The 51820-nt window shown below is 59.9% G+C and carries 38 protein-coding genes and 10 pseudogenes; 13 read left to right on the top strand and 35 right to left on the bottom strand.

Going from position 1 to position 51820, the window contains the following annotated elements:
• Positions 1-10: 10 nt before the first annotated feature.
• Positions 11-2279 (bottom strand): annotated as a pseudogene (locus JFT80_RS02580) (heavy metal translocating P-type ATPase).
• Between the two features lie 84 nt (positions 2280-2363).
• On the opposite strand from JFT80_RS02580, the gene cadR reads away from it, so the two are divergent.
• Positions 2364-2813: a Cd(II)/Pb(II)-responsive transcriptional regulator gene (cadR, locus tag JFT80_RS02575; protein WP_007964189.1), complete on the top strand. Its 450-nt coding sequence runs from the start codon at positions 2364-2366 to the stop codon at positions 2811-2813.
• Between the two features lie 37 nt (positions 2814-2850).
• Here cadR and JFT80_RS02570 read toward each other — a convergent pair whose 3' ends face one another.
• The 3 genes from JFT80_RS02570 to JFT80_RS02560 all read right to left on the bottom strand — a co-directional run bounded on the left by JFT80_RS02570 (position 2851) and on the right by JFT80_RS02560 (position 5550).
• Positions 2851-3822 carry a thymidylate synthase gene (locus JFT80_RS02570; protein ID WP_201146824.1) on the bottom strand — a complete coding sequence of 324 codons (972 nt, stop codon included), beginning with the start codon at positions 3820-3822 and terminating at the stop codon, positions 2851-2853.
• 50 nt (positions 3823-3872) lie between these two features.
• The gene (gene lgt, locus JFT80_RS02565; RefSeq protein WP_201146823.1) at positions 3873-4688 is read right to left on the bottom strand and encodes a prolipoprotein diacylglyceryl transferase; all 816 of its coding nucleotides are present in this window, start codon (positions 4686-4688) and stop codon (positions 3873-3875) included.
• 79 nt (positions 4689-4767) lie between these two features.
• Positions 4768-5550: a sulfite exporter TauE/SafE family protein gene (locus JFT80_RS02560; RefSeq protein WP_201146822.1), complete on the bottom strand. Its 783-nt coding sequence runs from the start codon at positions 5548-5550 to the stop codon at positions 4768-4770.
• Positions 5551-5682: 132 nt separating this feature from the next.
• Here JFT80_RS02560 and JFT80_RS02555 point away from each other — a divergent pair, with 132 nt between their 5' ends.
• Positions 5683-6429 (top strand): NRDE family protein, encoded by a 747-nt coding sequence (locus tag JFT80_RS02555; protein WP_201146821.1) that lies wholly within the window; start codon positions 5683-5685, stop codon positions 6427-6429.
• A 130-nt stretch (positions 6430-6559) separates the two neighbouring features.
• Here JFT80_RS02555 and ptsP read toward each other — a convergent pair whose 3' ends face one another.
• Together ptsP and JFT80_RS02545 are read right to left on the bottom strand one after the other, a co-directional pair.
• Positions 6560-8839: a phosphoenolpyruvate--protein phosphotransferase gene (gene ptsP / locus JFT80_RS02550; RefSeq protein WP_201146820.1), complete on the bottom strand. Its 2280-nt coding sequence runs from the start codon at positions 8837-8839 to the stop codon at positions 6560-6562.
• 22 nt (positions 8840-8861) lie between these two features.
• Positions 8862-9341 (bottom strand): RNA pyrophosphohydrolase, encoded by a 480-nt coding sequence (locus JFT80_RS02545; RefSeq protein ID WP_003229203.1) that lies wholly within the window; start codon positions 9339-9341, stop codon positions 8862-8864.
• A gap of 143 nt (positions 9342-9484) precedes the next feature.
• On the opposite strand from JFT80_RS02545, the gene JFT80_RS02540 reads away from it, so the two are divergent.
• The gene (locus JFT80_RS02540; protein ID WP_201146819.1) at positions 9485-10141 is read left to right on the top strand and encodes an HAD family phosphatase; all 657 of its coding nucleotides are present in this window, start codon (positions 9485-9487) and stop codon (positions 10139-10141) included.
• 51 nt (positions 10142-10192) lie between these two features.
• Here the strand turns inward: JFT80_RS02540 and JFT80_RS02535 are convergent.
• Together JFT80_RS02535 and ilvA are read right to left on the bottom strand one after the other, a co-directional pair.
• Positions 10193-10617 (bottom strand): annotated as a pseudogene (locus JFT80_RS02535) (DUF2269 domain-containing protein).
• Between the two features lie 39 nt (positions 10618-10656).
• Positions 10657-12171 carry a threonine ammonia-lyase, biosynthetic gene (gene ilvA / locus JFT80_RS02530; RefSeq protein WP_041072159.1) on the bottom strand — a complete coding sequence of 505 codons (1515 nt, stop codon included), beginning with the start codon at positions 12169-12171 and terminating at the stop codon, positions 10657-10659.
• 198 nt (positions 12172-12369) lie between these two features.
• On the opposite strand from ilvA, the gene rpiA reads away from it, so the two are divergent.
• Positions 12370-13044, top strand: coding sequence for a ribose-5-phosphate isomerase RpiA (gene rpiA, locus JFT80_RS02525; protein WP_201146818.1), 675 nt, complete (start codon positions 12370-12372; stop codon positions 13042-13044).
• A 125-nt stretch (positions 13045-13169) separates the two neighbouring features.
• Here the strand turns inward: rpiA and JFT80_RS02520 are convergent, their stop codons facing one another.
• The 4 genes and pseudogenes from JFT80_RS02520 to JFT80_RS02505 all read right to left on the bottom strand — a co-directional run bounded on the left by JFT80_RS02520 (position 13170) and on the right by JFT80_RS02505 (position 17442).
• The gene (locus JFT80_RS02520; protein WP_201146817.1) at positions 13170-14087 is read right to left on the bottom strand and encodes an SdiA-regulated domain-containing protein; all 918 of its coding nucleotides are present in this window, start codon (positions 14085-14087) and stop codon (positions 13170-13172) included.
• Positions 14088-14205: 118 nt separating this feature from the next.
• Positions 14206-15134 (bottom strand): annotated as a pseudogene (locus JFT80_RS02515) (SdiA-regulated domain-containing protein).
• A gap of 206 nt (positions 15135-15340) precedes the next feature.
• The gene (locus tag JFT80_RS02510; protein ID WP_201146815.1) at positions 15341-16006 is read right to left on the bottom strand and encodes a fumarylacetoacetate hydrolase family protein; all 666 of its coding nucleotides are present in this window, start codon (positions 16004-16006) and stop codon (positions 15341-15343) included.
• A 41-nt stretch (positions 16007-16047) separates the two neighbouring features.
• Complete coding sequence (locus JFT80_RS02505; RefSeq protein ID WP_201146814.1) at positions 16048-17442, bottom strand: FAD-binding oxidoreductase; 1395 nt, start codon at positions 17440-17442, stop codon at positions 16048-16050.
• Between the two features lie 206 nt (positions 17443-17648).
• Here JFT80_RS02505 and serA point away from each other — a divergent pair, with 206 nt between their 5' ends.
• The gene (serA, locus tag JFT80_RS02500) at positions 17649-18878 is read left to right on the top strand and encodes a phosphoglycerate dehydrogenase (RefSeq protein WP_201146813.1); all 1230 of its coding nucleotides are present in this window, start codon (positions 17649-17651) and stop codon (positions 18876-18878) included.
• A gap of 61 nt (positions 18879-18939) precedes the next feature.
• On the opposite strand, the gene JFT80_RS02495 is transcribed toward serA, so the two are convergent.
• A complete protein-coding gene (locus JFT80_RS02495) occupies positions 18940-19365 on the bottom strand; it encodes a DUF4399 domain-containing protein (protein ID WP_201146812.1) in 426 nt (141 codons plus the stop codon).
• 135 nt (positions 19366-19500) lie between these two features.
• Between JFT80_RS02495 and JFT80_RS02490 the strand changes: the two genes are divergently transcribed.
• Positions 19501-20091, top strand: a complete 591-nt coding sequence (locus JFT80_RS02490) for a transporter substrate-binding domain-containing protein (protein WP_201146811.1) — start codon at positions 19501-19503, stop codon at positions 20089-20091.
• 128 nt (positions 20092-20219) lie between these two features.
• On the opposite strand, the pseudogene JFT80_RS02485 reads toward JFT80_RS02490, so the two are convergent.
• Together JFT80_RS02485 and JFT80_RS02480 are read right to left on the bottom strand one after the other, a co-directional pair.
• A pseudogene (locus tag JFT80_RS02485) lies at positions 20220-20704 on the bottom strand (DUF523 domain-containing protein).
• 2 nt (positions 20705-20706) lie between these two features.
• Positions 20707-21341: pseudogene (locus tag JFT80_RS02480) on the bottom strand (2OG-Fe(II) oxygenase).
• A gap of 108 nt (positions 21342-21449) precedes the next feature.
• Between JFT80_RS02480 and JFT80_RS02475 the strand changes: the two are divergent.
• Complete coding sequence (locus tag JFT80_RS02475) at positions 21450-22196, top strand: DUF2059 domain-containing protein (protein WP_201146810.1); 747 nt, start codon at positions 21450-21452, stop codon at positions 22194-22196.
• A gap of 43 nt (positions 22197-22239) precedes the next feature.
• Here JFT80_RS02475 and JFT80_RS02470 read toward each other — a convergent pair whose 3' ends face one another.
• On the bottom strand, positions 22240-23187 hold the full coding sequence (locus tag JFT80_RS02470; RefSeq protein WP_201146809.1) for an alpha/beta hydrolase: 948 nt from the start codon (positions 23185-23187) through the stop codon (positions 22240-22242).
• 99 nt (positions 23188-23286) lie between these two features.
• Here JFT80_RS02470 and JFT80_RS02465 point away from each other — a divergent pair.
• Both JFT80_RS02465 and JFT80_RS02460 read left to right on the top strand, forming a co-directional pair.
• Positions 23287-23869: pseudogene (locus JFT80_RS02465) on the top strand (DUF6436 domain-containing protein).
• A gap of 113 nt (positions 23870-23982) precedes the next feature.
• Positions 23983-26393: pseudogene (locus JFT80_RS02460) on the top strand (penicillin acylase family protein).
• A 144-nt stretch (positions 26394-26537) separates the two neighbouring features.
• Here the strand turns inward: JFT80_RS02460 and JFT80_RS02455 are convergent.
• Positions 26538-27503, bottom strand: coding sequence for a GlxA family transcriptional regulator (locus tag JFT80_RS02455; protein WP_201146808.1), 966 nt, complete (start codon positions 27501-27503; stop codon positions 26538-26540).
• A gap of 282 nt (positions 27504-27785) precedes the next feature.
• Here JFT80_RS02455 and JFT80_RS02450 point away from each other — a divergent pair, with 282 nt between their 5' ends.
• Positions 27786-28427 carry an HD domain-containing protein gene (locus JFT80_RS02450; RefSeq protein ID WP_201146826.1) on the top strand — a complete coding sequence of 214 codons (642 nt, stop codon included), beginning with the start codon at positions 27786-27788 and terminating at the stop codon, positions 28425-28427.
• Positions 28428-28610: 183 nt separating this feature from the next.
• On the opposite strand, the pseudogene JFT80_RS02445 reads toward JFT80_RS02450, so the two are convergent.
• The 8 genes and pseudogenes from JFT80_RS02445 to JFT80_RS23725 all read right to left on the bottom strand — a co-directional run bounded on the left by JFT80_RS02445 (position 28611) and on the right by JFT80_RS23725 (position 37342).
• Positions 28611-29500: pseudogene (locus JFT80_RS02445) on the bottom strand (ABC transporter permease subunit).
• Positions 29497-30378: an ABC transporter permease subunit gene (locus JFT80_RS02440; protein ID WP_201146825.1), complete on the bottom strand. Its 882-nt coding sequence runs from the start codon at positions 30376-30378 to the stop codon at positions 29497-29499. The pseudogene JFT80_RS02445 and the gene JFT80_RS02440 overlap by 4 nt, the downstream one beginning before the upstream one ends.
• A gap of 35 nt (positions 30379-30413) precedes the next feature.
• The gene (locus JFT80_RS02435) at positions 30414-31556 is read right to left on the bottom strand and encodes an ABC transporter ATP-binding protein (RefSeq protein WP_007913856.1); all 1143 of its coding nucleotides are present in this window, start codon (positions 31554-31556) and stop codon (positions 30414-30416) included.
• Positions 31557-31623: 67 nt separating this feature from the next.
• Positions 31624-32721 carry a polyamine ABC transporter substrate-binding protein gene (locus JFT80_RS02430; RefSeq protein WP_201146807.1) on the bottom strand — a complete coding sequence of 366 codons (1098 nt, stop codon included), beginning with the start codon at positions 32719-32721 and terminating at the stop codon, positions 31624-31626.
• Positions 32722-32956: 235 nt separating this feature from the next.
• Positions 32957-34066, bottom strand: a complete 1110-nt coding sequence (locus tag JFT80_RS02425; protein WP_201146806.1) for a polyamine ABC transporter substrate-binding protein — start codon at positions 34064-34066, stop codon at positions 32957-32959.
• 171 nt (positions 34067-34237) lie between these two features.
• Positions 34238-35601, bottom strand: a pseudogene (locus JFT80_RS02420) (aspartate aminotransferase family protein).
• 55 nt (positions 35602-35656) lie between these two features.
• Positions 35657-37015, bottom strand: a complete 1359-nt coding sequence (locus JFT80_RS02415) for a glutamine synthetase family protein (RefSeq protein WP_008085328.1) — start codon at positions 37013-37015, stop codon at positions 35657-35659.
• A 36-nt stretch (positions 37016-37051) separates the two neighbouring features.
• Positions 37052-37342: a glutamine amidotransferase gene (locus JFT80_RS23725; protein ID WP_242482753.1), complete on the bottom strand. Its 291-nt coding sequence runs from the start codon at positions 37340-37342 to the stop codon at positions 37052-37054.
• A gap of 278 nt (positions 37343-37620) precedes the next feature.
• Between JFT80_RS23725 and JFT80_RS02405 the strand changes: the two genes are divergently transcribed.
• Both JFT80_RS02405 and JFT80_RS02400 read left to right on the top strand, forming a co-directional pair.
• Positions 37621-38997 carry a glutamine synthetase family protein gene (locus JFT80_RS02405; protein WP_007913842.1) on the top strand — a complete coding sequence of 459 codons (1377 nt, stop codon included), beginning with the start codon at positions 37621-37623 and terminating at the stop codon, positions 38995-38997.
• Between the two features lie 297 nt (positions 38998-39294).
• Entirely contained in the window at positions 39295-39933 is a 639-nt protein-coding gene (locus JFT80_RS02400) for a TetR/AcrR family transcriptional regulator (protein WP_122841081.1), read from the top strand.
• Positions 39934-40133: 200 nt separating this feature from the next.
• Here JFT80_RS02400 and JFT80_RS02395 read toward each other — a convergent pair whose 3' ends face one another.
• The 9 genes and pseudogenes from JFT80_RS02395 to JFT80_RS02355 form a co-directional block, all read right to left on the bottom strand.
• Entirely contained in the window at positions 40134-40349 is a 216-nt protein-coding gene (locus JFT80_RS02395; RefSeq protein WP_003229256.1) for a molybdopterin-binding protein, read from the bottom strand.
• 30 nt (positions 40350-40379) lie between these two features.
• Positions 40380-41185, bottom strand: a pseudogene (gene ssuB / locus JFT80_RS02390) (aliphatic sulfonates ABC transporter ATP-binding protein).
• Entirely contained in the window at positions 41182-41964 is a 783-nt protein-coding gene (gene ssuC, locus JFT80_RS02385; RefSeq protein ID WP_201146805.1) for an aliphatic sulfonate ABC transporter permease SsuC, read from the bottom strand. Before ssuC ends, ssuB begins: the two are co-directional and overlap by 4 nt.
• A gap of 8 nt (positions 41965-41972) precedes the next feature.
• On the bottom strand, positions 41973-43121 hold the full coding sequence (gene ssuD / locus JFT80_RS02380; protein WP_141125856.1) for an FMNH2-dependent alkanesulfonate monooxygenase: 1149 nt from the start codon (positions 43119-43121) through the stop codon (positions 41973-41975).
• Positions 43122-43146: 25 nt separating this feature from the next.
• Positions 43147-44127 (bottom strand): sulfonate ABC transporter substrate-binding protein, encoded by a 981-nt coding sequence (locus JFT80_RS02375; RefSeq protein WP_201146804.1) that lies wholly within the window; start codon positions 44125-44127, stop codon positions 43147-43149.
• Positions 44128-44228: 101 nt separating this feature from the next.
• Complete coding sequence (ssuE, locus tag JFT80_RS02370; protein WP_201146803.1) at positions 44229-44822, bottom strand: NADPH-dependent FMN reductase; 594 nt, start codon at positions 44820-44822, stop codon at positions 44229-44231.
• Between the two features lie 279 nt (positions 44823-45101).
• A complete protein-coding gene (locus JFT80_RS02365) occupies positions 45102-45740 on the bottom strand; it encodes a peroxiredoxin (protein WP_201146802.1) in 639 nt (212 codons plus the stop codon).
• Positions 45741-45923: 183 nt separating this feature from the next.
• Entirely contained in the window at positions 45924-47258 is a 1335-nt protein-coding gene (locus JFT80_RS02360; protein WP_201146801.1) for an OprD family porin, read from the bottom strand.
• Positions 47259-47624: 366 nt separating this feature from the next.
• Positions 47625-48953, bottom strand: coding sequence for an OprD family porin (locus JFT80_RS02355; RefSeq protein WP_122841072.1), 1329 nt, complete (start codon positions 48951-48953; stop codon positions 47625-47627).
• Between the two features lie 350 nt (positions 48954-49303).
• Between JFT80_RS02355 and tauA the strand changes: the two genes are divergently transcribed.
• A complete protein-coding gene (gene tauA, locus JFT80_RS02350; RefSeq protein ID WP_201146800.1) occupies positions 49304-50290 on the top strand; it encodes a taurine ABC transporter substrate-binding protein in 987 nt (328 codons plus the stop codon).
• Positions 50291-50337: 47 nt separating this feature from the next.
• Here the strand turns inward: tauA and argA are convergent, their stop codons facing one another.
• Complete coding sequence (argA, locus tag JFT80_RS02345) at positions 50338-51636, bottom strand: amino-acid N-acetyltransferase (protein ID WP_201146799.1); 1299 nt, start codon at positions 51634-51636, stop codon at positions 50338-50340.
• Positions 51637-51820: the final 184 nt, after the last annotated feature.

Here is a 51820-nt window from a genome sequence, read left to right as displayed (position 1 = left end):
TCCTCATCGCTTACTTGCGCAACAAACGCAAACCATTGAACACCACCAACAGGCCTCACGCCCATGTCGGCGAACACCGCCATCCACATGGTCGCGCGCCCGGCGAAGGTTACCGCAAGAAAGATAGCCTTGATCACCAGCGCCAACGCAATGTTCTGTTTCAGGATACTGGCGGTGTTGCGCGACAGGCTGATGAAAGCCGGGATCTTGCGCAGATCATCGTCCATCAGGGCGACATCGGCGGTTTCGATCGCCGTGTCGGTGCCCGCAGCGGCCATGGCAAAACCGATCTCGGCGCGGGCCAGCGCCGGCGCATCGTTGATGCCGTCGCCGACCATTCCGACCCGATGGCCCTGTGCATAAAGTGCTTCGATGGCTTGCAGCTTGTCGGTTGGCAGCAAGTCGCCCTTGGCCTCGTCGATACCCACTTGCGCGGCAATCGCCTGAGCGGTGTGGACGTTGTCGCCGGTAAGCATCAGGGTTTTGATGCCCAGTTCGTGCAGTTGCCGGATCGCCTCGCGGCTGGACTCCTTGACCGTATCAGCCACGGCGAATAGCGCCAGCGGGCCGGACTTGTCGAGCAACAACACTACCGATTTACCCTGTTTTTCCAGTGCAAACAGCTTCTCTTCCAGTTCCGGCGAGCAAAGGTTCAGCTCTTCCACCAGCCGATGGTTGCCCAAATGGTAGACCTGACCGTTGATTTCACCGCGCACACCGCGACCAGCCAGCGCTTCAAAGTTATCCACAACCAGCGGCGCGGATTGTTTATCCACAGCCGCATTGGCGATGGCCAAAGACACCGGGTGATCCGAGCGACCGGCCAGCGCCGCCGCAATCGCCGGGGCGGTGGCGTCAGCGGTTGGGTCAAGTGACAAATAATCGGTCTGCACCGGTTTGCCATGGGTAATCGTCCCGGTTTTATCCAGCGCCAGATAATCGAGCTTGAAACCGCCCTCCAGGTACACGCCGCCCTTGACCAGAATGCCTTTGCGCGCCGCTGCGGCGAGGCCGCTGACGATGGTCACCGGAGTCGAAATCACCAGCGCACATGGGCACGCAACCACCAGCAACACCAGCGCGCGGTAGATCCAGTCGAACCACACGGCGCCCATGAACAGCGGCGGGATGATCGCCACGGCCAAGGCAAACACAAACACCACGGGCGTGTAGATTTTCGAGAACTGATCGACGAAGCGCTGGGTCGGTGCCCGCGCACCTTGAGCCTGCTCGACGGCGTGAATGATGCGCGCCAGGGTCGAGTTGTTCGCCGCAGCGGTGACCGCGTATTCCAGCGAACCGGCCTGGTTGATGGTGCCCGCGAAGACTTTATCCCCGACGGTTTTTTCTACCGGCAGACTCTCGCCAGTGATCGGCGCCTGATCGATGGTCGAACTGCCGCTGACCACTTCGCCGTCGAGCGCAATACGTTCGCCGGGTTTGACCCGAACGCGCGCGCCCAACTGGACGATTTTCACGTCCTGTTCGAGCCAACTTCCATCAGCCTGCTGTACGGTGGCCTGCTCGGGCGTCATCTGCATCAGGCCGCCGATGGCGTTACGCGCACGGTCCAGCGAGCGCGCTTCGATCAACTCGGCGATGGTGAACAGGAACATCACCATCGCCGCTTCTGGCCACTGACCGATGAGGATTGCACCGGTCACGGCAATACTCATCAGCGCGTTGATGTTGAGGTTGCGGTTCTTCAGGGCAATCCAGCCCTTTTTATAAGTGGTCAGGCCACCGCTGAGGATCGACACCAGCGCGATGATTGCCACCACCCAGGTTGGCGCGGCGTTGGTGAAGTGGATGACTTCGGCAGCAAGCGCACCGATGCCGGACAGTGCCAGCGGCCACCAGTGTTTTTTCACAGGCGCAGGTGCTGGCGCGTCGACGCCCGCCTCCAGCGGCTCGGCGTGCATGCCCAAGGATTTGATCGCCTCGATGATGGGCTCCGTGCCCGGCAGCGTGTGGGTTACGCCGAGGACGCGATTGATCAGGTTGAATTCCAGTTGTTCAACGCCGGCGAGTTTGCCGAGTTTGTTCTGGATCAGCGTCTGCTCGGTCGGGCAGTCCATCGCCTCGATGCGGAAACTGCTCAACCGCGCACCGTCGGTCGGCGTTTCGCTCAGCTTTATCAGCGACGGCGCAGCGGCTTTGGAAGAACAGCACGAGTCGCCAGGGCTGCCATGGTCGTGCTTTTGTACAGGCTGAAGCCTGGGGCCGTGATCATGATCGTGCCCGTCGCCGGGCTTGTGGGTGTGCTGGGAATCGCTCATTGGTCGCGTCCATGAAGGTGCCTGTTGCCAAGTAAAGACCCTGTAGCCACTATAGGGTCAAGCACCCTTTTGGAGATTGCCGTCATGAAGATCGGAGAACTGGCCAAACTGACCGATTGCGCCGTGGAAACCATCCGCTACTACGAGCGCGAAAACCTGCTGCCGGAGCCAGCCCGCAGCGACGGCAACTACCGCGTCTACACCCAGGCCCATGCCGAGCGCCTGACCTTCATCCGCAACTGCCGCACCCTCGACATGACCCTCGAAGAAATTCGCAGCCTGCTGGCCATGCGTGACAGCCCACAGGATCAGTGTGCAAGCGTGAACACGCTGATCGACGAGCACATCCAGCACGTGAAGGCGCGGATTGACGGGTTACTGGCGTTGCAGACACAGTTGCTCGACCTGCGCCAACGCTGTGGCGAAGGGCCCGGGGCCGATCAATGCGGGATTTTGCAGCGGCTGGAAGTGAGTGGCGGAGTCGTCGCAACCGAAGTCGAACACTCCCACGTAGGCCGCAGCCACGGCCACTAAAAGCACCACCCATCCCCTGTAGGAGCTGCCGGAGGCGTTAGACTGCCATCGGCGCGGTCATTGGCGCATGGTGCTCGTAGCCTTCCAGCGAGAAGTCGCCAGGTTCGATCAGTTCCAGCCATTCCGGCTGGTACACGCCGGTCTTGGCAAATTCCGGTACGCGGTCGGAGATTTTCAGTTTCGGCATGGCGAACGGCTCGCGCTTGAGCTGTTCGTTGAGCATGTCCAAATGGTTCTCGTAGACGTGTGCATCACCGATGAAATAGGTGAACCAGCGCGGCGTGTAACCGGTCAGGCGACCGATCAGGCTCAGCAGCGCGGCGCCTTCGGTGAGGTTGAACGGTGTGCCCAGACCCAGGTCGTTGGAGCGGATGTAGAGGGTCAGAGAAATCTCTTTGGTCTCGACATTCGGGTGGAATTGATACAGCAGATGGCACGGCGGCAGGGCCATTTCGTCCAGCTGTGCGACGTTCCAGCCGTGGAACAGAATGCGGCGGCTACCCGGATCGTTGATGATCGTGTCAACGCACTGACGCACCTGATCGATGGCTTTGTACAGCACCACGTAAGCCTGGCCGTCTTCTTCGCCTTGAGCGATCTGCTTGTAGCCATTGCTCAAGGTTTGCTCGATGGCTGCCGTGTTGCTCAGCGGGATCTGCTTGTACGCCGGCCATTTGCGCCATTGCACACCGTAGATTTCGCCGAGGTCGTCGTCACCCTGGCGGAACGGGTTGGCCAGCCACTGCGCGTTTTCGTTGGCGTTCTGGTCCCAGACCTTGCAGCCCAGCGCGCGGAATTCAGCGGCGTTGTTGACGCCACGGAGAAAGCCGCACATCTCGCCGATGGCCGATTTGAAGGCCATTTTGCGCGTGGTGATCGCCGGAAAACCTTCCTGCAGATCGAAACGCAGCATCGCGCCCGGAAAGCTGATGGTGTTGATGCCGGTGCGGTTGGCCTGTTTGCTGCCGTTCTGAATGACGTGCGAGACCAGTTCGAGATATTGCTTCATGAGTTACCTGTGTCCTTTGAGCCCCGCCGTCGCGCGGCGGGGTTCGTAGTTTAAGCCGTCGGAGCGAGCGGTGCTGCCGGCGCGCGACGATAGGCCAGCCAGATCAGGAACAGCCCGCCGATGATCATCGGCACACAGAGCACCTGGCCCATGGTCAGCCAGTTCCACGCCAAGTAGCCGAGTTGCGCATCCGGCACGCGGACGAACTCGACGATGAAACGGAAGATGCCGTAGAACAGCGCGAACATGCCGGAAACGGCCATGGTCGGACGCGGCTTGCGCGAGAAAATCCACAGGATCAGGAACAGCGCCACGCCTTCAAGCGCGAACTGATACAGCTGCGACGGGTGACGCGGCAGTTGCGCCGGATCGCTGAATGGCGGGAAGACCATGGCCCATGGCACGTCGGTCGCCTTGCCCCACAATTCGGCATTGATGAAGTTACCGATGCGCCCGGCTCCCAGGCCGATCGGCACCATCGGTGCGACGAAGTCCATCAACTGGAAGAACGACTTGCCGTTGCGCTTGCCGAACCACAATGCAGCCAGCATCACGCCGATAAAGCCGCCGTGGAACGACATGCCGCCCTTCCACACTTCGAAAATCAGCGTCGGGTTGGCAAGGTAGGCGCTCAGATCGTAGAACAGCACATAGCCCAGGCGGCCGCCGACGATCACGCCCATCGACATCCAGAACACCATGTCGGAGAGCTTCTCCTTGCTCCAGGTCGGGTCGAAGCGGTTGAGCCGGCGCGACGCCAGCAGCCACGCACCGCCGATGCCGATCAGGTACATCAGGCCGTACCAATGGATTTTCAGCGGACCGATGGACAAGGCCACCGGGTCGATCTGCGGGTAAGGCAGCATTGCGACTCCTCGTTAGAGTTGAAACCAAAATTCCCGGGCGACGCTGCCACCTCAGGATTAAGCCAGGATTGCGGCGCGGCTAAAGCAGAAAGCTCACACCCACGCAGAACAGCAAAGCGGCGAACAGCCTTTTCAGCAAGCGCGGCGACAACTTGTGCGCCAGGCGCGCGCCGAGACGGGCGAACACCATGCTGGTCAGGGCGATGCCCAACAACGCCGGCAAATAGACAAAACCGAGACTATGCGGCGGCAACAATGGATCGTGCCAGCCCAGAATCATGAAACTTGATGCACTGGCCAAAGCGATCGGCAGGCCACAGGCCGACGACGTCGCCACGGCTTGCTGCATCGGCACGCTGCGCCAGGTCAGAAACGGCACGGTCAACGAGCCGCCACCAATGCCGAAAATCGCCGAGGCCCAGCCAATCACACTGCCGGCCACGGTCAGACCGAGTTTACCCGGCACCGTTCGGCTGGCCTTGGGTTTTACCTCCAGCGCCAGTTGCACAGCGATCACCAGGGCGAACACACCGATGACTTTTTGCAGATTGGGCCCGGAAATCGCTTCAGCGGTCAGCGCACCAAAACCGGCACCGAGCAGGATACCCACGGTCATCCACGCGAAGATCGGCCAACGCACGGCCCCGCGGCGATGATGCTCGCGAACCGCATTGACCGAGGTGAAAATGATCGTCGCCAGGGATGTACCCACCGCCAGGTGAGTCAGGATCGACGCATCGAAACCCTGCAAAGTGAAACTGAACACCAGTACCGGGACGATAATGATGCCGCCCCCCACCCCGAACAGCCCGGCCAGTACGCCCGCACAGGCGCCCAGCGCCAGATAGAGCAGAATTTCCATGGCCATATCCCTAGCATCGTGAAATCAGGAGCGGCATGGTAACGGATGCGGGGGCCAAGGCTCCACTGTGCAAGGCGATGGATCGACGGACGATGACTGCGTACAGTGGGAAAAAACGCATGGGACCCTCTTATGTGCCTGATTGTTTTTGCCTGGCGACCCGGGCATGCCCAGCCGCTGATCGTGGCAGCCAACCGCGACGAGTTCTACGCCCGTCCCAGCCTGCCCCTTGCGCAGTGGTCGCAAGCGCCGCAGGTATATGCCGGTCGCGACCTGGAAGCCGGCGGCACCTGGCTCGGTATCAGCGCCAATGGCCGCTTCGCCGCGCTGACCAATATTCGCGACCCCCATCAGCCACCAGCGCGCAAATCCCGGGGCGAGCTGGTAGCGCGGTTCCTCTGTGGAGACATGCCAATTGATGATTATTTAACCGACGTTGTCGGACGTTCGGTTGAATATGCCGGGTTTAACCTGTTGGTGGGCAACAATCATGAGATGTGGCACTTCAACGCCCGGGAGTCGGAGGCGGTGATGCTGCAGCCGGGTGTCTATGGTTTATCCAATGCCGGTCTCGACACGCCCTGGCCCAAGTTGCTCAAGGCCCGCTCGGCACTGGAAAGAGCGCTGGACGATCCACAGCCTGATGTTCTGCTCGCGCTCCTCAACGACCCGCAGACAGCCGACTTTGCCGAGCTGCCGGATACCGGCGTGGGGCTGGCAACCGAGGCGTTGCTGTCGAGTGTGTTCATTGCCAGCCCGACTTACGGAACGCGGGCGAGTACGGCGCTGATTGTGCAGGCGGATGGCACGCGGTATATGGTCGAACGGAGCTTCGGGCCGTATGGCGGGCATCTGGGGGAAGTGGAAATCAGGGTTTGATTTTGTCTTGCCTGTACCGGCCTCATCGCGCGCAAACCCGCTCCCACAGGGTTGCGCGGTGTGACACAGATTGCGGTCACACCAGAGACTCTGCGGGAGCGAGCCTGCTCGCGATCAGGCCATCAGCTATTTAGAGAACCTTGGCAGTCGCCGGATTATTGATCCGGGCCAACCCGAGGTTCTTCAGCGCCAATTGCAGCGAGCTGTGGATAACTTGCGGGTTATCGATGGTCATCAACTCCGCCAGCAACTCCTTGGCCTTGCTCAGATTGACCTGCCGCAACATCCACTTCACCTTGGGCAGGTTGGTGGCGTTCATCGACAGGCTATCGAAACCCATCGCCATCAACAACACCGCCGCCGCAGGATCACCGGCCATCTCGCCGCAGATACTCACCGGCTTACCCTCGGCATGGGCATCACGCACTACGTTCTGCAGCGCCTGAAGCACTGCCGGGTGCAGGTAATCGTAGAGATCGGCCACCCGCGGGTTGTTGCGATCCACCGCCAGCAGGTACTGGGTCAAGTCATTCGAACCGACCGACAGGAAATCGACTTGCCGCGCCAGCTCCTTGGTCTGGTACACCGCCGCCGGAATCTCGATCATCACGCCAATCGGGGGCATCGGTACGTCCGTGCCCTCGTCGCGCACTTCACCCCAGGCCCGGTGGATCAGGTGCAGGGCTTCTTCGAGCTCGTGGGTGCCGGAGATCATCGGCAACAGGATTCGCAGGTTGTTCAGGCCCTCACTGGCCTTGAGCATGGCCCGGGTCTGCACCAGAAAGATTTCCGGGTGGTCGAGGGTGACGCGAATGCCGCGCCATCCCAGGAACGGGTTGTCTTCCTTGATGGGGAAATACGACAGCGACTTGTCACCGCCGATATCCAGACTGCGCATGGTGACCGGCTGCGGGTGGAACGCGGCGAGCTGCTCGCGATAGATCGCCAGTTGCTCCTTTTCGCTCGGGAAGCGCTGGTTGATCATGAACGGCACTTCGGTTCGGTACAAGCCAACGCCCTCGGCGCCACGCTTCTGCGCCCGCGCCACATCCGCCAGCAGGCCGGTGTTGACCCACAGCGGCATGCGGTGGCCATCAAGGGTCACGCACGGCAGGTCGCGCAGGGTGTCAAGGCCCAGCGCCAGTTGTTTCTCTTCTTCGACGACTTCGGCGAACTGCTTGCGCAGCACGTCACTCGGGTTGGTATAGACCTCGCCGCGTGTGCCGTCGACGATCATTTCGATGCCGTCGACCTTGGCGTACGGCAGGTCGACCAGACCCATCACCGTCGGAATGCCCATGGCCCGCGCCAGGATCGCCACGTGCGAGTTACCCGAACCGAGTACCGAGACCAGACCGACCAGCGTGCCTTCCGGCACCTCGCCGAGCATGGCCGGCGTCAGTTCTTCGCTGACCAGAATGGTTTTTTCCGGGTAGACCAGGTTCTGCTGGCGCTCTTCCTGCAAGTAGGCGAGCAGACGGCGACCAAGGTCTTTGACGTCCGAGGCGCGCTCACGCAGGTAGGCGTCGTCCATCAGTTCGAAACGGTTGACGTGTTCGGTGACCACCTGACGCAGGGCGCCCTGAGCCCACTGGCCGGTCTTGATCACCGTGGTGATTTCGCTGCCCAGCGAGGCATCGTCGAGCATCATCAGGTACACGTCGAACAACGCGCGCTCTTCCGGGCGCAGTTGGGTCGCAAGCTTGGCCGACAAGGCACGCATGTCGGCACGCACACCTTCGATGGCAGTCTTGAACAGCCCAAGTTCGGCATCGATGTCGGTAATGGTCTTGTCCGGCACCACATCCAGATCCGCCGGCGGCAGCATGACCACCGCCGTACCGACCGCCGCGCCCGGCGAACCGGGAACGCCGACGAACTTCGCCTCCTGGATGCCCTTGCCCTGGCGCCCCAGCCCGCGGATCGAGCCGGTGGCCTCGGCGTGGGCAATAACGCCAGCGAGCTGCGCGCTCATGGTCACGAGGAAGGCTTCTTCACCTTCATCGAACTGGCGGCGTTCTTTCTGTTGAATGACCAGCACGCCGACGACGCGGCGGTGGTGAATGATCGGTGCACCGAGGAACGAGGCGTAACGCTCTTCACCAGTCTCGGCGAAGTAGCGATAGCGCGGGTGATCCGCGGCGTTTTCGAGGTTCAGGGGTTCTTCACGCGTGCCGACCAGACCCACCAGACCTTCGTTGGGTGCCATGCTGACCTTGCCGATCGAGCGCTTGTTCAAGCCCTCGGTGGCCATCAGGACAAAGCGGTTGGTCTCGGGATCAAGCAGGTAGACCGAGCAGACCTGGCTGCCCATGGCCTCTTTGACGCGCAACACAATAATCCCCAACGCCGCCTTGAGATCCTTGGCGGAGTTAACTTCCTGGACGATCTTGCGCAGCGTATTGAGCATGGCTCGGGGTCGAACTCCGTCGTCAGTCGCGCGCTAAAAGGCGCGGGGCAAGCTCTTTGAGGGCGCGGCGATACACCTCGCGCTTGAATGTCACCACCTGGCCCAACGGATACCAATAGCTGACCCAGCGCCAGCCATCGAACTCCGGTTTACCGGTCAAATCCATCCGCACCCGCTGCTCGTTGGAGATCAGGCGCAGGAGAAACCATTTCTGTTTCTGGCCGATGCACAGCGGTTGGCTGTGGGTACGCACCAGACGTTGCGGCAAACGATAGCGCAACCAGCCCCGAGTACAGGCCAGTATTTCAACATCTTCACGTTCCAGGCCAACTTCTTCGTTCAGCTCGCGGTACAAGGCGTCTTCCGGCGTCTCCTCAGGGTTGATTCCCCCTTGCGGAAACTGCCAGGCATCTTGATTGATACGGCGAGCCCATAGCACCTGGCCGGCGTCATTCGTCAGAATGATCCCGACATTGGGGCGGAAACCATCGGGGTCGATCACGGCAACAACCTCGCAAACGCATGTCGCCGCATTGTTCCACAAAGGTTGATAAGGCGGCAACGAAGCTTCCTACCTTATGTGCACTCTTGTGAAAAGACCGTATTCTTGTCGCCTTTTTACAGACTTATCAGCGGGTAACTGCAATGCGCCTGGCTCTATTCGATTTGGACAACACCCTTCTGGGCGGCGACAGCGATCACGCCTGGGGCGACTATCTGTGTGAACGCGGTTTCCTCGACCCGATTGCGTACAAAGCGCGTAACGACGAGTTCTATCAGGATTACCTGGCCGGCAAACTGGATAACGCCGCGTACCTGAACTTCTGCCTGGAAATCCTCGGCCGCACCGAAATGGCCACGCTGGCGCAGTGGCACCAGGATTACATGCGCGACTGCATCGAACCGATCGTGTTACCCAAGGCTATCGAGCTGCTGGCCAAGCACCGTGACGCGGGTGACAAGCTGGTGATCATCACCGCGACCAACCGTTTCGTAACCGGACCGATTGCCGAGCGTCTGGGCGTTGAAACCCTGATTGCTACCGAGTGCGAAATGCTCGACGGCCGTTACACCGGGCGCAGCACCGACGTACCGTGCTTCCGCGAAGGCAAGGTCACCCGATTGAATCGCTGGCTGCAAGAGACCGGGCATTCGTTGGACGACAGCTATTTCTATAGCGATTCGATGAATGATTTGCCGCTGCTGGAGCAGGTGGCGAATCCGGTGGCGGTTGATCCGGACCCTAACTTGCGGGCTGAGGCCGAGAACCGCGGTTGGCCAGTGATCACCCTGCGCGACTGAAGATCAAAAGATCGTCCGAAGGCTTGGGCCGCGTTCGGACGATCTTTCGGGCTAAACCGGCTTCGCGCCCATTAACCTCGCAATCGCGACCAGGCAAACAAAACTGAACAGCGCCAGGGCAAAAGTAAATCTGCCATTCCCCCCGGCGCCTTGCGCAATTTGTTCAGCCGCACCAGCAGCCAGAACCACCCCAACGCCGCCAAGGTATAAAGCACACTGGAGGCCAGCAGCCAGGTCTGTCCCAAGGGCCAGCCCACCAGGTGCACCATCCACCAGCCGGTGAATGGCATGCTCAGCAGGGCCAGGCCCATCAGCAGCCAGACAAACACCCGTGGCCGTTGCAACGTGCGGCTGCCCGCCGTCGCATCACCTTTGCGTTTTGCCAGCAAAACCCAGATTCCCAGACCCAGCGCACCGGCCAGCAACACCACGGTCGCAACCATGTGCGCGGTTTTCAGGGCAGTTAACGTTTCCATTGTTCGATTTCCTTAAGGCCTGCCCATCAGCGTAGCCGCTCAGCCCAAAAACAGCTGATAGGCCGGGTTCTCACTCTCATCCCAATACGGGTAGCCGATTTCTTCCAGCGCCGCCGGCACCAGATGACGCTCGTCGTGCGGTACCTGCAGGCCCGCGACCACACGACCATCCGCCGCACCGTGGTTGCGGTAGTGGAACATCGAGATGTTCCAGCGCCCACCGAGCTTATTAAGGAAGTTGAACAGCGCACCCGGACGTTCCGGGAACTCGAAGCGAAACACCACTTCATCGATGACATGCGCGGCATGCCCGCCGACCATGTGGCGAATGTGCAGCTTGGCCAGTTCGTTGTCGGTCAGATCAAGCACCGGGAAACCCTGCTCGGTGAGGCTCGCCAGCAACGCACTGCGCGGGTCGTTCTCCGGGTGAGTCTGCACGCCGACGAAGATGTGCGCTTCGCTGCCGGTGTTGTAGCGGTAGTTGAATTCGGTGATCTGGCGTTTGCCGATGGCTTCGCAGAAAGCCTTGAAGCTGCCGGCCTTCTCGGGAATGGTCACGGCGATGATTGCTTCGCGGCCTTCACCCAGCTCGGCGCGCTCGGCAACGTGACGCAAGCGATCGAAATTGACGTTGGCGCCGGAGTCGATGGCGACGAACGTCTGGCCGCTGACGCCGCGCAGTTCGACGTACTTCTTGATCCCGGCAACGCCCAAGGCGCCGGCAGGTTCGGTGATCGAGCGGGTATCGTCGTAAATGTCCTTGATTGCCGCACAGATTTCGTCAGTGCTGACGGTGATGACTTCATCGACGTAGTCTTTGCAGATATCGAAGGTGTGCTGGCCAATCTGCGCCACCGCCACGCCGTCGGCGAAGATGCCCACTGTCGGCAGCACCACGCGCTCGCCCGCCGCCATCGCGGCTTGCAGGCAGTTGGAGTCGTCCGGCTCAACGCCGATGACTTTGATGTCCGGACGCAGGTATTTCACGTACGCGGCGATGCCGGCGATCAGGCCGCCACCACCAACCGGGACGAAAATCGCGTCCAGTGGCTGCGGGTGCTGACGCAGAATCTCCATTGCCACGGTGCCCTGCCCGGCAATGGTGTGCGGATCATCGTACGGGTGAATGTAGACGTAGCCTTTTTCATCAACCAGTTTCAGCGAGTAGGCCAAAGCTTCCGGGAACGAGTCGCCGTGCAGCACCACTTTGCCGCCGCGCGAACGCACGCCTTCGACTTTGATCTCGGGAGTGGTTTTGGGCATGACGATGGTAGCTTTCACGCCCAGCACTTTCGCCGCCAGGGCCAGACCCTGCGCATGGTTGCCCGCCGACGCAGTGACCACGCCACGGGCGCGCTCTTCGTCAGTCAGTTGAGTGAGTTTGTTGTAGGCGCCGCGAATCTTGAACGAGAACACCGGCTGCAAGTCTTCGCGCTTGAGCCAAATGTCATTGCCCAGCCGCTCGGAGAGCTGGCGAGCGTTCTGCAGCGGGGTTTCTACGGCAACGTCATAAACGCGCGAGGTGAGGATCTTTTTGACGTACTGTTCGAGCATCGGAAAGCATCACTGAGCGGGTTGGGCAGGACCAACGAGTCTAACCCGGCTTCGCGCCACACGACCACACCCCAATCCAAACCTGTGGGAGCAAGCTTTGCCCCTACCGGGATATCCCCCAGGTTTGAGCATGACCTTCCCTGCCCCGCAGCCTATAATGCCGGCCTTCAGCCCCCTCTTCGGCACTTCGGAGCCCGCATGACCCAGGATCAACTCAAACAGGCAGTGGCTCAGGCCGCCGTCGACTTCATCCTTCCTAAACTCGACGACAAGAGCATCGTCGGGGTCGGCACCGGCTCCACCGCCAACTGCTTCATCGACGCCCTGGCCCAGCACAAGGGCGCGTTCGATGGCGCGGTCGCCAGTTCCGAAGCCACCGCCGCGCGCCTGAAAGGCCACGGGATTCCGGTGTACGAGTTGAACACGGTCAGCGACCTCGAGTTCTACGTCGATGGCGCCGATGAAAGCGACGCGCACCTGAACCTGATCAAGGGCGGCGGCGCTGCGCTGACCCGCGAGAAGATCGTCGCGGCCGTGGCCAAGACTTTCATCTGCATCGCCGACGCCAGCAAACTGGTGCCGGTGCTTGGTGAGTTCCCGCTGCCGGTAGAAGTGATCCCGATGGCTCGCAGCCACGTCGCTCGCGAACTGGTGAAACTGGGCGGCGACCCGGTCTACCGCGAAGGCGTGCTGACCGACAACGGCAACATCATCCTCGACGTGTTCAATATGCAGATCACCAACCCGGTCGAACTGGAAGCGCAGATCAATGCAATCGTCGGCGTGGTCACCAACGGCTTGTTCGCGGCGCGTCCGGCGGACTTGTTGTTGCTGGGTACCAGCGAAGGCGTGAAAACCCTGCGCGCAGAGTAACCAGAAACACCGATAAACCTGTGGGAGCGGGCTTGCCCGCGATGAGGCCATTACAATCAACATTCTGTTGACTGACCGGCCGCCATCGCGAGCAAGCCCGCTCCCATAATGTTGTGGGGTGCTGGTTAGTTTTGTGCGGGCTTCCTGAAGACGTAAAACAGGTTCGGCTCGCTCACCAGGTACAACGTGCCGTCGTCATCCATCGCAATCCCTTCCGCTTGCGGCACGGTTTTCTGCAAACCCTGACGGCCGCCGCTGATCGACATCGTGCTCAACGGGCGCCCGTCGACATCCAGCTCCAGAATCAACCGCGACTCATCCGACAGCGCCAGCAAATGGCCGCTGCGCTCGTCGTATTGCAGGCTGGATAAATCCCTGACAAACATCCCGGCATCGCGCTTGGGATCGTTGATCACATGCACGGCGTAGGACTTTTCCGGGTTGAAGTGTGGAAAACCGTGCACCTCATAAATCAGCATCGGATCGCGCTCTTTCGCCACAAACAAGCGCTTGCCCACGGAATCGTAAGCCAAGCCCTCGAAACCCTTGTTACCGCTCATGTGCACACCGAGGGTCATCTGCTCGGCGTCCGCCGCGTCGAGGAAGGTGGTGTCTTTTTCCAGATGAATCTTGATCAATCGCTGCTCGCGCTCGTCAGTGATCACGTAGGTGTCGGCGCTGATGTACTCCACCGCTTCCGGATCGCCGAAGCCCACCAGCGAAATGCGCCGGATAATCTGGCCATCCAGAGACAGCTCGATCAATTCGGAATTCTTGTTGGTGACCGTGAACAGGCTTTTGCGCACTGGATCGAATGTCAGGGCCGACACGTCGTCATCCAGGCCATCGATCACCCGCGCCTCGACCGTGACCTGATAACGATCAAGACCAATGGAAAGTGCGCTCTCGGCCTGCCACAGCGCATGCAGGTTGAACCAGCCGCGCTCGAACAGGCGCAGGTATTGGCCCATGGCGATCAACGCCAGCAGTGCGACCATCGCGAAGATCAGGATCAGGGGTTTGGGACGGGCAAATCGACGCATTCTGGTGGGCTCGGATTCAGGACAGGCGGATGAAATATCACGTCTGTCTGAACTCAAGCTTAATGGCCACTTGCCCTATCCTACAACTGCACAGGCGTAATCCTGCACAGCAGCGTCATCATTCGTGCTTTTCGAAGCGGTAAAACAAGTTCGGCTCGCTCACCATGTACAGCGTGCCCGCCTCGTCCATGGTCACGCCTTCGGCGCGGGGGATGGTCTTTTTCAGGCCGTTGAAACCGCTCAGCAGGGTCATGAAGCTGACTTGTTCGCCCTTCTCGTCCAACTCCAGCAACAAATGCGAATCAGCGGACAACACCAACGTGTGGCCGGTGCGCGGGTCGATTGCCAGCGCCGAGAGATTGCGGATATCCAGTTCGTCGCTGACCAGCTTCTGCTTTTCACCCTTCAAGACCTGGCTGCCATCGCTTTTCCAGGTGAACAGCGCCGGCGGCCGCTCCTCGCCCAGCAGCAGTTGCTGATTGCGCGGATCCCAGGTGATCGCCTCAAAGGCCTTGTTCTGATTGGCCGAAGGGCCGAGATCGTATTTCGGGAAATCAGCGATGTTCAATTGGCGGGTATCGGCATCGACCTTGACGATGGTCAGAATATGCTCGCGCTCATCGACAATCGCCATCAGACCGTTTTCCATCACGGTCAGCCCTTCCGGATTGACCCAACCCACCAACGGCATCTTGCGCAGCACATCACCCTGCAAGGACAGTTCGACGAGAAAGGGGTTCTTGCCCATAACCGAGAACAGGGTTTTGGTCTGAGGGTTGTACGCCAGGTCGGACGCTTCGTCCTTCTCCATGCCTGGCAGCAATTTGGCGTCGATGACTGCGGTGTAATTCGGCAGCCAGATACTTTCCTGGCGCTCGGCGGGGCTTTCGAAACGTTCCTGCAACCAGAGCGCACCTCGGTCATCCCAATGCATGGCAATGGCCAGGCCATAGCTTATGGCGGCAACCAGCAATAGCCAGTAATACCAGCGCATAAAAAGCGCGGGCGGCGGGCAGGTTTGAGCGTGGGCAGCGGTGGGTTGGCCATTAACGGATGGATTCCGGATAGTCATGAATGGGAGTCATGGGAGCAATCCCGGTCGGGATGCAATTCCTGTGGAAGCAAATTCCTGTGGGAGCAAAGCGTGCTCGCGATGAGGCCTTTGAATTCAACATTGAAGTTGAATGGTAGACCGCTATTGCGAGCACGCTTTGCTCCCACAGGCAGCTTTGCTCCCACGGGAGGCTGTGCTGTCAGCGGACGCTGGTGGTAAAGCTGCTGGCGCCTGGCAATTCGATGACCAGTTCGTCGCCCACATTCAGCGGGCCAACGCCCACTGGCGTGCCGGTCAGGATCACGTCACCGGCCTGCAGCGAGAAGCATCCGGCCATGTGCTGGATCATCGGCACAATAGGGTTGAGCATGGCGCTGCTGTTGCCGTCCTGGCGAACTTCACCATTGATGGTCAGGCGAATGCCGATGTCGGCCAGGTCGGCGAAGGTGCTGCCGGACACGAACGGCGCAATCACCGCCGCGCCGTCGAACGACTTGGCGATTTCCCACGGCAGGCCCTTGGCTTTCAGCTCGGCCTGCTTGTCGCGCAGGGTCAGATCCAGCGCCGGGGCGAAACCGGAGATCGCGTCGAGCACTTCTTCGCGACTCGGTTTGGTCGACAGCGGCTTGCCGATCAACACGGCAATTTCTGCTTCGTAGTGCACCGAACCGCGCTCGGTCGGAATGGCGAAACCGCCGTCCAGCTCAACCACGCAACTGCCCGGCTTGATGAACAGCAACGGCTCGGTAGGCACCGGGTTGTCCAGTTCTTTGGCGTGTTCGGCGTAATTGCGGCCAATGCACACGACTTTCCCGATCGGGAAGTGGATGCGCGTGCCGTCGACGTACTGGTGCTGATAGCTCATTTACCGACTCCTGCCTTCATTGATTCATCAAAGATTACAGATCAAACCGCGAAGATCTTGCCCGGATTCATGATGCCGTTCGGGTCGAACACTGCCTTGACGGCTTTCATGTACTCGATCTCAACCTCTGAACGGCTATAGGTCAAGTAGTCACGCTTGGTCATGCCCACGCCGTGTTCGGCGGAAATCGAACCGTTGTACTTCTCGACGGTTTCGAACACCCACTTGTTGACCGTGGCGCACTTGGCGAAGAACTCGTCCTTGCTCAGGTTATCCGGCTTGAGGATGTTCAAGTGCAGGTTGCCGTCGCCGATGTGGCCGAACCAGACGATTTCGAAATCCGGATAGTGTTCGCCGACGATCGCGTCGATTTCCTTCAGGAACGCTGGCACTTTCGAGACGGTGACCGAGATGTCGTTCTTGTACGGGGTCCAGTGCGAGATGGTCTCGGAAATGTATTCGCGCAGTTTCCACAGGTTCTGCAACTGGGTTTCGCTCTGGCTCATGACGCCGTCCAGCACCCAGCCCTGTTCGACGCAGTGTTCGAAGGTTTCCAGCGCGCTGTTGGCCACTTCTTCGGTGGTCGCTTCGAATTCCAGCAATGCGTAGAACGGGCAGTCGGTTTCGAACGGCGCCGGTACGTCGCCGCGACCCATGACTTTGGCCAGGGCTTTATCGGAGAAGAATTCGAACGCCGTCAGGTCAAGCTTGCCCTGGAAAGCGTGCAGCACCGGCATGATCGAATCGAAATCGGCGGTACCGAGCACCATGGCAGTGAGGTTTTTCGGCGCGCGATCCAGGCGCATGGTCGCTTCGACCACAAAACCCAGGGTGCCTTCAGCACCAATGAACAGCTGACGCAGGTCGTAACCGGTGGCGTTCTTGATCAGGTCTTTGTTCAGTTCAAGCACGTCGCCCTTGCCAGTGACGACTTTCATGCCGGCGACCCAATTGCGGGTCATGCCGTAGCGAATCACCTTGATCCCGCCGGCATTGGTGCCGATATTGCCGCCAATCTGGCTGGAACCCGCCGAAGCGAAGTCTACCGGGTAGTACAAGCCTTTTTCTTCGGCGACGTTCTGCAAATGCTCGGTGACCACGCCCGGCTGACAAACGGCGGTGCGGTCAGTGAGGTTCACGTCGAGAATCTGATTCATGTAGTCGAACGACACGACCACTTCGCCATTCGCGGCCACCGCAGCGGCGGAAAGGCCGGTGCGCCCGCCCGATGGCACCAGCGCGACCTTGTGCGTGTTGGCCCAACGGACAACGGCCTGCACCTGCTCGATGGTCTTGGGAAACACGATGGCGCTGGGCGCCGGGGCGAAGTGCTTGGTCCAATCCTTGCCGTACGCATTCAGGGAGTCGGCGTCGGTCAGGACCTTGCCAGGCTCGACCAGGGTCTTCAGTTCATCAATCAGGGCAGGATTGGTCATCGACAGAACTCTCGAACAATTCATGGTCATCCTGAGAACGCTTCACGTCGCAGGAATGAGTGTTTAGCGGGGCGGCTATGCTAGCATATCGACCCCACAGGACAGTGCCCAAGGCCTGATCTGCGGTAACGGCTTTCCTGCCGTTTGGGTCAGCTCCAGGCTGCGCCCCTCCCTGCCATTTTTCTCCGGGATACAGGTTTACGCAGATGAGCAAGACTTCTCTCGATAAGAGCAAGATCAAGTTCCTTCTTCTCGAAGGCGTCCACCAATCGGCTGTCGACGTCCTCAAGGCGGCGGGCTATACCAGCATCGAATACCTGACAGGTTCCTTGCCGGAAGCCCAGTTGAAGGAAAAGATTGCTGACGCTCACTTCATCGGCATTCGTTCGCGCACCCAATTGACCGAAGAGATCTTCGATCACGCGAAGAAGCTGGTAGCGGTCGGCTGTTTCTGCATCGGCACCAACCAGGTTGACCTGAGTGCTGCCCGCGAGCGCGGCATCGCCGTGTTCAACGCGCCGTACTCCAATACCCGCTCCGTTGCCGAGCTGGTGCTGGCCGAGGCGATCCTGCTGCTGCGCGGCATCCCTGAGAAAAACGCTTCCTGCCACCGTGGCGGCTGGATCAAGTCTGCGGCCAACTCCTTCGAGATCCGTGGCAAGAAGCTGGGCATCGTCGGCTACGGCTCGATCGGTACTCAGCTGTCGGTTCTGGCCGAAGGTCTGGGCATGCAGGTGTTCTTCTATGACACCGTGACCAAGCTGCCGCTGGGCAACGCCACTCAGGTCGGCAACCTGCACGACCTGCTGGGCATGTCCGACATCGTCACCCTACACGTTCCGGAAACCGCTGCGACCCAGTGGATGATCGGCGAGAAGGAAATCCGCGCCATCAAGAAGGGCGGCATCCTGATCAACGCAGCACGCGGCACCGTGGTCGAGCTGGACGCCCTGGCGGACGCGATCAAGGACAAGCACCTGATCGGCGCGGCCATCGACGTGTTCCCGGTGGAGCCACGCTCCAACGACGAAGAGTTCGAAAGCCCGCTGCGTGGCCTCGACAACGTGATCCTGACCCCGCACATCGGTGGCTCGACCGCTGAAGCGCAAGCCAACATCGGTCTGGAAGTCGCAGAGAAACTGGTCAAGTACAGCGACAACGGTACCTCCGTTTCGTCGGTGAACTTCCCGGAAGTGGCCCTGCCGGCTCACCCTGGCAAGCACCGCCTGCTGCACATCCACGAGAACATCCCGGGTGTGATGAGCGAGATCAACAAGGTCTTCGCCGAAAACGGCATCAACATCTCCGGTCAGTTCCTGCAGACCAACGAGAAGGTTGGCTACGTGGTGATCGACGTCGACGCCGAGTACTCGGACCTGGCGCAAGAGAAGCTGCAGCACATCAACGGCACTATCCGTAGCCGTGTTCTGTTCTGATCAAACGTCAGCGACAAAAAAGGGAGCCTTCGGGCTCCCTTTTTCATGCACGGCGAAAAGCTTATTCGACGTTGACGGTGATTTTCTTCGAGACGATTGGCGGATCGAACGGCATGTGGCCGCTGTCACCCAGCTCCAGCTGCAGGGTGTGCTTGCCCGGTGCCAGTTTGATCGTCGCTTCGGTCTGCGCCTTGCCGAAGTGCATGTGGTTGGCGTCCATCGGAATCGGCTGACCGGCGGCTGGGAGCTCTTTGACATCGATCAGCAGGTGGTGGTGACCGGTGTTTTTGGTGACATCACCCGCTGGCGCCAGCGCCACGTCCTTGGTGCCGAACTTGACTTTGAATTCCTGAGAAACAGTCGCCCCGTCCTCGGGAGAAACGATGAACACTTCCGCGCCTTTAGGGGCCGGAGTCGCTGCACTGGCCAGCACCGAAACACCCATCAACAGGCCAGCCAATGCTGCACGTGACATAAACGTTTTCATTCTCTTCTCCAGTTTTTCCGTAAAATCCGCACGGTCATGACAACTTCATGACCATTCGTTGTCGAAGGCACTCGACAACCATAGCAAAGCGCGCCTGACTCAGAGCGTCGCAATAATGATTTCAAAGGAGTGACCATGCGTTTTCTGCCTGGCCTGATCTGCCTGCTACCCCTTTTGAGCCCTTTGGCTAATGCCGAACTGATTGATGACGTCAACGACCGCGGCGAGCTGCGCATAGCCCTTGAGGCTAATACACCGCCCTTCAATTACAAGGACGACGGCGACCAACTCACGGGGTTCGAGGTCGAGCTTGGGCAATTGATAGCCTCTGAGCTGGATGTGCGCGCCGATTTCATCGTCACCGACGAAGGCGATCTGCTCCAGGGCGTTGAAAGCGGCAAGTACGACGTCGCGCTCAACCACATAGCACTGACACCGGAACTCAAGGATCGTTTCGACTTCAGTGAGCCTTACAGCTATGCCAAGGCAGATCTGATCGCGCAGAAAGAACCGGAGCCGCGCTCGATGCTGCTGGTACAGACCTTGGCGCAGGACAAACCCAAGGCGGCTGCGCCGGTGCGCCTGGCCATCCCGTTCCAGAAGGGCAACCCGGCGTTTCATGCCAGCCTGGAGAATGCGCTGGGGCGGATCAAGGCGGACGGACGCCTGCAGGCACTGTCACAGAAGTGGTTTGGTGCGGATACGAGTGTGGCGCCGAAGCCCTGAGCCGAGGCAGATGGATAACCCAGGGGGCGCGAGCTGCTCGCGATGAGGCCGGCATATCCAGCTAAGGTGTTGAGGGACAGGCCGCCATCGCGAGCAGGCTCGCTCCCACAGCAGATGTGTTCGGGCGGTTAGTCTTGTGCGGTCAAAGCACGGGCCGCTTCCGGCAGTTGCAGCTCGCTGAAGACTTGCACCCCGTAGCGTCGCAGCAATGCCGCCGTGACGCCCTCACCGCTGACCTTCACACCGCTGAACGTCCCGTCGTAAGTCAACAGATTCCCGCACGACGGGCTGTTGGCCTTCAGCACCGCAATCCGGATGCCGTGCTTTTGCACCAGTTCCAGGGCCTGATACGCCCCCGACAGGAACTCGGCGCTGACATCCGCACCATCAGTGGTGATGATCGCCGCCCGCCCATCCAGCACTTCACCGCCCTGCCCGCCGGGGATTTCCGCGGCAGCCCGGGAGTCGGCAAGCCGCCGGCCACCTCGGGGCACAAAGGCACGACCCGACCCTCATCGACCCATTGCTGCAACTGATCGAAAGGCCCACTGGCACCGCCGTCGTAGCGAACGCGGTGACCCAGCAGGCAGCGGCTTACCAGAATTTTCTGCATGGTCAGAAGGGCTCGTTGCCGCGTCGCCGGAACCAGCCGGTCAACGACAGGCGATTTCGGCTGGCGGGCAGGACTTCGTGGGGCACTTCGCCGGACAGGAAGACCACCAGGCAGCCGCCGGTTGGCACGACGTCATGCTGCACGCCTTCGTCCAGGTACATGCGCAACTGGCCACCGTGCTCGGGTAGCCAGGCATCATTCAGGTAGACCACCGCCGACACCATGCGCCGGTCGTCGTCGCGAAAGCGATCGACGTGCTTGAGGTAAAAAGCGCCTGGCGGGTACAACGCGAAATGGCTTTCGAAATCCTCCAGGCCGAGGAACAGGCCCCGATTCATCGCCTCGCGCAGGCTGTCCATCAGCTGTAGATAACTGTCACACGCCAGCGCCTGGCCGGGCTCGATCCACTGAATGCGGTCGCCACGAATGCCCTCGCGAATCTCCGAAAGTGGGCCCGCGACCCACGGCGGCAGGCGCCAATTCACCTTCGGCTGAACGTTTATGGCACTCAGCCGCCAGTTCCCGGGTCAGACCCAGAGGCAGGAAAATATTCTGCTGCGACCAGCCATGTGTCGGCCAGGTCGTCGACGATACGTAACAGCAGCGGATGATCAGAGGGTATTTGCATGGCGCGCATAGTATTCCTGTGCCTGCAAATCCGACAGAGCCGTGCAGCGGCTTGATACGAATTCTCGACAAGTCCGAATGCCACACGGAGAATAGTCGCCTGCTGACAGGAGTCCCTATGCGCCGTTTGCTTTTTTCACTGTTGATGCTTTGTGTTTTGCCCGCTTGGGCGGACGGCCACGATCAGTTGTACAAGGTCGCCGGCTGGCCAGATCAACGTGCGCATTTCAATGACGCCCTGAGTGCCGCGCAGCAGCGCTATCAGAACAGCCTGCCGCCCGCCGTGTTTCAAGCGCTGGTGAACAACAGCAACCAGCGCTTTGCTCCACAGGCCATGGATCAACGCGCCGAAGCGCAACTGCGCCAGCACCTCGCCGATCCGAAACCGGCCCTGTCCTTCTTTCAATCGCCACTGGGCAAGAAAATCGTTGCGGCCGAATTGCTCGCAACCCGCCGTGATCAATTGGCGAAGAATGCCAAGGGCCTGCCGAAGATGCAGGTCAGCGACAGCCGCCTGCTGATCATCGGCCACCTCGCCCAGGCTTTGCCGGCGCGCGAGGCTGGCGCTGAAGTGAGCCTGGCGATTGCCGGTGTCGCGGCAGACAGTTTGAGTTCGATGATTCCCGGCCTGCTCGGTGGCGGTCAGGCGCAGGGCATGCTGAACGGCCAGCGTCAGCGCTTGATGGATCAGATTGGCGTAGACCTGAACAACACGCTGCTCTACGTGTATCGCGACCTGTCGGATGAAGAGCTGGAGGAGTTTGCGACGTTTGCCGAGTCGACTGAGGGCAAGGCGTATTACCAGGCGGCGCTGGCGGCTATTCGCGCAGGGTTGGCAGTGGGGCAGACTAACCTTGGCCAATAATTTTCAGTGCCTGGCATGACGCCATCGCGGGCCTTCACTGCCACTAAAGATTGCGGCCCTTGATCCGCTTGCTCAAGAACTCGAAATACTCCTCGCGCATCTCCACCGTTTCATTCGCCAGATGATGCCGTGCCTCCGCCAGCAGCAAGATCTGCGGCCGATCGAACTTCCACTTCAACACCTGCAAATTGTGCTGCCAGTCGACCGTCATATCCGCCTGCCCCTGCACGATCAGCGGCCGACGCAAGCTGTGCGGTGCTGCCTCGATGCGCTTGACCCAACGGGCGAGCGCGCCTACCCAGGCGGTGGGCAGGCGCAGCGGTTGTAGCGGGTCTGCTTGCAGGAAGGGCAGGAAATCCGGGTCGTTGGAGTTCTCGCTGAAGCGCCGCGCCACCCCTCTGACGAAAGGCCTGAGCAGGTAATAACTCAACTGCGACCAGCCCCACGCACGAGGCCGCACCAGCGGTGCCATCAGAATCAACTGACCTTGCGCCGGGCTGCCTTCGCCATGGTTGAGCACGTGATCGACCACAATCGCTCCGCCAGTGCTTTGTCCGCACAAGTGCCACGGCTGCGGCAACGAGATCGACTGCGCTTCGGCGAACAACGCTTGCAGGACATCCTGATACTCGGAGAAATCGCGAATGCTCGCGCGCGGCCCGCTCGACAGACCATGCCCGGGCAAGTCGCAGGCAATCACGGCGAAGTCCTGATCCAGCGCCCACTCGATCACATGGCGATAGAGCCCGGTGTGATCGTAATAACCGTGCAGCAGAAACAGCGTCGCCTTGACCTTCTCCGGCCACCAGAACTGACTGACCAGCTGATAACCACCCGCCTCGAATCGGCCCAGGCCAGTGCGCAGTTCGCGCCCGGGAAAATCCAGGCCATAAAAGTGCCGATACGCCCGCGCTTGCTCCGACAACGGCTGCCACTCGGCCAATGGCTTGAGGCTGGCGCGTAATTGATCGGGGTCGAAAGTAGCAGGCATGAGGCAATTTCCAGCGAGTGAAACGGACTTTATCGGCCTGCGATATTCATCTGTCCCGGCAAGCATGGCAAGCTAGCCGACCTCCAAGGAAAGCATTCCATGCGCCCGGCCTACCGCACCACACTGCTCGCCAGCCTGCTCACCCTCGTGTGCGCCGTCGTACTGTGGGCGGCATACGACTGGTTTCAAGGTCGCTACCTGCGCGCATTCAGCGAACATACGGCAGTATTCTCCGGCGACCCCTTGCGTCTGCCGGACGACCTTGCAGGCCCCGGGGCCATTCGCCTGGTGCACTTCTGGGACCCTGCGTGCCCCTGCAATGTCGGCAACCAGCAGCATCTCAGTGAGCTTGTCGAGCGTTCATGTTCCACAGGGCATCGAGTTCTACTCGGTGCAAAAACCCGGTAGCCACGGTCAGTTACCGAGCACCCTGGGCGGGCTGAAAAACATCAACGTGTTGCCTGGCTCCGAGCAGATCCCCGCCAGCCCCGCCGTGGCGATATGGGATCGAACCGGCAAACTGGCCTATTTTGGCCCCTACAGCGAAGGCCTGACGTGCAATTCCAGTAACAGCTTCATCGAACCGATCCTGCAGGCGCTGAACGAAGGGCGTGAGGTGAGCGCCACTCACACACTGGCGGTGGGGTGTTACTGCCCCTGGCCTGTGGCGGCAACGAAGTAGGGAAGATCCGGCAATACGAATCCCTCCTAAGGGCGATGGGCCGTCGCGGCAGGTCGTGTTAAACAGTGTCGCCAGGGAATTGCTGTCACTCATAACAAGAACAAGGAATCACCATGAAACGCCTCCTGACCGTTCTCGTCCTGCTGGTTGTGCTGCTCGCCGCTGGCGCTGGCTGGTACGTCTACAGCAAACAACCGACACGCCAGGGCCAGGTCGAACTGCGCAACCTGCAAGGGTCGGTGACCGTGCGCTACGACGAGCGCGGCGTACCGCACATCCGTGCCGAGAACGAAACCGACCTCTACCGCGCCCTTGGCTATGTGCATGCCCAGGATCGGCTGTTCCAGATGGAAGCCATGCGCCGCCTCGCCCGTGGCGAGCTGGCCGAAGTGCTCGGGCCGAAACTGCTCGACACCGACAAACTGTTCCGCAGCCTGCGCATACGCGAGCGCGCCGCCAGTTACGTCGCCAGCCTCGATAAGCAGTCGCCGGCGTGGAAGGCCCTGAAAGCCTATCTGGACGGCATCAACCAATATCAGGACTCGCACGCCGCGCCCATCGAGTTCGACGTGCTGGGCATCCCCAAACGGCCGTTCACGGCAGAAGACAGCATCAGCGTCGCCGGCTACATGGCTTACAGTTTTGCTGCCGCGTTTCGCACCGAACCGTTGCTGACGTATGTGCGCGATCAGCTCGGCACCGATTACCTCAACGTCTTCGACCTCGACTGGCAGCCCAAAGGCGTTCTGGCCAGTCAGCAGGGTGGCGCTGCCAGGCCCTTGCCAGTGTCGACTGGAAGGACCTCAACGCCCTCGCCCGCCTGAGTGAACAGGCCCTGGCGGAGCACGGCCTGCCGCAGTTCGAAGGCAGCAACGCCTGGGTCGTCGCCGGCAGCCGCACCAAGAGCGGCAAGCCGCTGCTGGCGGGTGACCCGCACATTCGCTTCTCGGCGCCGTCGGTATGGTATGAGGCGCAGCTCTCGGCACCCGGCTTTGACCTTTACGGTCACTATCAGGCGCTGATGCCGTTTGCGTCACTCGGCCTGAATCACGATTTCGGCTGGAGCATCACCATGTTCCAGAACGATGACCTGGACCTGATCGCGGAGAAGGTCAATCCGGACAATCCCAACCAGGTCTGGTATCGCGGCAAGTGGGTGGACATGACCTCCAGCGAGCAGCAGATCGCGGTTAAGGGTCAGGCCCCAGTGCCCCTGGTACTGCGCCAGTCGCCCCATGGGCCGATCGTCAACGATGCGCTGGGCGCGAACGTGGGCAAGACCCCAATCGCCATGTGGTGGGGCTTCCTCGAAAGCCCGAATCCGATTCTCGAAGGCTTCTACCAGCTCAACCGCGCCGACACCCTGGCCAAGGCGCGCAGTGCCGCAGCCAAGGTCCAGGCGCCCGGCCTGAACATCGTCTGGGCCAATGCCAAGGGCGACATCGGCTGGTGGGCGGCAGCGCAGCTACCCAAGCGTCCCGCAGGGGTGCGGGGTGGCTTTATTCTCGATGGCAGCACTGCCGAGGCGGAGAAGGACGGCTTCTACCCGTTCAGCGCCAACCCTCAGGAAGAAAATCCGTCGCGGGGCTACATCGTGTCGGCCAACTTCCAGCCGGTATCGCCAACCGGCATGGACATCCCCGGGTACTACAACCTGGCGGATCGTGGCCAGCAGCTCAATCGCCAGCTCGGCGACAAAGCGGTCAAGTGGGACCTGGAAGCCAGCCAGAAGCTGCAACTGGGCACCACCACCGGCTACGGGCCACGCTTGCTCGCCCCGTTGTTGCCGGTGTTACGCGAAGTGGTGAGCGATCCTGCCGAACTGCGGCTGGTGGAGCAACTGGCCCGGTGGCAAGGTGATTACCCGCTGGACTCCACCAGTGCCACGCTGTTCAACCAGTTCCTGTATGACCTCGCCGATGCAGCGATGCGTGATGAGCTGGGCAACGACTTTTTCGACACGCTGCTGTCGACGCGGGTGATCGATGCGGCGCTGCCACGCTTGGCGGCGAACGCTGATTCACCGTGGTGGGACAACCGCAACACACCGATCAAGGAGACCCGCGCCGACACGGTCAAGGTGGCATGGCAAGCGAGCCTGGCGCACCTTCGGAACACGCTTGGCGCAGACTTCGCGCAGTGGCAGTGGGGCGCGGCGCATACGCTGACGCACGGGCATCCGCTGGGGCAGCAGAAGCCGCTGGAGCGGATTTTCAACGTCGGGCCGTTCGCAGCGCCGGGCAGTCATGAGGTGCCGAATAATCTTTCCGCGCGGATCGGCCCGGCGCCGTGGCCGGTGACTTACGGGCCGTCGACGCGGCGGCTGGTGGATTTCGCCGACCCGGCGCATGGCCTGACGATCAATCCGGTTGGGCAGAGTGGCGTGCCGTTTGACAGTCACTATGACGACCAGGCCGAAGCGTATGTCGACGGGATGTATGTGCAGGCGCATTTCAGCGAAGAAGAGGTGACGGCGAATACCCGGAGCACGTTGAAGCTGTTGCCGGCGCGGGCTGCGCAGTAGTTTTTGGTTTTCCGGGCTGACGCCTTCGCGAGCAGGCTCGCTCCCACAGGATTTGCGCCGTACACATAATTCGTAATCGGCGCGACCATTGTGGGAGCGGGCTTGCCCGCGATGGGGCGCGCATGGACACCCCAGACCTCTGCCTCACACCACCACCGCAAAATTCAGCCTGAACTGCTGGGGCGTCACCCCCAGCCGCCGGTTGAACACACTGCGCATGTGCTGTGCATCGCGAAAACCACACTGATACGCCACTGTCTTCAGTGGTGCACGGGTGCTCTCCAGCAACACCCGCGCCGCATCCAACCTCGCTCTTTCGACGAACTCCGCCGGGGTGATCTTCGCTTCCCGGGCGAACACCCGGGAAAAATTACGGGTACTCATGTTTGCGGCGTTGGCCAGGTCGGCGATGGTCAGGTCCCCGGTGAGGTTGGCCAGCACATGGAGCTGCACCAGCGCCACCGCCGAGGTCGGTTCGGCATGGGGCGTGAGGAATGGACTGAACTGCGACTGCCCGCCCGAGCGCTGGGTGAACACCACCAGGCGCTTCGCCACGCTCAAGGCGACTTCCGGGCCGTGATCCTGGGCCAGCAGGAACAGCGACAGATCAATCCCTGCAGTCACTCCCGCCGAGGTGTACAGCGCGCCATCCTGCACGTACAGCCGGTCGGCTTCGACACGCGTACCAGGACATAAAGCGGCCAGCGCCGCCGCATCGCCCCAGTGGGTGGTCACCGTTTTGCCTTCCAGCAGCCCGGCTCGGGCAAGCATGAATGCGCCATTGCAGATCGAGCCGAACCGTTGCGCCCGAGCGCTGGCGTCGCGCAGCCAGGCATCAAAAGTCGCGCCGAAATTCATGGACGGCAACTGCGGGCCGCCGGCCACCAGAAGCAGGTCATAGTCCTCCAGCGCTTCGCAGTAATGCCGATGGGCATTGACTGCCAAACCGTTGGAACAGGCCATCACCCCATGCTCGACACCAATGACTTCCAGGCGATAGTGGTCGGCCCGTGCCAGGAAACGATTGGCCTCGGAAAACACATCCATGGGCCCGGTGACGTCCAGGGACTGAACGCCGGCAAAGACCACGATGGCAACGGTTTTACTCATGACAGACTTGCCCCCGTTCAATGCCCCCTGCAGGAGTGAGCTCGCTCGCAATGGACTCAATGGCGCCATTTCGTCCAGCCAGCCCTCTTCATCGTTCACCTCCATCGCGAGCAAGCTCGCGCCTACAGGAACTTAGCCAATCGCGGCGCAACAAGCGAGGCTGGCGCGATATGCATGTTCATTGGCAAGGATCGCAGCCATGGCTTGATTGTCCGCTGTGTGGTGCAGGAACAGACTTGTTCCATCAGCGCCACCAAGGCGTTCCCCACGAGGAAAGCACCCATGAGCAGCCACATCGCCGGCATCCAGATCCCCGACAGCGCCCTGGCCAGGGCCACCACCGAATACATTCGCGACGTCGAGTCAGACCTGCTCTATCACCACTCACGCCGGGTATTTTTGTTCGGCGCGCTAAGCGGTGAGCGCCAGCAACTGGCCTACGATCCTGAACTGCTCTACGTCGGAGCAATGTTCCATGACCTCGGTCTGGTTGAAGGTCATCGCAGCGCTGACGAGCGTTTTGAAGTCGACGGCGCCAATGCGGCAGCAGCGTTTCTCAAGCCTTACGGGTTGAGCGATGACGACATCGAGCAGGTGTGGTTGTCGATTGCCCTGCACACCACGCCGGGCGTGCCGAAGCATTTGCGTCCGACTGTGGCGCTGGTGACTGCCGGTGTCGAGATGGACGTGCTGGGCATGGATTACGCGGCGTTCAGCAGCGTACAGCGTGAAGCGGTGGTGCATGCGCACCCGCGTGGGGAAGGTTTCAAGGAGTGCATCATCTGCGCGTTTGCCGACGGCTTGCGCCACCGTCCGCAGACCACGTTCGGCAACGTGAAGACCGATGTGCTGAAGGATCAGGAGCCGGGATTCAAGCCGATGAACTTCGTCGAGGTCATCCGCCAATCCCCCTGGATTTCCTGACCGCTGAAAAACCTGTGGAAGACTTCATGCTGCGGGGCTGCCGCACCTGGACTCCACACCCAGCGAACAGCCCTTGCGGGCGTGAGCCTGCTCGCGATTGCGGACTGACATTCAACATCTTCGTTGAACGTTAAACCTTCATCGCGAGCAGGCTCGCTCCCACAGGTGTTCGAGCCTACAGACTCAAACGGCTTCCGGTGCCTGCGCGCGACGCACGTCCGGTTGCTTCCATGAGTCGGCAGCGCTTTCCTCAATGGCCTGCTGGATCGCTTTCTTGCGCGACTCTTCCGCACGACGGCTGAAGAACCACACCAGGAAGGTCACCAGCGACACCGCCAGCAGAATCAAACTGGCCACGGCGTTGATCTCAGGCTTCACGCCCAGGCGCACGGCCGAGAACACTTCCATCGGCAAGGTCGTAGACCCCGGCCCGGAAACGAAACTCGCCAACACCAGGTCATCCAGGGACAACGCGAAGGACATCATGCCCCCGCTGCCAGCGATGGCGCGATCATCGGGATGGTGATCAGGAAGAACACCTTCCACGGCCGTGCGCCAAGGTCCATCGCTGCTTCTTCGATCGACAGGTCCAGCTCACGCAGGCGCGCCGACACCACCACCGCCACATACGCCGCACAGAACGTCGTGTGAGCGATCCAGATGGTGACGATGCCACGCTCCTGGGGCCAGCCGATCATCTGTGCCATTGCCACGAACAGCAGCAACAACGACAGACCGGTAATCACCTCGGGCATCACCAGCGGCGCGGTGACAAGGCCACCGAACAACGTGCGCCCCTTGAAGTGGGTGATCCGGGTCAACACGAAGGCCGCCAGTGTACCCAGCGCTACCGCCGCAACCGCGGTGTAGCAGGCGATTTCCAGCGAGCGCAACACCGAGCCCATCAGTTGCGTGTTGTCGAGAAGGCCGACGTACCACTTGATCGACCAGCCGCCCCACACCGTCACCAGCTTGGAGGCGTTGAACGAGTAGATCACCAGGATCAGCATCGGCAGGTAGATGAACAACAGACCCAGAACCAGCATCAGGCTGGAGAAACGGAAGCGCTTCATTCTTTACCCTCCATTTCCTTGGCCTGACTGCGGTTGAACAGAATGATCGGCACAATCAGGATCGCCAGCATCACCACCGCCAGCGCGGACGCCACCGGCCAGTCACGGTTGTTGAAGAACTCTTGCCAGAGCACTTTACCGATCATCAGGGTTTCCGGACCGCCGAGCAGTTCCGGGATCACGAACTCGCCGACCACCGGGATGAATACCAGCATGCAGCCGGCAATGATCCCGTTCTTGGACAGCGGAATGGTGATTTTCCAGAAGCTGTTGAAGGTGCTCGAACCGAGGTCGGAAGCGGCTTCCAGCAAGCTGTGATCGTGCTTCACCAGGTTGGCGTACAGCGGCAGGATCATGAACGGCAGGTACGAGTAAACGACGCCGATGTACACCGCAAGGTTAGTGTTGAGGATCTGCAGCGGCTCGTCGATAAAGCCCATGCTCATCAGGAAACCGTTGAGCAGACCGTTGTTACTGAGGATGCCCATCCACGCATACACGCGGATCAGGATCGCGGTCCAGGTCGGCATCATGATCAGCAGCACCAGCACCGTCTGCATCTCTTTGCGGGCACTGGCGATGGCGTAGGCCATCGGATAGCCGATCAGCAGGCAGAGGACAGTGCTGATCAGCGCCATCTTCAGCGAGCCAAGATACGCGGCGATGTACAGCTCGTCGTCGCCCAGCATCGCGTAGTTGCCCAGGTTCAACAGCACCTGGAGCTTCTGGTCGATGAAGCTGTAGATCTCGGTGTACGGCGGAATGGCCACGTCGGCTTCGGCGAAGCTGATCTTCAACACGATGAAGAACGGCAACATGAAGAACAGGAACAGCCAGATGAACGGAACCCCGATGACCAGCTGGCGGCCACCGGGAATTATTCGATTGAGGCGGCGTTTGAATTTGCGCATGTTCATGAGCGAAGTACCACGCCGCTATCGTCTTCCCACCACACGTAAACCTGATCGCCCCAGGTCGGCCGCGCGCCGCGACGCTCGGCATTGGCGACGAACGACTGCACCAGCTTGCCGCTCGGCAGTTCGACGTAGAACACCGAGTGCCCGCCGAGGTAGGCGATGTCATGCACCTTGCCGCTCGACCAGTTGTATTCGCAGGTCGGTTGATCGGCGGTGACCAGCAGCTTCTCCGGGCGAATCGCGTAGGTGACCGACTTGTCCTGCACCGAAGTACTGATGCCGTGGCCGACGTAGATCTGCCGATCGAGGTCTTTGCAGGTGATGGTCGCGTGGCCTTCGGCGTCGTCGATCACTTCGCCTTCGAAGATGTTCACGTTGCCGATGAATTCGCAGACCAGACGGCTGGTCGGGGTCTCGTAGATGTCGATCGGGCTGCCGATCTGGGCGATCCAGCCCAGGTGCATGATCGCGATGCGCTCGGCCATGGTCATGGCCTCTTCCTGGTCATGCGTCACCATCACGCAGGTCACACCCACGCGCTCGATGATTTCCACCAACTCAAGCTGCATCTGCGAACGCAGTTTCTTGTCCAGTGCGCCCATCGGTTCGTCGAGCAGCAACAGCTTCGGCCGCTTGGCCAGCGAACGCGCCAGCGCCACACGCTGACGCTGACCGCCAGACAGTTGGTGCGGCTTGCGCTTGGCGTACTGGCTCATCTGCACCAGTTTGAGCATCTCGGCCACGCGGGCATCGACTTCAGCGGCCGGGATCTTGTCCTGCTTGAGGCCGAAGGCGATGTTCTGCGCCACGGTCATGTGCGGAAACAAGGCGTACGACTGGAACATCATGTTGATCGGACGTTCGTACGGCGGCATGTCGGTGATGTCGACGCCGTCGAGAAAAATGCGCCCCTCCGTGGGCCGTTCGAACCCTGCCAGCATCCGCAGCAGAGTGGATTTGCCCGATCCCGAACCGCCGAGCAGAGCGAAGATCTCGCCCTTTTTGATTTCCAGGGACACGTCGTCCACGGCAATCGTCTCGTCGAACTTCTTCGTGACCCGGTCGATTTTGACCAACACCTGCTTCGGTGTCTGGTCGCCCTCGAGGGCTTTCTTATAGGCGCCGGAGGCAACTGCCATTTACGAAACTCCCAGAAAAAAAGAGTGCAGTTCGCCCAATACAGACGAACCCAGGATAGTTTGTGCCTTACATGCCCGACTTGACCTTGGTCCAGCTGCGGGTCATCAGACGCTGAATGTTCGGTGGCAACTCGGTCGACACATAAGCCTTGTCGATTACGGCCTGCGGTGGATAAACCGACTCATCGGTGCGGATGGATTGCTCCATCAGTTTGTCCGACCCGGGATTCGGGTTGGCATAGCCGACGTAATCACTGACCTGGGCGATGACCTCAGGTTTCAGCAAATAGTTAATGAAGGCGTGGGCTTCCTTGACGTTGCTCGAGTCCTTTGGAATCGCCAGCATGTCAAACCACAGCGCGCCACCTTCCTTGGGAATCGAGTAGGCGATGTTCACGCCCTTCTTCGCTTCTTCAGCGCGGTTTTTCGCCTGGAACATGTCGCCGGAGAAACCGATAGCCACGCAGATGTCGCCGTTGGCCAGGTCCGAGATGTACTTGGAGGAGTGGAAGTAAGTCACGTAAGGCCGCACCGCCAGCAACTTGGCCTCAGCCTTCTTGTAGTCCTGCGGGTTGGTACTGTTGGCATCCAGGCCCATGTAGTTGAGCACTGTCGGCATCATTTCATCCGCCGAATCGAGGAACGCCACGCCGCAGCTTTGCAGCTTCTTGATGTTCTCCGGCTCGAACAGCACGCCCCACGAATCGATCTTGTCGACACCGAGCACAGCCTTCACTTTATCGACGTTGTAGCCGATGCCGTTGGTGCCCCACAGGTACGGCACGGCGTACAGGTTGCCCGGATCGTTCTGCTCCAGACGCTTGAGCAGCGCCGGGTCGAGATTGGAATAGTTCGGCAGTTGCGACTTGTCGAGCTTCTGGAACGCGCCCGCCTTGATCTGCTTGCCGAGGAAGTGGTTCGACGGCACGACCACGTCGTAACCGGTACGCCCGGCCAGCAGCTTGCCTTCCAGGGTTTCGTTGGAGTCGAAGACGTCGTAGACCGGTTTGATCCCGGTGGCTTTCTGGAAGTCAGCCAGGGTCGTCTCGCCGATGTAGTCCGACCAGTTATAAATATGCACCGTACCGGCGGCCTGGGCTCCGACAGCAATCGTCAGGCCGGCAGTGGCCAGCAGGGCTTTGCGCAAAGAAGAAAAAATAGGCAAGTGGAGGTCCTCTAAATTAGTTGGGCCCAAGTTGCCCCGCGCTGCATGACAGCCATGGCTGCCCGGCAACAAAACCGGCGCGCAACTTACCCTCGAAAAACCGTTCCAGCAAAACTTTTATGCATATAGCCCTGTAGGAGCTCGCTCGCGATGGTCGCCAACGATAACCAAGGAGGCCTGACACCCAACGGTGCTCCAGCGTTCTTCGCGAGCGAGCTCGCTCCTACAGGTTTATTTATTTACCCGATTTGATCTTGGTCCAGCTGCGGGTCAGGATTCGCTGGGTAGCGGCCGGCAAGTCGGCAATCGCGTACAGCTTGGCCAGAACATCGGCTGGTGGATAAACGCCCGGGTCGCTGGTGATGTCTTTATCAACCAGCGCTGTTGCCGCTGCGTTACCGTTCGGGAAGCGCACGGCGTTGGTGATCTCTGCCATGATTTCCGGCTTCATCAGGAAGGTCATGAACTTGTAGGCACCTTCGACGTTTTCGGCATCTTTAGGGATGGCGACCATGTCGAAGAAGCTGCCGGCACCTTCTTTCGGAATGTTGTAGCTGACCTTCACCTTGTCACCGGCTTCAGCGGCACGGGACTTGGCTTGCTGCACGTCACCCGAGTAGCCGACGGCTACGCAGATGTTGCCGTTGGCCAGGTCCGAGATGTACTTGGAGGAGTGGAAGTAGGTGATCGAAGGACGAATCTTGAGGAACAGTTCCTCGGCTTTCTTGATGTCTTCTTTCTTCTGGCTGTCGGTTGGAAGGCCCAGGTAGTGCAGCGCGACCGGGAGCATTTCGGTCGGCGAATCGAGGAAGCTCACACCGCAGCCCTTGAGCTTGGCGATGTTTTCAGGCTTGAGCAGCACGTCCCACGAATCGATGGTGTCGACGCCCAGCGCAGCCTTGACCTTCTCGGCGTTATAACCAATGCCGATCGAGCCCCACATGTACGGGAAGGCGTGTTTGTTACCTGGGTCGCTGACCGAAACGGCCTTGAGCAGATCCTGGTTCAGGTTCTTCCAGTTAGGCAGCTTGGACTGATCCAGCTCCTGGTAAACGCCAGCCTTGATCTGCTTGGCGAGGAAGTTGTTGGACGGCACGACCACGTCGTAGCCGGACTTGCCTGCCAGCAGCTTGGCTTCCAGGGTCTCGTTGCTGTCGAAGACGTCATAGACGACTTTGATCCCGGACTCTTTCTCGAAGTTGGCGATGGTGTCCGGAGCGATGTAGTCGGACCAGTTGTAGACGTGCAGCACTTTGTCGTCCGCGTGAACCGCCCCTGCCATCATGCCCATCAGGGACATGGCCAGGAGGGTCTTGCCAGCAAGCTTTTTACCTAATGCCTTCATGCGTCATGCTCCAAATTTTTCTTTTTTGAACCACATTGTTCAGCGGCCGAACCCGGACAACTGGAACCGCGGCTAGTCTGGCAAGATCCGAGGCGGTCTTTCAAGAAAAGACCAGCCTTTCTGACAGCTTTGAGCGAGAGCGCCGCAGCTCCCCCGCTCAGAGCCTAGCACCTAGCCCTGCAACGCACTGAGGGTCAGGTCGAGGCATTTGCGTGCCTTTGTAACCAGCTCATCGATCTCCGCTTTGCTGATGACCAGCGGCGGCGCGATGATCATGGTGTCGCCCACAGCGCGCATGATCAGGCCGTTGTCGAAGCAGAACTGGCGGCAGATCATGCCGACGCCCTTGCCTTCGTAACGCTTGCGAGTGGCCTTGTCCTGCACCAACTCGATTGCGCCCAGCAGACCGACCCCGCGAACTTCACCCACCAACGGGTGATCGTTCAGTTCCCGCAGACGTTTCTGCAAATACGGTGCCGTTTCGTTATGCGCGTTCTCGATAATTTTTTCGTCGCGCAGAATGCGGATGTTTTCCAGACCGACCGCTGCCGCCACCGGGTGACCGGAGTAGGTGAAGCCGTGGTTGAAATCGCCGCCTTCGTTGAGCACTGCCACCACTGAGTCACGGACGATCAGGCCACCCATCGGGATATAGCCGGAGGTCAGGCCTTTGGCGATGGTCATCATGTCGGGCGCAAGGTCGTAGAAATCGCTACCGAACCACTCACCGGTACGGCCGAAACCGCAGATCACTTCGTCGGCGACGAAGAGAATGTCGTACTTGGCGAGGATTTCCTTGATGCGCGGCCAGTAGGTCTCAGGCGGAATGATCACGCCACCGGCACCCTGGATCGGCTCGGCAATAAAGGCACCGACGTTATCAACGCCGATTTCCAGAATTTTTCTTCCAGCTGGTTGGCAGCCCACATGCCGAACTCTTCAGGCGTCATGTCGCCGCCTTCGGCAAACCAGTACGGCTGAGCGATGTGGACGATGCCCGGAATCGGCAAGTCGCCCTGTTCGTGCATATAAGTCATGCCACCGAGGCTCGCGCCGGCCACGGTCGAACCGTGATAACCGTTCTTGCGACTGATGATGACTTTCTTGTTCGGCTGGCCCTTGATCGCCCAGTAGTGGCGAACCATGCGCAGCATAGTGTCGTTGCCTTCGGAGCCGGAACCGGTGAAGAACACATGGTTCATGCCTTCTGGCGCAACGTCGGCGATGGCCTTGGCCAGTTCCAGTGCCGGCGGGTGCGCGGTCTGGAAGAACAGGTTGTAGTAAGGGAGTTCGCGCATCTGTTTGGCGGCAGCATCAGCCAGTTCATCGCGACCGTAACCGATGGCCACACACCACAGACCCGCCATGCCGTCGAGGATCTTGTTGCCTTCGCTGTCCCACAGGTAAACGCCCTTGGCGTTAGTGATGATCCGCGGGCCTTTCTCTTTCAGCTGCTTGAAATCGCTGAACGGCGCCAGGTGGTGATCATTGCTGAGCGCTTGCCACTCGCGGGTTTGCGGGTTGTTGCTGGTCATGCCAATTCTCCTTGTTATCGGTGAAGGCGCGGCTTGTGAGGCCGCGCCCGGCGTATCAGACGGCGAAGAGCAGGTACTCACGCTCCCACGAACTGATCACGCGCTTGAAGTTTTCATGCTCGGCCCGCTTGACCGCGACGTAGCCTGTGATGAAAGTCTTGCCGAGGTATTTCTCGACGGTGGTGCTGTTTTCCATACGCTCCAGTGCGTCTTCGATGGTCAACGGCAGGCGCAGGTTGCGGCGCTCGTAACCACGGCCAACCACAGGCGCGCTCGGGTTGAGGCCCTCGACCATGCCGATGTAACCGCAGAGCAGGCTCGCGGCAATCGCCAGATAAGGGTTGGCGTCGGCGCCCGGCAGGCGGTTTTCCACCCGACGGTTCTGCGGGCCGGCATCCGGTACGCGCAGGCCCACGGTGCGGTTTTCTTCGCCCCACTCCACGTTCACCGGCGCCGAGGTGTCTGGCAGGAAGCGGCGGAACGAGTTGACGTTCGGGGCGAACAACGGCAACAGCTCAGGGATCAGTTTCTGCAAACCGCCGATGTGGTGCAGGAACAGCTGGCTCATGGTCCCGTCTTCATTGGAGAAGACGTTCTTGCCGGTTTCGATATCGATGATGCTCTGGTGCAAGTGCATCGCACTGCCCGGCTCGCCGGTCATCGGCTTGGCCATAAAGGTCGCGGCCACGTCGTGCTTCAGTGCGGCTTCACGCATGGTGCGTTTGAACACCAGGATCTGGTCGGCCAGCGACAGGGCGTCACCGTGACGGAAGTTGATTTCCATCTGCGCCGTGCCGTCTTCATGGATCAGCGTGTCGAGGTCCAGCTCCTGCAATTCGCACCAGTCGTAGACGTCTTCGAACAGCGGGTCGAATTCGTTCGCCGCTTCGATAGAGAACGACTGACGACCGATTTCCGGACGGCCCGAGCGGCCGATTGGCGGCTGCAACGGATAGTCGGGATCGTCACTGCGCTTGGTCAGATAGAACTCCATCTCTGGCGCCACGATCGGCTGCCAGCCCTTGTCGGCATAGAGCTTGAGGACTTTCTTGAGGACGTTGCGCGGCGACAGCTCGATCGGGTTGCCTTGCTTGTCGTAGGTGTCGTGGATCACCTGGGCGGTCGGCTCGATGGCCCACGGCACCATGTACACAGCGTTCTGGTCGGGGCGGCAGATCATGTCGATGTCGGCCGGGTCGAGCAGCTCGTAATAGATGTCGTCTTCGACATAGTCGCCGGTCACGGTCTGCAACAGCACGCTCTCGGGCAGGCGCATGCCTTTTTCGGCGATGAACTTGTTGGTCGGCGAAATCTTGCCCCGGGTGATACCGGTCAAGTCGGCGATCATGCATTCGACTTCTGTGATCTTGTGGTCTTTCAACCAATCGGTGAGCTGGTCGAGGTTGTTACTCATAAATGCCTCTGGGCTGAGTCTCCTGACTCTGATAAGTCAGGCGTTGTTTGACGCATCGGCGTCGTGTGGTACAGATTGCCCTTGCAATTGCCGGGCACATGAATGCTCGCCTCGAAAGAAGCGTGGGGCAACAGGTGTATGGGTGAGGCGTGCACAATTACCGGCAGTCTGCGCTACGAAGTACGGGCCGCTGGAGTAAAACGGTTCTATATTGGATGCAGAGCCGGTAAAGAGAATGCCATCCAGACCGTCCAGAATATCGGACGCTGCCAGCTGATCGGTCTGCCGTGAGCAGTCGGTGATGCCGATTAACGGCAGGCGAGACATGAAGCACCCCGGTATTATTGCTGTTATGGGTTTGATCGGAGCTTAGCCTTGTTCATTTTTTTACACAACACCCCCGTAAAAAATACAACACGGCCTGCTCAAGCCTGCGGGTGGCAAGCGTCTCAATGACTGAAAAGCGCCTCAAAGTGCCCCATAAATGCCCTCGCGGCGCTTTTTTAGGGCAAAAAAGGCCTCGCTTGACTTCGGCAGGCCGTTCGGGTTGACTGAAACCAGAAAAGATCAATGATTGATATTTTTAACAACAAAGGTGTTGCATCATGTCGGTACCCCCGCGTGCCGTTCAGCTTAACGAAGCGAACGCGTTCCTTAAGGAACATCCTGAGGTTCTGTACGTTGACCTTCTGATTGCGGATATGAATGGTGTGGTGCGCGGCAAGCGCATCGAACGCACCAGCCTCCACAAGGTTTACGAGAAAGGCATCAACCTGCCGGCCTCTCTATTTGCTCTGGATATCAATGGTTCGACGGTGGAAAGCACCGGCCTGGGCCTGGACATCGGCGACGCCGATCGTATCTGCTATCCAATCCCCGATACCCTGTGCAACGAGCCATGGCAGAAGCGCCCTACCGCGCAACTGTTGATGACCATGCACGAACTCGAAGGCGACCCTTTCTTCGCCGATCCGCGCGAAGTGCTCCGTCAAGTTGTTGCAAAGTTTGACGAGCTCGGTTTGACCATCTGCGCCGCATTCGAACTCGAGTTCTACCTGATCGACCAGGAAAACGTGAACGGCCGTCCGCAGCCGCCACGCTCGCCGATCTCCGGTAAACGTCCGCACTCGACGCAGGTCTACCTGATCGACGACCTCGACGAATACGTCGACTGCCTCCAGGACATTCTGGAAGGTGCCAAAGAGCAAGGCATCCCGGCCGACGCCATCGTCAAGGAAAGTGCCCCGGCGCAGTTCGAAGTGAACCTGCACCACGTCGCCGACCCGATCAAGGCGTGCGACTACGCGGTACTGCTCAAGCGTCTGATCAAGAACATCGCCTACGACCATGAAATGGACACCACCTTCATGGCCAAGCCGTACCCGGGCCAGGCAGGTAATGGTCTGCACGTACACATTTCGATTCTGGATAAAGAAGGCAAAAACATTTTTGCCAGCGAGGATCCCGAGCAGAACGCCGCGCTGCGTCACGCGATCGGCGGTGTGCTCGAGACCCTGCCCGCGCAGATGGCTTTCCTCTGCCCGAACGTCAACTCCTACCGTCGTTTCGGCGCTCAGTTCTACGTGCCGAACTCGCCGTGCTGGGGCCTGGACAACCGCACCGTGGCGATTCGCGTACCGACTGGTTCTTCCGATGCCGTGCGTATCGAGCATCGTGTAGCCGGTGCCGATGCCAACCCGTATCTGTTGATGGCTTCTGTTCTTGCAGGCGTGCACCACGGCCTGACCAACAAGATCGAGCCGGGCGCGCCCGTCGAAGGCAACAGCTACGAGCAGAACGAGCAGAGCCTGCCGAACAACTTGCGCGATGCCTTGCGTGAGCTGGACGACAGCGAGGTGATGGCCAAGTACATCGATCCGAAATACATCGATATCTTCGTCGCCTGCAAGGAAAGCGAGCTGGAGGAGTTCGAACACTCCATCTCCGACCTTGAGTACAACTGGTACCTGCATACCGTTTAAGCGGATGTAGCTGCAAAAAAAACGCCGTCGGCTGATTCAGCCAACGGCGTTTTTTTATGGCCGCCTGCGGCGGATCGCTGGCAAGCCAGCTCCCACAAGTCACTTGCCGTACACAAAATGAGTGTTTCGCTGGAAATCCTTGAGAGCTGGCTTGCCAGCTCCCACAAGTCACTTGCCGCACACAAAATGTGTGTTTCGCTGGAAATCCTTGTGGGAGCTGGCTTGCCAGCGATGGCGGCCGACAAGACAACACATCACCCGGCTCGTACAATGCCCCCTGCCCCGCAGGAGTCTCCAATGACGCGCACCGCCACCGTCCGCAAACCTCGCGCCCGCAGCCAGGCGCGGATCGATTCCATACTCGACGCCGCCCGTACGCTGCTGGCCGCCGAAGGCGTGGGCAGCCTGTCGATCTACAGCGTGGCCGAGCGCGCCGAAATCCCGCCGTCCTCGGTGTATCACTTTTTCGCCAGCGTACCGTCCTTGCTCGAAGCGCTGACGGCCGACGTCCACGCCGCTTTCCGGGCATGCCTGCAAGCCCCCATCGACCACAACGCCCTCAGCGGCTGGCGCGACCTGTCACGCCTGGTGGAGCAGCGCATGCTCGACATCTACAGCGACGACGCCGCCGCCCGACAATTGATTCTTGCCCAGCACGGCCTGACCGAAGTCACCCAGGCCGACCGCCAACACGACATCGAGCTGGGCGAACTGATGCACAAGCTTTTCGATCATCACTTCGAACTGCCGAAGTTGCCGAGTGATGTCGATGTGTTTGCGCTGGCGATGGAGCTGGGGGATCGGGTGTATGCGCGTTCGGTGCAGCAGCATGGGCAGATCACGCCGCGCATGGCTGAGGAAGGGATGCGGGTGTTTGATGCGTATCTGGGGCTTTATCTGCCGCCTTATATGCCCAAGCGCGCTCACTCAATCTGACTACGGCACGTGTCATGCTGGCCTCATCGCGGGCCAGCCCGCTCCCACAAGAATCTCCAGCGAACACAGATTTTGTAAGTGACACATCAACCTGTGGGAGCGGGCTTGCCCGCGATGGCCACACCGCTGACTCCACTGAATCACGCACACAAAAACCCGAAGGGCTCACACCCTCCGGGGTTGTGCGCAGTGCACGCCCTTTACAACTTGGCGATCGACACCTCGGTGGATTTCACGAACGCGATCACTTCACTGCCCACCACCAGCTCAAGCTCTTTGACAGAACGAGTGGTGATGACTGAAGTGACGATGCCCGAAGCGGTCTGCACGTCGATTTCCGACAGCACGTCGCCCAGCACGATTTCCTTGATCGAGCCTTTGAACTGATTACGAACGTTGATGGCCTTGATAGTCATGAGGTTGTTCCTGTCGTTGGATAAGGTGAGTTATTGCGCCCAACGCAATTGCGTGGGCAATGGTGAAACAGGTTCCGGTTCCGGCGGCTCGCCGGGCAGTGACAGCACGCGGTTGAGGACTTCGGTCTCCAGCGCCGCCAGCCGGTGGGAACCGCGAACCCGAGGGCGCGGTAGTTCCACGTGGAGGTCGAGGCCGACTTCACCCTCTTCGATCAGGATGACGCGGTCGGCAATCGCCACCGCTTCGCTGACGTCGTGGGTCACCAGCAACACGGTAAAGCCGTGCTGCTGCCAGAGACGTTCGATCAGTTGCTGCATTTCAATGCGGGTCAGCGCGTCAAGTGCGCCGAGCGGTTCGTCGAGCAACAGCAGCCGCGGCTGATGAATCAGCGCCCGAGCCAGCGCAACACGCTGCTTCTGCCCGCCGGACAACGCGGCTGGCCATTCGTTGGCGCGATCGGCCAGGCCAACCGACTCCAACGCGTCCAGTGCTTGTGGCCGCCAGTTGCCCTTGAGCCCTAGGCCAACGTTGTCGATAACTTTTTCCACGGCAGCAGACGCGCTTCCTGGAACATCAAGCGGGTGTCTTCCAGCGCAGCGCTCAAAGGCGCCGAACCCGCCAGCAAGTCGCCGCCAGTCGGTTGATCGAGGCCGGCGAGCAAGCGCAGCAAAGTGCTTTTGCCGCAGCCACTGCGCCCGACTACGGCGACGAATTGCCCCGCCGGAATGTGCAGATCGATGTCGCGCAGCACTTGCCGTGCGCCGAAGGTTTTCTGCAGGTTGCGCACTGCCAGCGGAATCCCGCGCAGCAGGCGTGGAGGTTGTTGAGCGGTCATGCCGCACCTCCCTTGGCAACCTGATAAGCCGGATGCCAGCGTAACCACACACGTTCAAGTCCACGGGCTGCGAGGTCGGCGAGTTTGCCGAGCACCGCGTAAAGCAGGATCGCCAGCACCACCACGTCGGTCTGCAAAAACTCGCGGGCGTTCATCGCCAGATAGCCGATGCCGGAACTGGCCGAAATGGTTTCGGCGACGATCAGCGTCAGCCACATAAAGCCCAGGGCGAAGCGCACACCGACCAGGATCGAAGGCAGTGCGCCCGGCAGGATCACCTGGCGGAACAGGCTGAAACCGGACAAACCGTAACTGCGTGCCATCTCCACCAGCGCCGGATCGACGTAGCGGATGCCGTGATACGTGTTGAGGTAGATCGGGAACAACGTGCCCAACGCCACCAGGAAAATCTTCGCAGACTCATCGATGCCAAACCACAGGATGACCAGAGGAATCAGCGCCAGGTGCGGCACGTTGCGCACCATCTGCACCGAACTGTCGAGCAGGCGCTCGCCCCACTTCGACAGGCCCGTGATGAAACCCAGCACCAGACCGATGCTGCCGCCGATGGTGAAGCCGAGGGCCGCGCGCCAGCCGCTGATCGCCAGGTGCGTCCAGATTTCGCCGCTGCGCACCAGACTGACGCCTGCCTCGATCACCGCCACCGGTGCCGGCAGAATCCGCGTCGACAACCAACCGGCGGACACGGACAACTGCCACACCGCCAGCAACAACACCGGCAACGCCCAGGGCGCAAGGCTGTGGATGATTTTCTTCATGGCGCGCCTCAGCTCTGCGACGCGGCTTTGGGAAGAATGTCGTTGGCGACCATCTCGCCGAACGGGCTGACGTAACCGGCGCTTTTCGGCAGTTCCGGACGCTCGATGTCGAGGTGCGGGAACAACAGTTCAGCGACGCGATACGACTCTTCGAGGTGTGGATAACCGGAGAAGATGAAGGTGTCGATGCCCAGGTCTGCGTATTCCTTCACGCGAGCCGCCACGGTTGGACCATCGCCCACCAGTGCCGTGCCGGCACCGCCGCGCACCAGGCCAACACCGGCCCACAGATTAGGACTGACTTCGAGGTTATCGCGGCTGCCACCGTGCAGTGCCGCCATGCGCTGCTGGCCAACCGAATCAAAGCGCGCCAGCGAGGCTTGAGCACGAGCGATGGTCTCGTCGTCCAGATGCGAGATCAGCCGATCTGCGGCTTGCCACGCTTCGGCGTTGGTTTCGCGGACGATCACATGCAGACGAATGCCGAAGCGTACGGTGCGGCCGAGCTTGGCGGCTTTGGCGCGAACCTGTGCAATCTTCTCGGCAACCGCTGCAGGCGGCTCGCCCCAGGTCAGGACCATTTCCACTTGTTCGGCGGCCAAGTCCTGCGCCGCTTCTGACGAGCCGCCGAAGTACAGCGGCGGACGCGGTTGCTGGATTGGCGGATAGAGCAATTTGGCGCCCTTCACGCTGATGTGCTGGCCGTCGTAGTCAACGGTTTCGCCTTCCAGCACACGACGCCAGATACGCGTGAATTCCACCGAGGCCTGATAGCGCTCTTCGTGGCTGAGAAACAGTCCGTCGCCGGCCAATTCTTCCGGGTCACCGCCAGTCACCAGATTGAACAGCGCACGACCACCGGACAGGCGATCCAGCGTCGCGGCCTGGCGCGCTGCTACTGTCGGGGAAATGATCCCGGGGCGCAGGGCAACCAGAAACTTCAGGCGCTGGGTCACCGGGATCAGCGACGCCGCCACCAGCCACGAGTCTTCGCAGGAGCGGCCGGTAGGAATCAGCACGCCACCGAAGCCCAGACGATCCGCCGCTTGCGCGACCTGTTGCAGATAACCGTGGTCGACGGCGCGAGCGCCTTCGGCGGTGCCAAGGTAATGGCCGTCACCGTGGGTAGGCAGGAACCAGAAGATATTGAGGCTCATGGAGTGGTCTCCTTGGGGATTCGAATTACTGGGCTTGGGTGGCCGAGCTTTGGGCCACAGCGGCCGGTGGTGTCCAGATCACATCCTTGATGCTCAGCGGCTTGGGAATCAGCTTGAGCTGGAAGAACGTGTCAGCGATTTTCTGTTGCGCGGCGACCACTTCCGGGGTCAGGAACAGCGCGCCGTAGCCCTGGCGTTTCACCGACGTCAGGGTGATGTCTGCCGGCAGGCCGAGCAGTGGCGCGACCTGTTCGGTGACCTCTTGAGGGTTGGCTTTCGACCACTCGCCGACGGCGCGCACTTCCTCGACGAGGGCCTTGATCACCTCGGGATTTTTCTGTGCGTAAGGCTTGGTCGCGAGATAGAACTGGTGGTTGTCGACGATGCCTTTACCGTCGCGCAGGGTGTGCGCTTGCAGTTGTTTCTCGGCGGCGGCCTGGTACGGATCCCAGATAACCCAGGCGTCGACGCTGCCACGCTCGAACGCGGCGCGGGCATCGGCCGGCGGCAGGAAGACGGTTTGAATGTCGGTGTATTTGAGGCCGGCGTCTTCCAGTGCACGTACCAGCAGGTAGTGAACGTTGGAGCCTTTGTTCAGCACGACTTTCTTGCCTTTGAGATCAGCCACCGATTTGATCGGCGAGTCTTTCGGCACGAGGATCGCTTCGCTGTTCGGCGCCGGCGGCTCGTAGGCGACGTAGAGCAAATCAGCGCCAGCAGCCTGGGCAAACACGGGAGGGGTTTCGCCGGTCACGCCGAAATCGATCGAACCGACGTTGAGGCCTTCGAGCAATTGCGGGCCGCCGGGGAATTCAGTCCATTGCACGTCGACGCCTTGGGCGGCCAGACGTTTTTCCAGGGTGCCCTTGGCTTTGAGCAGCACCAGCGTGCCGTATTTCTGATAACCGATCCGCAATGTCTCGGCTTGAGCTTGAGTGATGGCGCCGAAGGTGACAGCCGCAGCAAACAGAGCGACCAGACCACGACGCAAAAATACAGTGCGCATAGCGCTCTCCTTTTTGCTGTTGGGTTTTGGCTGCACCTGCTTGCCCGTTGGCGGGCGAGTAAGGTGGAGTGAAGCAAATTCAGGGTAGATTGAGTGCGGGCTCAAATGCTCCAGCGAGCACTCAGCAAACGTTCATTCAACAGGTTCGGATCGATTGGTTTCGGCCGTCGCGCCATGGCGATAAGAAACAGCTCCAGTGACTCACCGAGTCGTTGTTCCAGCTCAGGCGCCAACTGCGCCTGGGCGCTGCCCTCGCCGTAAGCGATCTGACTGTCCACGGCGAAAATCCCGTGCAACATTTCCTGGGCTTTGAGCGCCGACAGCACCGGTTTGAGCGCGTAATCCACCGCCAGCATGTGCGCGATACTGCCGCCGGTAGCCATGGGTAAAACCACTTTGTGGTCCAACGCACGCTCGGGCAGCAGGTCCAGCACGGTTTTCAGTGCACCGGAGAACGAGGCCTTGTAAACCGGCGTAGCGATCAGCAGGCCGTCAGCGTTTTCAATCTGTTGCAGCAGGTCGATCACCTTGGGGCTATCGAAGCGTGCATGCAGCAAGTCTTCGGCCGGGAAGTCCCGTACCTGGTAACTCACCACTTCCACACCTTGCTCGCGCAACCAGCGCTGAGCGTGGTCCAGCAGCACTCCGGAACGGGAGCGTTGGCTAGGACTGCCACCGATTGAGACAACCAGCATTCAGGAATTCCTTAAGCTATTTTGGCAATTCGCAGTGTGCGATCTCGCTTTGATGGAGTGACCTTAACAGCTGATTGTTATATCTATAAATCATATTTATTCATTTGGTTATTCGATTAAGAGATATAAAGAGACTGGATGTCCAGGCGAAAAAAAGGCCGTCTAAACGGCCTGAAATCCCCTGCTTTGTGGTGTGTTCGAAAAGATCGCAGCCTTCGGCAGCTCCTGCAGGACCCGCCTATCCGTGTAGGAGCTGCCGGAGGCAGCGATCTTTGATTTTCAACGATTGGGTTGCGGCGTCAGGCGCAGGTATGGCTTCACGGCGCGATAGCCCTTCGGAAAGCGCTTCTTGATCTCTTCCTCGTCCTTGAGCGACGGCACGATCACCACCTCGTCACCGTCCTGCCAGTTGGCCGGCGTGGCCACTTTGTAGTTATCGGTGAGTTGCAGCGAATCGATCACTCGCAAAATCTCGTGGAAGTTGCGTCCGGTGCTCGCTGGATAAGTAATGGTCAGGCGAATCTTCTTGTTCGGGTCGATCACGAACAGCGAACGCACGGTCAGCGTGTCGTTGGCATTGGGGTGGATCAGATCGTACAGATCCGAGACCTTGCGATCGGCATCCGCCAGGATCGGGAAGTTGACGAGGGTGTTCTGGGTTTCGTTGATGTCTTCGATCCATTTGTGGTGCGAGTCCACCGGGTCGACCGACAGCGCGATGGCTTTGACGCCGCGCTTGCTGAACTCGTCCTTGAGCTTGGCGGTGAAGCCCAGTTCGGTGGTGCACACCGGGGTGAAGTCCGCCGGGTGAGAGAACAGCACGCCCCAGCTATCGCCCAGCCACTCGTGAAAACGAATCTTGCCGGCGCTGGAATCCTGTTCGAAGTCGGGGGCGATGTCGCCGAGTCTGAGGCTCATGGTGCTGCTCCTGATGAGTTGTTGGAGACCTCAACTGTAGCTTGGGATTTGGCATCATGAAAAAGAATAAATATCGATTCGTTTAGAATTAGAATGCATATAAAAAGCCAGTTAAAAAACACAAAAAACCCCGCCCGGCAGGGTGCCAGGCAGGGCGTTTTTACTTCAGTAACGCGAGCGCTATTACAACAGCGGGATCGAATAGCTGAGGATCAGGCGGTTTTCGTCCTGCGAACGGGTGTTAGGCAGGTCGGTGCGCCAGGTAGCATTTTTCCACATGAAGCCTACGTTTTTCAGCGGGCCTTCCGGTACCACGTAAGCGAGGGTGAAGTCGCGTTCCCACTCGGAGGCACCCGAGGCAGCTTGTTGGCCGTTGGTGCCCACGGTGTCGATATCGTCACCTCTGAGGTACACAGCACCAGCAGTCAGACCAGGCACGCCGACTTTAGCGAAGTCATAGGAGTAGCGTACTTGCCAGGTTTTCTCGCCAGCACGGCCGAATTTCTGGATCTGCATGTCGGTGATGGTGTAGTTCGACGAACCGTCGCCCTGGTTCAGCCAAGGGAAGTCGCTACTGCCGTTGCTGACCTGATAGCCACCGCCGAAGGTGTGCCCTGCAACGGTGTAAAGGAACAGACCGCTGTACAGGTTGTTGGAGACTTCACCGCGACCATTACGCAAGCCTGTGTAGTTGCCCGAACTGTAGTAGTTCGAATCTGTGCCGTTTTTTCCGTCATCAGAGCTATTGAAGTAACGCAGGTCAGACTTCAATACACCTGGGCCGATTGCCCAGTTGTGAACCAGACCCAGGAAGTGCTGCTTGTAGAAGTCTTCCAGGTTGCCGTAGTAGTACTGGGCAGTCAGGTCTTTGGTGATCTTGTAGTCACCACCGGCGTAGATGAACTTGTTGCTGTTGGCGACGCGAGCGTTGGCACCGCCGATCGACAGCTGCTCTTCGTTGCTCGAGTTACGACCTTTCACGTGCTCGACTTGACCACCGACCAGAGTCAGGTCCTTGATCTCGCCGGAAGTGATCTGGCCACCCTGCCAGGTTTGTGGCAGCAGACGACCGTCGTTGGTGACGATGACCGGGTTCTTCGGCTGCAGAGTACCCAGCTTCAGTTCGGTCTGGGAGATCTTGGCTTTGGCAGTCAGGCCCAGGCTCGAGAAGTTATCAACAGCTTCGCCGTTGGACTTGCTCGGGAACACAGTGCCGCCGTAGGAAGTCGAGGTAGCACCGTTGGTGCCGCCGCCCGAATCCAGCTTGACGCCCAGCAGGCCGATCGCGTCGATACCGAAGCCGACGGTGCCTTGGGTGTAACCGGAGATGAAGCGCAGATCGAAGCCTTGGCCCCATTCTTCGTTTTTATTGGCGCCGGTACCGTCACGGTTATCGGTGTTGATGTAGAAGTTGCGCAGGCCCAGGGTGGCCTTGCTGTCTTCGATGAAACCGGCGGCGCCTGCCTGCTGCGCCAAAACCCCTACGGCCACAGCCAGGGCCAAAGTGGACTTGTTCATTGTTTCGCTCCTATCGTCTCTAATTTTTTTCGGTCCAGAGTCGAATGCTCTGGATCCTGAAATGCGCGGTGACCGCAAACCACGGTTCATCGCGTGATGCGTCTACCCCGGGCGTCTGACCAAGGGGAATGGGGCCCGCATGGTAAACGGATAAAAAATAATTTCATTCTTTTAATGCCATTCAGGAATAAGGGAATGGCATTTATGCGTGTCAGGCCACCGGTATCGGCCCCAGAGGAACGCACTTTAGGGCTTCGCGCTAAAAGCTAAAAAGAATAATAAATTACATACTAAGACCCAATTTGAATATAAGAAATAATCCAAAAAAAGCCCCGCCAGCTGGCAGGGCTTTTTCCGTGTTGGGTGTTACAGGAAGCTATAGGTGTAGTTGAAAATCACGCGGGTCTGGTCTTGGGCGGAGATGTTGGTGTCGCCGCGGTAGGTGCCGTGACGCAGGGTCGTACCGAACCCCTTGAGCGCGCCGGTTTGAATCACGTAGTCCACGCGCAGGTCGCGCTCCCACTCGGTCTGGTCTTTGCCAACGCCGTTGGTGGCCTTGATGTCCTCGCCACGCAGGTAAGCGGCCGAGGCCTTCAGGCCTGGGACGCCCAGGGATGCGAAGTCGAAGGTGTACTGACCGAATGTGGTGTTCTCGCCTGCACGTACGAAGCCGTTGATCATGGCGTCGGTGAACGAGTAGAAGCTCGCACCGCCGGCTCCTTCGTTGCGACCATTGCCGTCGAGCACGTTGCCCTGGTTCAGGTAGACGAAACCACCGTCATCGCTGACACGCTGATGGCCCAGCAAGAATGCGTTCGGACCCAGGGTGTAGGTGAACATGGCGCTCCAGGTCTGGTTATCCACCTCGCCCGGATTCTTCGCATAACCGCCGTTGTTGTTGAAGCGGTAACCCGCATCACCGTTCTTGCCGTCGGAGCTGCTGTCGAAATAGCGCAGGTCAGTCTTGAACGACTGGGTCGCGCTGATCGGGTAGACGTGTACCAGGCCCAGGAAATGCTGCTTGTAGTAGTCTTCCAGATTGGCGTAGTAGTACTGCAGCATCAGGTCTTTGGTGACCTTCCAGTCAGCACCACCGTAACGGAATTTGTTGCTTTCTTCAGTGCCACCAGCGACTGCCAGACCGGTGGTGTTCGACGACGCTCGACCCGCGGCGTGCTCGAGCTGGCCGGCGTTGAACGTGACGTTGTCGATTTCCTTCGAGGTGATGGTGCCGCCTTCGAAGGTCTGTGGCAGCAGGCGGCTGTCGTTCGCGATCAGTACCGGCATGCTCGGTTGCAAGGCACCACCGAGGTGGGCTTCGGTTTTCGAGATGCGTGCCTTGACGTTACCCGCTACCCGGCTCCATGGATCGGATGCCGAGCCGTCAGTGTCACTTGGGAAGAACGAGTTGTTGTCCGGGTGATGACCGCGACCACCGTCCAGATGAATGCCGACCAGCGCCTGGGCATCAAAGCCGAAGCCGACTGTGCCTTGGGTGAAGCCCGACAGGTAATCGAACTTGAGGCCCTGAGCAGTTTCGCGCTGATCGTTGGCGGCGCCTTCGCGAGTGTCGGCGTTGTAATACATGGTGCGAGAACTGACGGAAGCCTTGCTGTCTTCAATGAATCCGGCGGCGCCTGCCTGCTGCGCCATTACCCCTACGGCCACGGCCAAGGCCAAGGTGGACTTGTTCATTTTTAAGCTCCTCTCGTTTCTAATTTTTGTATTCCTGGCCCTGGGTCAAATGCCCGGGATCCTAGGATTTGCGATTAGCGCCAGACCGTGACCTGCAAGTCAATCGTAACCGTATGTGACTACGACCATGGTCTAATCCCCGGTGAATCCAGCGTCGGCAGATAAATCCGTTTTGCATAAATCCAATACGAAGCATCCGATGTTTTTTAATAGCCTTTAGGAACTGAACGCAGCGCGCGGTCCGTTGAACGCAAGCCTATAAGCTAATTCCCAAAAGATATTTATTAGCCGTTTTTTAGATCGATTAGATTTAACGGAAATCCGCATTTCCTCTCATCGAAGACCTGGCCATGACAATCAAGCGCGCACTATCCATCCCAATTGTTACAGTTTGTGTATCGGCTTTAATTTCTTTTAACGCCGTCGCCGCCAACCTGACCGTGGGATATCAGACCGGGATTGATCCGAGCAAGGTGCCGCAGGCCGACGGCCTGTATGAGAAAACCATTGGCCAGAAAATCGATTGGCGCCGCTTCAACAGCGGGCCAGAGGTGGTCACGGCCATTGCTTCCGGGGATGTGCAGATCGGGAATCTGGGCTCCAGCCCGCTGGCCGCCGCGGCTTCGCGGAACCTGCCAATCGTTGCCTTCATCGTTTCGGCGCAGATCAATGCCGCCGAGGCGCTGGTAGTCCGTAACGGGAGCGGGATCAATAAACCGGAAGATCTGATCGGCAAGACCATCGCCACGCCCTTCGTTTCCACCTCTCATTACAGCCTGCTCGGCGCACTGAAGCATTGGGGCCTGGACACCTCGAAAGTCAAAGTGGTGAACCTGCAACCCGCGGAAATCGCCGCTGCGTGGAAGCGCGGTGATATTGATGGGGCATTTGTCTGGTCGCCGGCTCTGGGCGAAATCCGCAAGACCGGCAAGACCCTCACGGACGCTGCGCAGGTCGGTCAGTGGGGTGCGCCCACCTTTGAAGTCTGGGTCGCCCGTAAAGACTTCGCCGAGAAGCATCCTGACGTTGTAGCCAAATTTGCCAAGGTCACTCTAGACGCGTTTGCCGATTACGCCAGCCATAAAGACAGCTGGACGGCAGACTCCGAGCCGGTGCAGAAAATCGCCAAATTGACCGGTGCCAATGCCGCCGACGTGCCGGAATTGCTCGCAGGCTCAGCGTTCCCGGATGCCAAGGCACAGCAGACCACCGCGCTGCTGGACGGAGGCACGGCGAAGGCGATTGGCGAGACCGCGAAGTTCCTGAAGGAACAGGGCAAAGTCGAGACGGTGCTGCCAGATTATTCGGCGTACGTCAGCTCTAAATACGTGGAATAAACGCAATCCCCGTAGGAGCCTGCGGCAGCTCCTACAGGGGGATTGCGTTACAGGGTTTTTTCGAAGATTTTCGAGTTGCGCTGATAGTTGTACAGCGACGCCCGCGCCGCCGGCATACGCTCGACGCTGCTCGGCTCGAATCCACGTTCGCGGAACCAGTGCGCAGTGCGGGTGGTGAGGACGAATAGCGTTTTCAAGCCCTGCGCGCGGGCGCGGGTCTCGATGCGTTCCAGCAGTTCATCACCGCGACCACCATGGCGATACTCCGGATTCACCGCCAGGCACGCCAGCTCACCGGCATCCGAATCGGCAATCTGATACAGCGCCGCACAGGCGATGATCATGCCTTCGCGCTCGACCACGCTGAACTGCTCGATCTCGCGCTCCAGCACTTCGCGCGAACGCCGTACCAGAATCCCCTGCTCTTCCAGCGGGCTGATCAAGTCGAGCAAGCCGCCGACATCTTCAATCGCCGCCTCGCGCACCAGTTCGAATTGCTCTTGTGCCACCAGCGTACCGCCACCGTCACGGGTGAACAGCTCGGTCAGCAGCGCACCGTCTTCGGCATAACTGACAATATGACTGCGTGCTACACCGCCACGGCAGGCCTCGGCGGCGGCATCGAGCAGTTCGCCCTGATAATTGCTGCCCAGGCGAAGCAGGTGCGCCGGCACCTGTTGCGGACGCAACTCACGCACCAGTTTGCCGTTCTCGTCGATCAGACCGAGGTCGGCGCCGAACAGCAGCAGCTTGTCGGCACCCAGGTCGATAGCGGCGCGGGTGGCGACGTCTTCGCAAGCGAGGTTGAAGATTTCCCCGGTCGGCGAGTAGCCCAGCGGCGACAGCAAAACGATCGAACGCTCATCGAGCAGACGATTGATGCCTTTGCGGTCGACCCGGCGTACTTCGCCGGTGTGATGGTAATCAACGCCTTCGAGCACGCCGATCGGCCGCGCGGTGACAAGGTTGCCGCTGGCCACGCGCAGGCGCGAGCCCTGCATCGGCGACGAGGCCATGTCCATCGACAGCCGCGCTTCAATGGCGATACGCAATTGGCCGACCGCGTCGATCACACACTCCAGCGTTGCCGCATCGGTGATGCGCATGCCGTGATGGTAATGCGGGGTCAGGCCGCGAGCGGCGAGGCGCGCTTCGATTTGTGGACGGGAACCGTGCACCAGCACCAGGCGCACGCCCAGGCTGTGCAGCAAGACGAGGTCGTGGACGATGTTGCCGAAATTCGGATGCTCCACGCCGTCGCCGGGCAGCATGACGACGAAGGTGCAATCGCGGTGGGCATTGATGTAAGGGGACGCGTGACGAAGCCAATTAACGTATTCGGGCATGAACCTGGGCCTGTAATAAATAGCAGCCGAAAAAAGGGCGAAACGAAAAACGCACAGCGGGCTGATGGTTATCGTCGGAACTGTAACTGCGCTTCCACCTCGCGGCTACCGGATTAACAGCACCCATTGCGACGTTGCCACGACTTGTTTACGTCTTTGATGTTCTGCAGCAGATCAAAGATCA

It is taken from the genome of Pseudomonas sp. TH10, from assembly GCF_016651255.1.
GTDB lineage: Bacteria > Pseudomonadota > Gammaproteobacteria > Pseudomonadales > Pseudomonadaceae > Aquipseudomonas.
This window is presented reverse-complemented; position numbering and strand designations above follow the sequence as displayed.

Coding starts and splice junctions, on each gene's coding strand:
- cadR (WP_007964189.1), top strand. CDS start 2,364: ATGAAGATCGGAGAACTGGCCAAACTGACCGATTGCGCCGTGGAAACC.
- JFT80_RS02570 (WP_201146824.1), bottom strand. CDS start 3,822: ATGAAGCAATATCTCGAACTGGTCTCGCACGTCATTCAGAACGGCAGC.
- lgt (WP_201146823.1), bottom strand. CDS start 4,688: ATGCTGCCTTACCCGCAGATCGACCCGGTGGCCTTGTCCATCGGTCCG.
- JFT80_RS02560 (WP_201146822.1), bottom strand. CDS start 5,550: ATGGAAATTCTGCTCTATCTGGCGCTGGGCGCCTGTGCGGGCGTACTG.
- JFT80_RS02555 (WP_201146821.1), top strand. CDS start 5,683: ATGTGCCTGATTGTTTTTGCCTGGCGACCCGGGCATGCCCAGCCGCTG.
- ptsP (WP_201146820.1), bottom strand. CDS start 8,839: ATGCTCAATACGCTGCGCAAGATCGTCCAGGAAGTTAACTCCGCCAAG.
- JFT80_RS02540 (WP_201146819.1), top strand. CDS start 9,485: ATGCGCCTGGCTCTATTCGATTTGGACAACACCCTTCTGGGCGGCGAC.
- ilvA (WP_041072159.1), bottom strand. CDS start 12,171: ATGCTCGAACAGTACGTCAAAAAGATCCTCACCTCGCGCGTTTATGAC.
- rpiA (WP_201146818.1), top strand. CDS start 12,370: ATGACCCAGGATCAACTCAAACAGGCAGTGGCTCAGGCCGCCGTCGAC.
- JFT80_RS02520 (WP_201146817.1), bottom strand. CDS start 14,087: ATGCGTCGATTTGCCCGTCCCAAACCCCTGATCCTGATCTTCGCGATG.
- JFT80_RS02510 (WP_201146815.1), bottom strand. CDS start 16,006: ATGAGCTATCAGCACCAGTACGTCGACGGCACGCGCATCCACTTCCCG.
- JFT80_RS02505 (WP_201146814.1), bottom strand. CDS start 17,442: ATGACCAATCCTGCCCTGATTGATGAACTGAAGACCCTGGTCGAGCCT.
- serA (WP_201146813.1), top strand. CDS start 17,649: ATGAGCAAGACTTCTCTCGATAAGAGCAAGATCAAGTTCCTTCTTCTC.
- JFT80_RS02495 (WP_201146812.1), bottom strand. CDS start 19,365: ATGAAAACGTTTATGTCACGTGCAGCATTGGCTGGCCTGTTGATGGGT.
- JFT80_RS02490 (WP_201146811.1), top strand. CDS start 19,501: ATGCGTTTTCTGCCTGGCCTGATCTGCCTGCTACCCCTTTTGAGCCCT.
- JFT80_RS02475 (WP_201146810.1), top strand. CDS start 21,450: ATGCGCCGTTTGCTTTTTTCACTGTTGATGCTTTGTGTTTTGCCCGCT.
- JFT80_RS02470 (WP_201146809.1), bottom strand. CDS start 23,187: ATGCCTGCTACTTTCGACCCCGATCAATTACGCGCCAGCCTCAAGCCA.
- JFT80_RS02455 (WP_201146808.1), bottom strand. CDS start 27,503: ATGAGTAAAACCGTTGCCATCGTGGTCTTTGCCGGCGTTCAGTCCCTG.
- JFT80_RS02450 (WP_201146826.1), top strand. CDS start 27,786: ATGAGCAGCCACATCGCCGGCATCCAGATCCCCGACAGCGCCCTGGCC.
- JFT80_RS02435 (WP_007913856.1), bottom strand. CDS start 31,556: ATGGCAGTTGCCTCCGGCGCCTATAAGAAAGCCCTCGAGGGCGACCAG.
- JFT80_RS02425 (WP_201146806.1), bottom strand. CDS start 34,066: ATGAAGGCATTAGGTAAAAAGCTTGCTGGCAAGACCCTCCTGGCCATG.
- JFT80_RS02415 (WP_008085328.1), bottom strand. CDS start 37,015: ATGAGTAACAACCTCGACCAGCTCACCGATTGGTTGAAAGACCACAAG.
- JFT80_RS23725 (WP_242482753.1), bottom strand. CDS start 37,342: ATGTCTCGCCTGCCGTTAATCGGCATCACCGACTGCTCACGGCAGACC.
- JFT80_RS02405 (WP_007913842.1), top strand. CDS start 37,621: ATGTCGGTACCCCCGCGTGCCGTTCAGCTTAACGAAGCGAACGCGTTC.
- JFT80_RS02400 (WP_122841081.1), top strand. CDS start 39,295: ATGACGCGCACCGCCACCGTCCGCAAACCTCGCGCCCGCAGCCAGGCG.
- JFT80_RS02395 (WP_003229256.1), bottom strand. CDS start 40,349: ATGACTATCAAGGCCATCAACGTTCGTAATCAGTTCAAAGGCTCGATC.
- ssuC (WP_201146805.1), bottom strand. CDS start 41,964: ATGAAGAAAATCATCCACAGCCTTGCGCCCTGGGCGTTGCCGGTGTTG.
- ssuD (WP_141125856.1), bottom strand. CDS start 43,121: ATGAGCCTCAATATCTTCTGGTTCCTGCCTACCCACGGTGACGGCCAT.
- JFT80_RS02375 (WP_201146804.1), bottom strand. CDS start 44,127: ATGCGCACTGTATTTTTGCGTCGTGGTCTGGTCGCTCTGTTTGCTGCG.
- ssuE (WP_201146803.1), bottom strand. CDS start 44,822: ATGCTGGTTGTCTCAATCGGTGGCAGTCCTAGCCAACGCTCCCGTTCC.
- JFT80_RS02365 (WP_201146802.1), bottom strand. CDS start 45,740: ATGAGCCTCAGACTCGGCGACATCGCCCCCGACTTCGAACAGGATTCC.
- JFT80_RS02360 (WP_201146801.1), bottom strand. CDS start 47,258: ATGAACAAGTCCACTTTGGCCCTGGCTGTGGCCGTAGGGGTTTTGGCG.
- JFT80_RS02355 (WP_122841072.1), bottom strand. CDS start 48,953: ATGAACAAGTCCACCTTGGCCTTGGCCGTGGCCGTAGGGGTAATGGCG.
- tauA (WP_201146800.1), top strand. CDS start 49,304: ATGACAATCAAGCGCGCACTATCCATCCCAATTGTTACAGTTTGTGTA.
- argA (WP_201146799.1), bottom strand. CDS start 51,636: ATGCCCGAATACGTTAATTGGCTTCGTCACGCGTCCCCTTACATCAAT.